Below are 57,257 nucleotides of genomic sequence, written 5' to 3'. Positions count from 1 at the left end.
GGCGTCCTCTGTCTGGGGAGGTGGAGGTTGTGGAACGAGAAACCTCACTACCAGATCGATGCCGGCCTGTCAAGGCCGCCCCGTGACAGGGAAAAGGAGGAGTTAGAGGTCGAGGTGGAGGGCGGCTGCGCGCTCCGCCGGCTTGAGGGGAGGCGCTCCGTCGTTCTGCATGAGGACCTTGCCGCCGTACTCGGCGTTTTTCCGGACGAGAACTTCGGCCTTGTCCGGGTCCCGCTTGAGGAAGGCCTCGATGATTTTATCGTGCTCCTGCACCGATATCTTCATCCGTCCGGGTAGGCTCAGGGACGCGTAGCGCAGGCGCTGGAACTTGCGAACGAGGTTTGTAATCAGTTCGTAGAGCTTTTCGTTGTCGGCTGCCTTGAGGAAAAGATCGTGAAAGTCATTATGGATTCGAAAGAAGTGCTTGATGTCACCGTCGTCGGCCATGTGCCGAAGCCGGTCATTGATGGTGCGGAGTCGCTCGATATCCTTCGAGGAGAGTTTTTCGCAGGCCCGGCGGGCCGCATACCCTTCGAGGATGCTCTTGATGGCGTAAAATTCCTCCACATCCCGGGGGGAGAAGGCCGTTACCACAGCACCCTTGCGGGGGATGACGGTCAGGTACCCTTCCGACTCCAACTGGCGGAACGCCTCGCGGATCGGGGTGCGGCTGATGCCGAAACGCTCGGCAAGATCGGGCTCGGCAACCTTTTCCCCCGGCCTGAGCGCGCCGGTCATGATGGCGTCGCGGATGGTTTCGAGTATCTTTTCCCTGAGGGTCAGGTGCTTTTCCAGCGGTTTTTTCATTGAATCACTCCGGTAGGGGGTGCTTGCTTATTGTATACAGTATACAAGAATTGTCAAGCATGAGTTAATATGGCCTTAAAAAAAGAAAAAAGAGCGGTTCGTGGCCCGGTTACGCTCTTGCCAAGGGAGCTGGTCCGATAGTATCTTGGGTGAGGAAGAGAGACCATGGACCCCGTACGCCACTTCAAAATTTCCATAGCTGTTCTGCTGCTCCTCGTCTCTGTCGGGACGGCCGGCTACATGGCCATCGAGGGGTGGCAGTTCCTCGACGCTCTCTACATGACGGTCATCACCCTCGGCACCGTGGGTTTCAAGGAGGTCCACGACCTAAGCAATGCGGGGAAGATATTCACCATCGGGTTGATAATTTTCGGGGTGAGCGTTCTCGGCTACATCGTCGGCAGTCTCGCCCAGATCATGTTCGAGGGGCAGATACAGCGGATCATCGGGAGGAAGAAGGTGGAGCGAAAGATAGAGGCCCTGCATGACCACTACATCATCTGCGGCTTTGGCCGGATCGGCGCCCTCATCTGCCGGGAATTCGCGGCCAAGCCGATGCCGTTTCTGGTCATCGAGAAGCATCCGGAGGTGCACGAGAAACTGCACCATGAGGAGTACCTCCACATCCGGGGCGACGCCACCGAGGACGAGACGCTGCTGCGGGCCGGGATCAAGCGGGCCAAAGGGCTGATCTCGGTGGTCACCTCCGATACGGAGAACGTCTACATAACCCTCACGGCCCGGGGGCTCAACCCCGACCTCTTTATTCTGGCCCGCTCCGGCGAGGAGGGGTCCGAACTCAAGCTCAAGCGGGCCGGCGCCAACAAGGTGGTTTCGCCGTACGTCATCGGCGGGAGCCGGATGGCCCAGGCGATCCTTCGCCCCAACGTGGTGGATTTCATCGAGATCGCCACGGGCCGGGAGCACCTGGATCTTCAGATGGAGGAGATTCAAATTCCCGAGAAATCAGCCTTTATTGGCGAGAACCTGGTAACTTCCGGATTCCGCAAGGAGACCGGCGTCATCATTGTGGGGATCAAAAAGGCCTCGGGCAAGATGGTTTTCAACCCGAATCCCCACACCAAGATAGAAGCCCTCGACACCCTGATCGTCCTCGGCGAACCGGTGGCTATTACAAAGCTGGAGCAACTGGTCGCCTGCGAATCGTGCGCCGATACGATCATCAAAAAACACCGAAAAGAGCACCCCGATCATGTCTAATTGCGTCTATGCCCACGTCCCCTATTCGATGCTGGCGGCAAACCTGCCAGCCATTATCTCCCGGCGTATCAACCCGGAGATATTTTTTTCCGGCGATACCCTCGATACCCTCGTCCCCGAGGAAGTGGGCGCAATCGCCGGGCAGCTGGCCGAGGCGGGGCTCCGCTGTACCTTCCACGGGGCCTTTATCGACCTGAATCCCGGGTCGGTGGAGCGCCTCATCCGCGAGGCGACCATGCACCGCTTCGGGCAGGTGCTGGATGCGGCGCAAATCCTCAAACCCGACGTCATCGTCTTCCATCCGGGATACGACAAGTGGCGCTATGGTGAGAGCCAGGACAAGTGGCTTGCCCACAGCATTGTCGCGTGGCGGCAGGTGCTTGAGCGGACCGACTCCCTCGGCACCACCATCGCAGTGGAGAACATCTTCGAGGAGGAGCCGTCGACACTGAAGGCACTCCTGGAGGAGATCAGCCATCCCCGGTTGAGGCACTGCTTCGACGTGGGGCACTGGAACCTGTTCCACACCGTGGGGATGGAGGAGTGGTTCGCCGAGCTGGGCTCCTTCGTGGCCGAGGCCCATATCCACGACAATTTCGGCAAGCGGGACGACCACCTACCCCTCGGGGAGGCGGCCATCGACTTTGACCTCTTTTTCTCCCTCATGGAGCGTTACGCCCCTGGCGCCGCGTGGACCATCGAGGCCCATTGCCGCGACGCCCTCGACCGGGCGCTGGTCGCCATCGAGAAATACCGCACGTGACCCTGGCCCGCGCAAGCGGGCTTTTTCATGGATTTCTGTGGAGGGCTACAGATAGGGGGAGAAGAGCTTGGCCACCCCGTCCCGCAGCTTTTCCGGCAGGGGGCGGTTGTCCATTTGCTCGAGGCTTACCTCGCGGGACCGGGCCAGCACGTCGGCCACATGCTTTGTCAGGGTTCCGGCGAATTCCCGGTCATAGACCTCCAGGTTCAGCTCGAAGTTGAGGCGGAGGCTGCGGGGATCGAGATTGGCGGAGCCGATGAGGCTCCAGAGGCCGTCCACGATGAAGAGCTTGGTGTGGACGAAGGGGGGAGGTTGGTAGAAGACCCGGATCCCCTGCTGGAGGAGCTCCCAGAGGTAGGCCCGGGAGGCCCAGTGGACAAAGGGGAGGTTGTTCTTCTCGGGGAGGACGAGAGTCACTTCCACGCCACGCAGGGCAGTGGTGACAAGGGCTGCCACCAGTGCCCGGTCGGGAATGAAATAGGGGGTCATGATCTGCACCTGCCGGGTGGCGCAGGAGAGTGCCCCCATGAGAATCAGGAAGAGCTTGCGGAACTCCTTGTCGGGGCCGTCGCCGATGGCCCTGGATATGGCGTGCCCCGCCGCAGGGAGGGGAGGGAAGTGGTGCCGGTTGTCCAGGAGCTCTCCGGAAACGAAGTACCAGTCTTCCAGGAAGATCTGTTGAAGCTCGCCCACTACCGGCCCTGCGACGGCAAAGTGCAGATCCTTCACCACCGTCGGGAGTGGCCGCTCCACCATGTGGCGGTCACCGATGTTCATCCCCCCCGTGAATGCCCTTTCCCCGTCTATAATCAGCATTTTCCTGTGGTTGCGCAGATTCATGTAAAACCCCTGCCTCAAAGGCAGGAAGCGGGCGACCCGGATGCCGGTCCTCTCCATGAGCGTTCGGGCACGGGGGAAGGAATACTTTTCGCCGAGGCCGTCGATGATGACCCGCACGTCGACCCCTCGCCTCGCGGCGTCGGCCAGGGCATCGATGAAGCGGCGACCCGCGGCGTCCGAGTCGAAGATGTAGGTGGAGAGGTGGATCGACCGGCGGGCGCCGGCGATGGCTTCGAGCATGGCAGGATAGGCACCTTCGCCGTTTACCAGGGGGGTGAACCGATTTCCCGTCACGAGGGGAGTGCTCACCACCCGGTCGGCCAGACGGCGGAGCTCGCTCAGGTACTCGGCGCCGGGGGGGAGGGCCGTGGCGGTGTTCTGTTCGAGGGTCGATTTGAAAAACTCGGGGTCGGCCAGGCGACGGCCACTTTCGAGCCATGTACGGGCGCGGCGGAAGATCCGGTTGACCCCCATCCCCCAGTAGAACAGGGGGCCGAGCAGGGGGATGGTGAGGCAGGTGACGATCCACCCCAGGGAGGAACGGGGATCGCGCTTCATGATCAAGGCGTGTCCCGCGGAAAAGAGCGAGAGAGCAATGAGGACCGTTATTCCCAGTGCTAAGGCCAGTTCGTCGATCACATCACCTCTCCATAACAAGATGCACAAAACCCGCGGCGGGTCGGCCGGCACACGTCAAGGTTAGCTCACCGTCCAGTCAAGTCAAGCAGCAGGCCGAAGCCGTTTCTTGAGGTTTCGGGCGGGAATTACTATACTCAGAACCAATACAACGATAAAGGAATTATCCGTGACGAGAAGCAATCCGCGCCGAACGGCGCTCGACATCCTTCTGCGGGTCGAACGGGACCGCGCCTTTGCCGAGCAGCTCCTGGACCGGGAGCTTTCCCTGGGGACCCTTACGGGGCCCGACCGGGGGCTTCTGACTGAGTTGGTCTACGGGGTGCTCCGTCGCCAGGGGACCCTCGATTTCCTGGTGGATGCCTTTGCCGCCAGCCGCAGCGGCAAGCTGGAGCGGGCGATCCTGGTCATCCTTCGGCTCGGGCTCTATCAGCTCTTCTTCCTGGACCGGATTCCCGCTTCGGCCGCCGTGAACGAATCGGTGAACCTGGCCAAGGCCGTGGCGCCCCGGGCCGCAGGGTTCGTGAACGCGGTGCTGCGCCGGGCCGACCGGGAGCGGGACTCCCTCCCCTGGCCCGATCGCGGGGCTGACCCCGCTGCCTACATCGCGGTGCGTCACTCCCATCCCCGCTGGCTCGTGGAGCAGTGGATCGAGCAGCTCGGCATCCCGGAAGCGGAGGAGCTTGCGGTCGCCATGGCCGAGCAGGCCCCCCTCACCATCCGGGTCAATACGCTGAAGACCACCCGAGAGGCCTTCATGGAGGAGCTTGCCGCCGCCGGGATCACGGTTGAGCCCACCGTCTGGGCGCCCCACGGGGTGCGCATCCTCTCCCGTACGGCAGTCACCACCCTTCCCGGCTTTGCCGAGGGGCTCTTTGCGGTGCAGGACGAGTCGTCGCAGCTGGCGGTGTTTTTTCTCGATCCCCAACCCGGCGAGCGGATTCTCGACGTCTGTGCCGCCCCCGGGGGCAAGGCCACGTACCTGGCCCAGCTCATGGAAAACCGGGGAGAGGTCCTGGCCTGTGACATCTCGGCCAAGAAGCTCCGTCTCGTCGCCGAGGCTGCGGCCCGGCTCGGCATCGGCATCATCCACACCATGGCAGGCGACGCAACGAAGCCCGGCGTAGGTGCCGGTGAACCCCCCTTCGACCGGATCCTCCTCGATGCCCCCTGTTCGGGATTCGGTGTCATCCGCCGCAATCCCGAGGGAAAGTGGTGGAAGACCCCCGACGATCTGGCCCGTCTCGCCGCCACCCAGCGGAACATCCTCGCTGCCGTCGCCCCGAGGCTCCGGTCAGGCGGGGTCCTCCTCTACTCCACCTGCTCGACCATGGTGGCTGAGGACGAAGACGTCGTGGATGATTTCCTTTCCCGGCACGAAGATTTTGTGTTAGAAGATTTGAATGTCATTTTCCCCGATTTTTCCGGACAATTCACCGGTCGGGGGCATTTCCGGAGCTGGCCCCACCGGCACGGCATGGATGGTTTTTTTGCCGCCCGGATCAGAAAGCTCTAGCACGTGGAGGATGCAATGAAGAAGATAGCGCCATCAATTTTGTCCGCCGATTTTTCCCGGCTCGGCGACGAGGTCAGGGCCGTGGCAGCCGCCGGGGCCGACTATATCCACGTGGACGTCATGGACGGGCACTTCGTCCCCAACATCACCATCGGTCCCCCGGTGGTGGAGGCGGTCCGCAAGGTAACCGACCTCCCCCTCGACGTGCACCTCATGATCGAGAACCCCGACCGCTACATCCCTGATTTCGCCAAGGCCGGCTCCGACATCATCGTTGTTCATGCCGAGGCATCGGTTCACCTCCACCGGACCATCCAGCTCATCAAGTCCCTCGGAAAAAAGGCGGGGGTATCCCTTAACCCGGCCACCCCCCTCTCGGTCCTGGAGTATGTCCTTGACGAGCTGGACCTGGTCCTCCTTATGACCGTCAACCCCGGCTTTGGGGGGCAGTCATTCATTGAGGCCTGCCTGCCGAAGATCCAGGCCCTGCGGGCCATGCTCGACCGGCGGGGATGCGATGCCGAACTGGAAGTGGACGGCGGCGTGAAGATCGACAATATCGACCGGATCGCCCATGCGGGAGCCAATGTCTTCGTGGCCGGGAGCGCCGTTTTCGGAAGCAAAGATTACAAGGAAACAATAAAAGAACTAAAGCGCCGGGCAAAAGAGCCGATACTGTAACTACGTGTCGTGCACGTTATTCGGCAAGTGGTATAAATGACAGAGTCGGTTGCACGCGAGCAGAGTGATCTCCCTGAGCGAATAAGGGCCGCCCTGGCAAGCCGGAAGCGGGTGCCGCTGGCGCCGGGGCCGGTGCCGGCCGCCGTCCTCGTTCCCCTCTTTCTGGAGGGGGGAGAGTACCACATCCTCTTCACCAAGAGGACGGAGCATCTGAACCATCACCGGGGAGAGATTTCCTTCCCCGGCGGGGTACGCCACCCCGACGACAGGGGCCCCCGCGAGACGGCCCTGCGGGAGACCTGGGAAGAAGTTGGTATCAGACCGGGGGATGTGGACGTGCTGGGGGAACTGGACGATTATTTCTCCATCCACAACTACCTAGTGACGCCGGTGGTGGGGATTTTTCCTCCCCACTACCCCCTGAAGGTGAACCCGGACGAAATCGAGCGGATCATAACAGTGCCGCTGACGCATCTCCTCAGGCCCGACATTTTCCGAATCGAGGACTGGAACTGGAAGGGGCGTACCCATCCGGTCTATTTTTTCACGTACGAAGGGGACGAGATTTGGGGGCTGACCGCGGCCATCCTCAAGCAGTTCCTGGATCTGACGTTCCGCCGGTAGCAACCGGGACAGGTGAAACCAAGTAGCCGTGCGCTACGGAGCATAGGGCTGAAAATGAAGAAGACAGTCTTGGTCATCGACGATTCGGATACCCTGCGGGAGGAGATCCTTCGGACACTCAAGGGGGTATCCCTTTTCGATGTCTACCTGGAAGCCGGTGACGGGCTTGACGGGTTCAAGGTACTCCTCAACAACCGGGTGGATTTGGTGCTCTGCGACCTGGAGATGCCGCGGATGGACGGCTTCCGTTTTCTTACCATGATGCGGGCCCGAGAGGAGTTTCAGGACCTGCCGGTCATCATCCTGACGGGGCGTGAGGACCGTGACACGAAGATCAGGGGCCTTGAGCAGGGGGCTTCCGACTTTGTGACCAAACCCTTCGACACCGGGGAACTGGTGGCCCGGGTGCGGGTCCAACTCAAGATGAAGGGGCTTCAGGACGAGTTGAAGCGCTCCAACGAGATGCTGCGTACCCTCTCCATCACCGATCCCCTGACCCACCTCCACAACCGCCGCCACCTCATGGAGATGGTGGACAAGGAGTTCCAGCGCTCCTCCCGCAAGGGGGCGCCCCTCTCCCTCGTCATCCTCGACATCGACTACTTCAAGAAGATCAACGATACCTACGGGCACCAGGAGGGGGACCGGGTCCTCACCATCCTGGCCGACATCGTCCGAAGGCGGCTTCGGAGCTACGACCTCGCGGCCCGCTACGGCGGGGAAGAGTTCGTGCTGCTGCTGCCGGAAACCCCCGTCCATGAAGCCCTCTCCATAGCTGAACGGTTGCGGCTGGAGGTCCAGGAGCACGTCTTCGACGGAAGCCTCCAGGGTCTGGTGATAACCATCAGCCTTGGCGTGGCAACATACCCGTCGTCCCGGGTGGAGAGTATCGATTCACTCTTCAGGCAGGCCGACGAGGCTCTCTACCGGGCCAAGCAGGGGGGGCGCAATCGCGTTGAGCTCATGGCAGGGATGAGCATTGAAAAGGTGACACCTGCAGGCGCCCAGGTGCTTGTTACCGACTGACCGGAATTACGATGCCGGCTGTTCCGTGACGTGGCTTCGACAGAAGAGGTGGAGGCCACAGCCGGGGCAGAGGGGGCGCTTGCGGCAGTGGCGCTTGCCGTGTTCCACGATGAGGGCGTGGTACTCGTTGAAGAGCCGGACGTCGGGCGGCAGGTTGGCCATGAAGAGATCTCGCACCTCATCGTAGCCGGCCGACCCGTTCAGAATCCCCAGGGCCGCGAAGAGACGCTTCGTGTAGGCATCCACCACGAAGGTCGGTTTCCCCCCCGCGTAGAGAAGGATCGAATCAGCGGTCTCCGGGCCGACCCCCCGCACCCCCAGCAGTTCCTCCCGCAACGCGTGCCAATCCCCCGCGAACATCCGCTCCAGGCTTCCCCCGTGCCGTTCCCAGAGATACCCCACGAAATCCTTGAGCCGGAGGCTCTTCACATTGAAGTACCCGGCCGGCCGGATTGCCTCTGCCAGGAGGCCAACGGACACGTCGCGGAGGGCTTCGGGGGAAAGGAGCCCCCCCCGTTTCAGGTTCACGATAGCCTTTTCCACATTTCCCCAGTTGGTGTTCTGGGTCAGGATCGCACCGACACAGACCTCGAAGGGTGTATCGGCGGGCCACCAGTGGCGTGGTCCGTAGGCGGCATGGAGGGTGTCGAAAATCTCCAGCAGGACCGCGTCGAGCATCAGACCGTCCCGCCGGGGGAATCCCCCCCCAGAATCCGCTCGTAGATCCGCCGCACCGCCTCGGTGGTCTCCTCGTACTCCCGCATGAGAAGATCTCCCGGGTGCCGCAGCTTCGGGTCGTAGCCGAGGCGGCGGGCCAGCTTGTCTAGGTACTCCCGGGGTCCCCCCAGGTCGTTGATGGAGTAGTCGTGGATGAGGCGGAGCCGGTTCTCCAGCCGGCGAAGGAACTTGTACCCCGCCTGGAGCGTCGCGGATTCCTCCTCGGTCAGCACGCCGCAGAGCCGCATCGCCTTCAGGGCCAGGAGCGTGTTGGTGCTCCGGACCTCGGGGAGGTTCACCCCGTGGCTGAGCTGGAGGTACTGGACCATGAACTCGATGTCCACGATTCCCCCCCGGCCGGTCTTGATGTTGTAGCTCCCCTCTTTCTCCTTGGCCAGCTCCACCTCCATGCGGGTGCGGAGCCGGTGGATCTCCTGGCGCACCGTCTCGTCGGCGCCGGTGCCATAGACCGTCCCCCGCATCACCTCTTCGATCTGGCGCCTCAGGCGCTCGTCGCCGAACACGACCCGGGCCTTGGTGAGGGCCTGGCGCTCCCAGACCTGGGCCTCCTCCCGGTGGTAGGTCCGGAACGACTCCAGGGAGGTGACCAGGGGGCCGGCGTTCCCGGAGGGGCGGAGCCGGGTGTCGATCTTGTAGACATACCCCTCGCGGGTGGGGGTGGTGAGGATGGAGATGATCTTCTGCCCCAGCTTGGCGAAGTACTCCCGGTTCGTTATCTGCTTCTCGCCGTCGGTTTCTCCCTGCTCATCGTAGATGTAGATGATGTCCAGGTCCGAGTGGTAGTTGAGCTCGTTCCCCCCCATTTTCCCCATGGCCACCACGGCGAAGTGGGCCTGGCGCAGATCGCCGTCGGCGTCCCGGTACATGGGCCTGCCGAAGCGGGCCAGCTCTTTTTTGCCCATGCGGCAGGCGGCGGAGAGGCAGACCTCGGCGAGCCCCGTCAGCTGGTAGGTGAGTTCCGATTGCCCCAGCTTGCCGTAGATGTCGGTAAGTCCAATCCGGAGGAATTCTTCGTTGCGGTACCGCCGCAGGATGTCGAGGCGCTCCTCGTAGTCCACTGCCGCGGCGAGCATCCCTTCCAGTTCTCCTTCCATGGCCTCCCGATCCTTGATGAAGGAGGCGTAGGAACGGGAGACGAGGCTGTCCAGCAGTTCCGGGTGGCCGATGAAGATCTTGGACAGGAGCTCCGAGGTGGCGAAGAAGGAGACCAGGAGCTTCAGTATCTCCCGGTTCTCGGCCAGGAGGGCGTAGAAGGAGGAGCGGGAGCCCACGGCGCAGAGGAACCGCTCCAGGTTGGTGAGGGCCATGTCCGGATCGGGGGAGGCAAATATCTCCTGGAGGAGGAGCGGTGATATCTGCTCCAGAAGCCGCCGGGACCGCTCCGTGAGATGGGCCCGGGGAGGGCCGTCCCGCAACAGCAGCAAGTTCTCGTAGGCGGCATCCACGTTCTCAAAGCGCCGCTCCGCCAGCATGTCCTTGATGAAGTCTGGGTCGGCGCCCCGGTCGAAGAAGTAATACGTCTCCGGCCGCACTTCCTCCTTCAGCTTCTCATCCCGGGAGAGGAAGAGTCCGCCGTAGATGGACGAGACCCGCTCCCGATGCCCCTCCAGGACCTCTCTGAACTTAGTCAGGCCATCCTGCCGCAGGTAGCCGCAGCGGCGGGCCAGGGCCAGCATCTCGTCGTCCTTCTTGGGAAGGGAGTGGGTCTGGCGCTCCTGGACCACCTGGATCCGGTGCTCCACGGTGCGGAGGAACCGGTAGGCGTCGGCCAGGGCAGCGGCATCCTCCTCGGCGATGATGCGGCCGTCCTTCAGGGTCTCCAGGGCTTTGAGGGAGTTCCGTTCCCGCAGGGCCGGGTTTTTGCCGGCGTAGACGAGCTGGAGCGCCTGGATGAAAAATTCGATCTCCCTGATGCCGCCGCGCCCCAGCTTGATGTTCAGCTCCCCCTCCTGCTGCCGGGCCAGGGAGGCGTCGATCTTCTTCTTCATGGCCATCATGTCCTCGATCAGGTTGTAATCGAGATACTTGCGGTAGATGAAGGGCTCGATGGCGGCCAGGATTCGTTTTCCCAGTTCGATGGAGCCGGCCACGGGGCGGGCCTTGAGCATGGCGGCCCGCTCCCATGACTGGCCCCAGTACTCATAGTAGGTGACCGCCGAGTGGAACGAGCAGGCCATGTCGCCGCTCTTCCCCTCGGGGCGAAGCCCCATGTCGACCCGGAAGACGAAGCCGTCGGCCGTCACCTGGGAGACCGCCTTGCTGATCATCTCCCCCAGTTTCACGAAGAAGGCGTGGAGCGTGATCGTGCCCGTTGTTCCTCCCCGGCCGTCGGGAATGCCTGCCGTCTCCCCCTGGTCCGAGGAGTAGAAGTAGATGAGATCGATGTCCGAGGAGAAGTTCAGTTCCCGGCCGCCGAACTTCCCCATCCCCAGGATAGTGAACTCCGCCTCCCGGGGGCCGTCGGGGGTCTCCATGAGGGGGAGGCCGTGCTCCGTCACGAGCTTTCGCCGGGCCACGTCGTGGGCCACCTGGAGGGTGGCTGCGGCCAGGGACGACAGCTCCCCCGTCACCTCTTCCAGGGGGGCGACGCCGGTCAGGTCCCGGGCCGCGATCCGGAGGATCTCCATGAACTTGAAGCGGCGCAGGAGCGGGAAAAGGGTGGTGTAGTCGGTATCCTTCGGCACCTGGGAGCGGAGTTCCGCCAGCATCTCTGCCTCGCTCCGACGGATTGCCATCGCCTTGCGGACGAAGAGGTGGTGGAAATAGGAAGGGTCCCTGCAGAGGATGTTGACCAGGAAGGGGGAGGAGCCGCAGATGGTGAGGAGCTGGGAGAGCCCGTCCCGCCGGGAGCAGACGTCGAGGAGCTCGTCCTTGTCCGCCACGCCGCTCACCCGCTCCAGCCCGTTCAGGGCCATGTCCGGCAGGGGCGCGGCCAGGGAGGCGGCGGCGATGCCGCGGACGAGGCTGTCGGGGAAGACATGCTGAAGGAGGCGGAGGTTCGTGGCCGACCGGGCCGCGTAGGTGAACCCCAGCTCCTCCAGGAGCGCCATGAGGAGCTGGTCGTTGTCGATGTCGGGGGAGGTGCCGATGGCCTCCTCCAGGCGGCGGGCCAGGGAATCGGTATGGTTCATGGGGTCACGAGGGTTTTGAGCTTCGCCGTGTAATCGCCGGTGATCACTCCCTTCTCGGTGATGATGCCGGCGATGTAGCGGGCAGGCGTCACGTCGAAGGCGGGATTGCGGACCGCGATTCCCTCCGGTGCCACGGGGAGCCCCTGGAGGTGGGTCACCTCCCGGGCGTGCCGCTCCTCGATGGGGATCTGGTCGCCGTTTTCGAGCGACAGGTCGAGGGTGGAGGTGGGAGCCGCCACGTAGAAGGGGATGTTGTTTTCCCTGGCCAGGACCGCCACGCTGTAGGTGCCGATCTTGTTGGCCGTGTCGCCGTTGGCGGCGATCCGGTCGGCTCCCACCACGCAGCAGGTGATCTCGCCCCGATTCATGAAGAAGCCCGCCATGTTGTCGGCGATGAGGGTCACGGGGATGCCGTCCTTCATGAGCTCCCATGCCGTGAGCCGCGCCCCCTGGAGCCAGGGGCGGGTCTCGTCGGCAAAGACCTGGATGTTCTTACCCGCCTCATGGGCCGCCCGGATTACCCCCAGGGCCGTACCGTAGCCGGCCGTGGCAAGGCCACCGGCGTTGCAGTGGGTGAGGACCGTGGCCCCCTCGGGGATCAGGGCCGCGCCGTGGCGGCCGATGGCCTTGCAGAGTTCCAGATCCTCCTCCTCGATGCGGATCGCCTCGGCCTTGAGGACTTCCCGCACCTCATCCAGGGATTTGTCCTGGTTCTGCGCAGCCACCCGCTTCATCCGCTCGATGGCCCAGAAGAGGTTCACCGCCGTGGGGCGGGTCCGGGCAAGAACGTCGCAGACGTTGTCCAACTGCCGCAGGAACGACTCGTGGGTATCCGCGATGATCTCCCTGGCCCCCAGGGCGACCCCCATGGCCGCCGCCACTCCGATGGCCGGCGCCCCCCGGATGATCATCCCCCGGATCGCCTCGGCCACACTCTTGTAGTCGCCGTACTCGCAGTAGACCTCTTCGCCCGGAAGCCGGGTCTGGTCGATCATGATCACCTTGTCATCGCGCCACTCTATGGTTCGGAAGGACATGGCTATTCCCCCTTCAGCTTCTTCAGCAGCAGCTCGTTCACCACCGCCGGGTTCGCCTTCCCCTTGGAGGCCCGCATCACCTGCCCCACGAAGAAGCCGAAGACCTTCTCCTTGCCGCCCCGGTACTCCTCCACCTGCCCCATGTTGGCGGCCATAATCTCGTCGATGATCTTCTCGATGGCGCCGGTGTCGGAGACCTGGACGAGCCCCTTCTCCTCCACGATGGCTTCCGGAGCCTTGTCGCTCGACCACATCTCGTCAAAGACGGCCTTGGCGATCTTGCCGGAGATGGTCCCCTTCTCGATCAGTTGCAGCAGCGCAGTGAGGCGCTCCGGCGTCACCGGGCAGTCGGCGATTCCCGTGCCCGCCTCGTTGAGGGAGCGGGTCACCTCACCCATCACCCAGTTGGCGGCCCCCTTGGCCGGGGCGCCGGCGGCGAGGCACGCCTCGAAGTACTCGGCCATTTCCCGCGTCGCAGTCAGGACCTCGGCGTCGTAGTCGGAAAGCCCCAGCTCGGAGCGGTAGCGGCTCCGCCGGGCCTCGGGGAGTTCGGGGAGCGACAGGGCCACGTCGGCCACCCAGTCGTTGGAGATGACCAGCGGCACGAGATCGGGATCGGGGAAGTAGCGGTAGTCGTGGGCCTCCTCCTTGCCGCGCATGGAGCGGGTCTCGCCGGTGTCCGGGTTGAAGAGGCGGGTCTCCTGGACCACCTTCCCCCCCTCCTCGATGAGCTCGATCTGGCGCTCGATCTCGTACTCGATGGCCTGCTTCACGAAGCGGAAGGAGTTGACGTTCTTGGTCTCGGTGCGGGTGCCGAAGGTTGCGGAGCCCACCGGCATGACCGACACGTTGGCGTCGCAGCGGAAGCTCCCCTCCTCCATGTTCCCGTCGCAGATGCCGAGGTAGACCACGATCTGGTGGAGTTTCTTGAGGTAGGCCACCGCCTCGTCGGCGCTGCGGATGTCCGGCTCCGAGACGATCTCCAGGAGCGGTGTGCAGGCCCGATTCAGGTCCACCCCGGAGCCGCCTCCCAGGCCGGGGATGTCGCTGTGGACCAGCTTGCCGGCGTCCTCTTCCATATGGATGCGGGTGATGCCGATCCGCTTCACCGAATTCGCCTTCAAACGTCTGCCGGCGTTGGCTTCGTCATCAGCTCCTCGACGTACATTCGAGTACGCCTGCGTCGCTTCTTCCTCGCCGCCTTGGCAGCCGCTCGAAATCGAATTCGGGTCAGTGACCTCGATGTCCAAGTGGCCGTTCTGGCAGATGGGGAGTTCAAACTGGCTGATCTGGTACCCCTTGGGGAGGTCCGGGTAGAAGTAGTTCTTCCGGGCGAAGACGCTGCGCGGCGCGATGCGACAGTTGGTGGCGAGTCCCGCCCTGATGGCAAACTCCACCACCTTCCGGTTCAGGACCGGCAGTGCGCCGGGCATCCCGAGGCAGACCGGGCAGGTCTGGGAGTTGGGGGCGGCGCCGAACTGGGTGGAACAGCCGCAGAAGATCTTGGTGTCGGTCTTCAGCTGGACGTGGACTTCAAGGCCGATGACGGCTTGGTAGTTCATTCGGTTTCTCCTGGTTCAGGGAGTTCGGATAGTAGCTTTTTCTGTTTTTTCTCCAACTTCTTTATGCTGTCGGCAACCGGCAATTCTTCCGGCATGGTTCCGCCGAGGTCTTCAATGGTCTGACGGACCTTCGCACCGACTTCGTAGTGAGTCCTGTTGGCTTTTGTTTTGCCGGTGATGTTCTCTCTCCGCAGTTTTTCTTCAGTCTGGGTGGCTCGGAAAAGATTGGCTGCCAACTCTGTGCTCCCCATATGATCGAGGATTTGCTGACTCCTTTTCAAGCCCCTGTTTCGGTGGATATCCTGGGCGGTCATGCCGCCATACAATCCCATATAGCCGTGATTTTGGAAGATTGCATAATCCTTTGCCTCAACAACGCCGGCGCCCTTTGCCGCATCGGCCAACTGGACATTATGACGGCGCATCTCCTCGCGCAGCAACAGCCGGCGCTCCTCCTCGGGGGCCTGATCAGCGAGTTCCTGGCGTCTCGTTTGGACAGCAAAATAGGTCTGGCCAAGAGCGACAATTTCTTTAGAGGGATCGGCATTCTGAACGATCAAATAACAGGCATAGCGGGATAGAAATACCGATTTTACCTGGCGTTTCGCGCCACTGCCGAGATCGACCATTTCGGTGACGTCAACGAAATGGTCATCTATCCTCTGGCCGCTGTTGAAGCAGGCGGTACGTGCCTTGGTGACTACCTGCTCGAAGTTGCGATAGTCAGCATAATCCAGAATCTGGGCAAAATCGCGGCTCGACCAAAATTCATTGCCTGCGTCATTGGTGCGTTTGATCTGCTCGAAGGGAGAGACGTGTTTACCGGCAATGTCTTTCGATAGTCGTTTGCTCATTTCAGAGCCCTCACCATTCCCGCCTTTTGTGATCGCCCCTATATCCCTGCCTTTTGCGTATGCCACGCCGTGGCCTGCTCGAAGGCGTGGGCGGCGCGCAGGATGGTCTCCTCACCGAAGGGGCGGCCGATTAGCTGGAGGCCGATGGGGAGGCCGCTGCCGCTCATCCCGGCAGGGACGGAGACGGCGCAGGTGCCGGCCAGGTTCACGGGGATGGTGAAGATGTCGGAGAGATACATCCGGAGCGGATCGCTGGTCTTCTCGCCGATTCTGAAGGCCGGGGTCGGGGCCACGGGGGTAAGAATGGCGTCGACGGTCTCGAAGGCCTTGAGGAAGTCCTGCATGATGAGGGTGCGGACCTTCTGGGCCTTCAGGTAATAGGCGTCGTAGTAGCCGGAGGAGAGGGCATAGGTGCCGATCATGATCCGCCGTTTCACTTCGTCTCCGAACCCTTCGGAGCGGGTCTTGCGGAACATGTCGATGAGGTTCGCGGCCCCTTCGGCCCGGTGGCCGAAGCGGACCCCCTCGTAGCGGGCCAGGTTGGAGCTCGCCTCGGCGGTGGCGATCAGGTAGTAGGTGGCCACGGCGTAGTCGGTGTGGGGGAGGGAGATATCCACGAACTCGGCCCCGAGCCCCCGGTAGGTTTCGATGGCCTCGTCCATGGCCTTCTTCACGTCCGGGTCGAGCCCTTCGATGTAGTACTCCTTCGGGAGTCCCAGCTTCAGCCCCTTCACGTCACCGGTGAGGGCCTTCGTATAATCGGGAACCGGGAGATCGATGCTCGTGGAATCCATGATGTCGTGGCCGGCCACGGCGCCGAGCATCAGGGCGCAGTCGGTTACGTCCCGGGTCACGGGTCCCACCTGGTCCAGGGACGAGGCATAGGCGATAACCCCGTAGCGGGAAACCCGGCCGTAGGTAGGGCGAAGCCCCACGCAGCCGCAGTGGGAGGCGGGCTGGCGGATGGATCCGCCGGTGTCGGTCCCCAGGGTCGCCGTGGCGGTGCGGGCCGCGATGGCCGCCGCCGAGCCGCTGGAGGAGCCGCCGGGGATGCACTCCAGATTCCACGGGTTCCTCGTCGGCCCGAAGGCGCTCGACTCGCCGGAGGAGCCCATGGCGAACTCGTCCTGGTTCAGCTTCCCCACGATGACCGCGCCGGCCTCCTTCAGCTTCGCCACCGCCGTCCCGTCGTAGGGGGGGACGAAGTTCCCGAGGATCTTGGAGGCGCAGGTGGTGCGGATCCCCTTGGTGACGAAGATGTCCTTGAGGCCGACGGGGATGCCGGACAGCGGAGCCATGTCGCCGGCGGCGATCCGCCGGTCCGCGGCTTCCGCCGCTACCAGGGCCTCCTCGGGGGTGACCGTGATGTAGGCGTTCACCTTCGGGTCCGTCGCCTCGATGCGGGCGAGCATCGCCTTCGTCGCCTCCACGGAGGAGACCTCCTTCCGCTTCAGCCGGTCGTGCAGTTCGTGTATGGTCAGATCAAAGAGTTCCATGGGGTCTCCGATGCGTGCGATTTTACTTTTCCGTCTCCCTCCCCAGGGAGTTGTTCGTTATGGTGGCGCTCGTCTCCACCGACCCGTGGAAGCTCGACGTGAAGCAGCCGGCCAGAGGAAGCGCGGCAGCAAGGACGAGGAGCCCGAGGAGCAGTCGGTGCGACCGGGGTTTCACTCGATCACCTTCGGCACCCGGAAGAATCCTTCCACCCGGTCCGGGGCGTTGGCCAGGGCGTTTTCCACGCCGATGGAGGGGCGGACCGCGTCGTCCCGGAAGGCGTTTTCCACCGGCACCGCGTGGGAGGTGGGGATGATGCCGCTCGTGTCCAGCTCGTTCAGCTTTTCCACATAGGCAAGGATGGCGTCCATCTGGCCGGTGAAGGTCTCCGTCTCCTCCGGGGTCAGCTCAAGGCGGGCCAGGAGGGCAACGGCGTCGACTTCGGCTTTGGTTATCTTCATGGGGGATCTCCGTGGGGTGAACCTGGTGAAATGAACGGTATTTTGTAGCACGAACAGGGGGAAATGACAAGGCGACGTGGCCATGAATGCCGCGGCTCATCGTTCAAACGACCAGGAGGAAACGGGGAATGCGTTCGCTTTTCTAGTGTGGTTGTGGAGCTGGTCGGGAAATTCAGGGCACGGATGCGGTGACCCCGCCACCGGCGGGGGCCGGGGGGAGATTGCGGAGGATGGCGTGGTACAACTCCCCTGCCCTGACCGGCTTGGAGATGAAATCGTTCATCCCTGCCTCATGGCAGATTTTCTCGTATCCCTTGAGGGCGTGGGCGGTCATGGCGATGACTGGCGTGGTCCGGTCGATCCCCATCTCTGTCCCGCTCCGTATCACGCGGGTCGCCTCCAGGCCGTCCAGCACCGGCATCTGGATGTCCATCAGCACCACATCGAAGCGCTCCCCTTTTATGGCGCGCACGGCATCGCCGCCGTTCTCCACCGCAACAACCTGGCACCCCATCATCTCCAGGAGGAGCCGGGAAACCTTGAGATTCACGGGATTGTCCTCGGCGAGCAGGATCTTCACCTCCCGGTCAAACCGCGGTATCCCTGCCTGCCTGATTTCCCGGTTCTGGAGAGCGCAGGTCCCCAGCCGGACCGTGAACCGGAAGGTGCTCCCAACCCCGACGGCGCTCTTTACGGAGATATTCCCTCCCATCATCGACACCAGGGCGTGGCAAATGGCGAGCCCCAGCCCCGACCCCCCGTATTTCCTGGTAGTGGAGCCGTCGGCCTGGGTGAACGACTCGAATATGAGGGAGAGCTTGTCGGCGGGGATGCCGACGCCGGTGTCCGAAACCGTGAAGAGCAGCACCACGCCGTCGTCCGTGCCGGAAGAGGGGGCGCGCTCCACCTTCAGGACCACTTCTCCCCTGGCGGTGAACTTGACGGCATTGCTGAGGAGATTGATCAGCACCTGCCGCAGGCGGGTCGGGTCGCCGATGAATGCCTCCGGGAGGTCCCGGGCCACATCGAGGATCAGCTCCAGCCCCTTGCCGTGGGCCTGGGGTGCCACCACGTCCAGGGCTCCCTCCACAGTATTCAGGAGGTCGAAGGGTACCTTCTCCAGGAGGAGGCGCCCGGCCTCGATTTTCGAGAAATCCAGAATGTTGTTCAGGAGCCCCAGCAGACTCTCGGCCGATGAAGCGATAATCTCCAAGTTTTCACGCTGGGAGGGCGAAAGGGGAGTTTCCAGGGTCAGCTCGGTCATGCCGATGATGGCGTTCATGGGGGTCCGGATCTCATGGCTCATGTTGGCCAGGAATTCGCCCTTCATCCTGCTGGCGGATTCCGCTTCGTCTCGGGAAAGCTTCAGGTCGTTGACCATCCGCTCGATGGCATGGAGCACCTGGTGTGTCTCGTCACGGCATTCGTCCGCCACCACCGACGTATCGTGCCCCATGGCGGCGGCCGCGCAGAAGAGCGCCTGCCGCAGGGGGCGGTTGATGCGATAGGCCGCATAGGCGGAAAAGACCACGGAGAGAAGCAGTGTCACCAGCGCTCCCGTTATGACTCGCGCCTCCAGTATGGAGATTTCGTCCTGCACGTCGTCCAGGTAAAGGCCGCTCCCCAGAACCCACTGCCACGGCTCAAAGAGGGAAACGCGGGACATTTTGCGGCTCGGCTCCCGGTCACCCGGCCGGGGCCAGAAGTAGTCGACCTCACCCTTCCCCTCCCGGAGCGCAACCTCGTTCATGTCCTGGAAGAGATGTTTCCCCCGGGCGTCGGTGAGGCGGGCCAGGTTCTGCCCTTCCAACTCGGGGTGCACGGGGTGCATGATCATCCTGTTTTCCAGGTCGTGGATCCAGATGTAGCCGTTGACATCGTAGCGCAAGGTGCGCAGGGTATCCACGGCCAGCCCCCGGGCCTCTGTCTCGGAGATCTCCCCCCGGAGCTGGAGGGAATGGTAGTGGGCGGCTATGGAGCGGGCCGCGTCCACGATGTGGCTCGCGTTGTCCGTCCGCTCGCGGATCAGCTTCGATTCCAGAAGCGGGAGGAAGAACCCCAGCAGCCCCGCGATGATGACGAACACCGCCACCGTCGACATGAGGAATATCTTCGTGAAGAGTCGCCAGTTGCGTATCCGCCAGGTTTCGAGATTCATGGCCCGCAGCAGTCCTTCTGCCGAACAATGGAAGGCGTCAATGGTGGGAGTCGTGCCGGGTTCCGGCACCGCGCATCATTACTCTCTTTTCGGCAAAAAAACGGCATCCTTGAGAATTTTCTCAATCTCCATCACGTCACATTCCCGGAGTTCTCAGAGGATGGGGGTCAGCGGCAGCGACTTCCAGAGGCGCAGCCGGTTCCGCTTGGCCGCCGAGGCGTGGCGGTCCGGGTTGTCCGTGGCCGGGTTCCAGCTGTTCTCCGGGCGCATGTCCCGCTCGATCCGCTCCTCCACCTGGCGGGCCAGGGCGGAGTTCCGAACCATCACCCCCACCTCGGTGTTCAGGTTGGCGGAGCGGGGGTCCAGGTTGAAGGTGCCGACGAACAGAGTCTCGCCGTCGATTACCATGGTCTTGGCATGGAGGGCGAAGGTGGGGGGCTTCTCCTTCAGTTTCGGGTAGCGGTCGATCAATTCCTGCCGCACGGCCGGGTCGGGGCGGAATTCCCGGATCACGATCCCCGCTTTCAGGAGCCTGGCCCGCTGCTTCCGATAGCCGCTGAAGGCCTGGAGGTTGTCGGTGGCGGCCAGGGAGTTGGTGACGATCCGCACTGCCACGCCGCGCTTGATGAGCCCCCGGCAAAGCTCCAGCCCCCCCTCCGGCATGACCAGGTATGGGGACTGGATGGTAACCCGCCGTTTGGCCTTGCGCACCGCGTCCACCAGGGTAGCCGTGCTCCGGCCACCCCCCTTCAAACCATTCCGGCCGCTGTTTTTCCCCGGCAGGTCGGAGATGAAGCGGGCCTCGTCCCAGACCATCTCCCGCAGCAAGTTGTCAAACCTGACGGGGAGATCCTGGAGCGCCTGGCGGACTTCCGGGGCGAAGTTCTCAGGTTTCCCGGCATAGGCGTGGAGGCCGGCATAGACCTGGCCGGTCCGCTCCGGCGTCATCTTCTTCATGGGCTTTTTCAGCAGCTTCTCCACCGGCACAGCCAGGGGGCTCTCCCAGAACCGTGCGAAGCTCGCCTCCGCCTCGGCCACAGCCGGGCCAAGCATCAGCATGTCCCGGTCCCGGAAGGTGTACTCCTGGTCGAAATCGTAGTACTCATCGGCCATGTTGCGGCCGCCGGTGATCCCCACCATGCCGTCGAAGAGGGCGGTCTTGTCGTGCATCCGCTGGTTCACGGAACGGAAGCCGGTCACCACGTTGGCGATCCGCTTCACCTTCGAAGTCCCCACTGTCATCTTCGGGTTGTAGATCCGGATGTCGATGTTGGGGTGACGGGCCAGGGCTAGGAGCGACTCCGGCGGCGCGTCGATGAGGAGGTCATCCACCAGCACCCGCACCCGTATCCCCCGCTCCGCCGCCCGCAGCAGCGCCTCCGAGGCCAGGATGCCGATGTTGTCGCTGCTCCAGATGAAATACTGGACGTCGATGCTCTTTGTGGCATGGTCCGCGAGCCACGCCCGGGCCAGAAGCGATTCTTCTCCTTTTTCCAGGACATAGAGGCCGGTTTTGCCGGGGTGGGCGGCCAGGAGGGGCTGGATGCTCCAGGGCAGGGGAGGCGTGGTTTCGGCCGCTGACAGGGGCCGTGGGCCGACAACGGTGGCGAGGGTGAGGAGGGTGGATAGCGTGATAAGCAGCAGATGTCGGATCATTGCATAGTGCCTCGTTTCAATTGTCGGGAAGAGCGCGCAAAAAGGGCAGTCCAGCAGCAAATTCGGCAGTTTCGGGGGTTGTCGAATTACATAAACTGTCCCCGGAATACCCCCCCCAAGGGCAGGTACTCCATGCCGGGTCCTCGGGACCACATGCAGGACTTGGTGGTTGTGCCCACTCAAGCTGCCAAAGCTCTTCAACTCCATTTATGCTGATTTTATGTTCTTCCCTGATTACAGGTTTGCTATCTCCGGCAAAGGCACTAACGGCTGTCAATGCAGCCACGAAGGAAAACACGGAGACAATCAATTTTCGCTTCATATCTTGTCCTTCCAACGTCACAAGGCGCACCGGCGAGCGAAGCGAAGACCGCGTGACGCCGCATGTGGTCAAAAATCAGAAGTGTATATGCCATTCATCGTAAGGAATGCCGTTGGAGAGAGCACCTCGATACACGCGGTCCTTAATGGTGTCAGAGTAAATGTCTATACTCCACTGTCGCATTCGACCTTCGCCGCTCCCACTCATGTTTACTTTTCTGAAGTACTCCTCAAGTGGCCGCATATCAGGGAACGTCCAAGCAAGCTTACTGAATAGCCCTGATAGCAGTGTTCCAATTGGTGAAAAATATTCCTCTTGTCGATCAGCACCAACAGCATGACGTATGTAGCCTATTGTTGCACATCCGTTCGGCCCATAAATCTTGCTTATTTCATCATTGAAAAAAGGAAGCATTGGACTTAGGTATGTCATTTTACTAACATTCCATGTTGCCAGATCAGAAACAGTGACAAAATCTATGCACTCTTTTGGATGAATAACATGAGCCGCATCAGCCTCCCACAACGAATTCTCGACATTATCCAATGGTTTTGAATTTTGGCTTTTCCAGCTATGTGAATGCGCCAGTAACCCATATACAATTCCGGTATGTAACTCTTTGTAAGGTGTACCTTCACGTTTGGGAAGAGAGCGTTTGAGAGCGGCTGAAGTTTCGACTGCAGCTTTGACGTATGCCGCTGTCAAAGTAGTCTTGCATTCGAAGGCAGCAGCAACGCCACCTGAAAGATAAAGCTTCTTGTCAAGTAGTATGCGAGGGTACGAAGGGTATAGAACAAGAACATCAATCTGGGGACTTGCATAGCCTGAATCAGTTAGTATTCGCCCTTTCGTAACGACATGGAAATAGTGTGGGAGCCATTCCCTGAGCAAACTTGCCCAATTTTCTTCTCCCTGATCACCAGCGGTGCCAGGGTCTTCAGCGGCTCGTTTCTGGATTCTAAGGTATTCTGCTTGTAAATCCTTTTGGGCCTTCTTTATGAAGTCGTGAATATCATGTTCCATAATTACCTCGACCAACGGCTATAGGCTGACCCACGGAGCGTCAGCGGAGATGGGTCTAGCCGGGTGTGTACGCCCGGCATGGGCGTGAACTTATGGGGTGCAAGTCCCCTGTACGGTGAATCCAGCACTGTCGCGAGACAGCGTAACCAAAGTACTAGCCGAAGGCAAGGGCGTCTCCGCGAGGAGGGGTCTGGAGGAAGCCGGAGCGCAACGCTATGAGCCGACGAACAGAAACAGCATAGAAGGCCGGGGTGTCCGGGCAAGTCAGCACAACATGACGAAGTCCCATGGATTCAGGATGCCAAGGTAAATGCTGCGGTTGTGTAGCCACAGTTCACGTTCTTATCCGGGGAGACCTGTCCCACATGCCATTGTTTCCTGATGGCGCGGTATCTGGTAACAGCTGCCGTGATGGGGCAGGAGTCAGCAGAAGCCATAGTAGGCGTAGGACGTTGCCGCCAGCGATCCGGCAACTGGAAACAAGCCGATATAGAGAATCGGAAGCCTTACCCCGCCGAAGGGCCAAACGATAGATGAGGGGAACCGCACCAATGAGCTTTCACGACATGACGAACCCGCACGGGGGAATGCCCGTGAAGCGCGTCGTTGACCAGCCAACCCCGGAGCAACACCTACTGGAGCAGATACTTGCCACCGAGAACATGGAACTGGCGTGGAAACGGGTGAAAGCCAACAAAGGCGCTCCCGGTGTCGATGGCATCACCATCGACCAATTCCCCGACCGGTTCCGGCCACTATGGGCAGATATCCGCGCATCGCTTGCAACAGGTACGTACCAACCAAAGCCGGTTCTTCGGGTGGAGATTCCCAAACCTACGGGCGGTAGCCGCCCGCTGGGTATTCCCACCGTGCTCGACCGGCTGATCCAACAGGCAACAGCTCAGGTACTCACGCCGATCTTCGATCCCGGATTCTCGGCATCGAGTTTTGGTTTCCGCCCGAACCGGTCAGCACATGGTGCTGTCCGGCAACTGCGGGAGTATCTCCGGCAGGGCTACCGCATTGCCGTGGACATTGACCTTGCCAAGTTCTTCGACACGGTCAACCACGACCTCCTCATGACCATCGTGGGGAGGAAGGTCCGCGACAAACGGGTGCTGGCCCTGATCGGCAGCTACTTGCGAGCCGGGGCGGAAGTGAACGGACGGCGGGAAAAGACCCGCCTGGGAGTACCCCAAGGCGGCCCGCTTTCCCCGCTGCTCGCCAACATCCTCCTCGATCACCTGGACAAAGAGCTTGAGAAACGTGGCCACAAATTCGTCCGCTATGCCGACGACTTCGTCATTCTCGTAAAGAGTCAGCGGGCTGGCGAACGGGTCATGGGGAGCGTCAGGAAGTATCTGACAAACCAGCTCAAGCTCACGGTCAACGAAGACAAGAGTCAGGTTGCCAAAGGCGACCAGATCAGCTTTCTTGGCTTCGTCTTCAAAGGCACCAAAATCCTCTGGTCTGACAAGGCGTACAAAGAGTTTCGGCACCGCGTCAGGAAGTACACCGGCAGGAGCTGGTTCGTCTCCATGGAGTACCGGCTGAACAAGCTGTCTACCTACATCCGCGGCTGGATGGGGTACTTCGGGATTGCCGAAGCGTATCACGACATCCCGGAGATCGACGGCTGGATACGGCGGCGGGTGCGGCTCTGCTACTGGAAACAGTGGCGGTGGTGCCGCACCAAGATTCGGAATCTGCTCAAACTGGGCGTTCAACTTGGGACTTCCATCAGAGCAGGGCTGAATCGTGGCGGTCCGTGGGCCATGGCCCGCAGGCTTGCCGCCCAGCACGGTATGACCAACAAGTGGCTGAAGGATCAAGGTCTCGTATCTGTCAAAGAACTGTGGGTGAAGATCCATCACCCGGCTACGGCCCGGTGACGTCGTCGAACCGCCGTATGCGGACCCGCATGTACGGTGGTGTGGGGGCTGGGGGGCTAAGACCCCCGGCTACCCGATTGGCAGTTGTCTCCGCACGCTCGCGGGGAGTTGTCACAAGCTCGCACTTTTAAGCTCGGGTCTATTTGGCACGAAAAGGCTGTACTTTCCCTTGATCGGCTCTGCCTTGTTAAGCTGGACTCGCATTGTATTTTTTAAATTCAGCTCATCAATACACTGCTCAAGAATGTGGTAGTTGGCAGGATCCATTCTCATTCCAGCTATTACAGAATTCTGAATACTAATGTCGTATGTGTGAATACCGTGTCCCCTAACATAATCTATGACACGCTCTTCTTGTTCATATTTCCAATCTATACCTTTTATCAAGAATTGCTTTCTGCGTTTTTCATCTTCAGTGTCAAAAAAACTTATTATTGGCTTGTCTATTTCGTATTCAACTTCGTGAGGGACCAGTAGCTCAAACCAATAATCGTGAGGAAGATCCTCCAGATTAATATCTGTGGCAGCAACTGGAATCTCGAACTCAACGACAAATCCTTTATGGTGTTGAGCGTAGTGCGCCCACATAAGAAGGTTCAAGGGATCTCTTGAGAGGCTGCAAATTCCAACGGCATCGCTGGCTTTTTGGCCAAAAGCTCCTTCTTCGACTGCGAGTTTGAGTCTTTCTATCATTTTCTGTTTTTGATTTATCCGTTCGTTTTTAGTCAAATTTAGCATGTCGCAGGCTTTTCTAAGTAAATCCGGTCTGCTATCAAGATAGTCCTCTATGTTCCCATCCTCATAGTCTGGCGCACAGTCGAAAGGGTCATTGACTTTGCTTGGGGGGCTGAACTTCATTGTCCCATTTCTTATTATGTTCAGTGAGCCTTCATCAAATGGGAGGTATTTGTATCTAAGAATTTTTTCAACAACCACCATTTCTTACTCCATTAGCACCTACTTAAGGGATGGCTCATTTATTGTTCCTGCCAACTCGTTATTGACCGGTTTACGCGCACGCGCGCGTGAACTGCTGATCCACCCTATTGGAACATTTCTCCTGAAGACGACTTTTCAGCCTACGCCTCCTTCACCCCGCCGCCCTTCTTCACCAGCGCGTTCAGGTCCACCCCAGGCAAGAGCCGGGTCAACTGTCCCATCAGCCCGTCGCCAGCCGTGCCGCCGCCGGAGACGAGCACATCGGGAACGATCTTGATCTGGCCGTTTTCGATGGCGGCGGAGATCAGCTCGACGATCTTGATCTGCTTGATGGCATCCTCGCCGATGGCCTCTTTCTGTTTCGAGTAGGCCTGGGCGGTGGCGTCACCGATGGCGGCGATCTTGGACGCCTCGCCGTCGCCGATGGCTTTCAGCCGCTTCCCTTCGCCGGTCCCTTCCAGGGCCTTGGATTCCGCGGTCCCCTCGGCCAGGGTGATCATCTCGGTCTTTTTCTGGGTGGCCACCTTCACGGCAATCTCCGAAGCAACCAGGGTCGGCTGCTGATCGGCGGTGGCCCGCATCTTCTCCATCTCGGTCCGTTCCGCCTGGGACCGCTGCTCCATCTTGTACATCTCCTGCTGCTGCTCGGCGATGATCCGCTTGGTCTGGGTCTGCATCAGGTCTTCCGGCAGCTTGATCTGGCAGATGAGGACGGAGACGCATTCCACGTGGTACCTCTCCAGGTCGATGCGGGCGCGGCTCTCGGCCTTGGACTGCTCCTCAGAGCGGCTCTGGAGGAAGTTCATGGCCGAGGCGGTGGAGGCCTGGTTGCGGAAGGATGAGTCGATCATGGGGTGGATGACGTGCTGGATCAGGTTGTCGATGGAGCCCACCTTGGCCACCATGTAGGGGGCCTGGTCGGGCCGCACACGGATGACCACCTTGACCGCCACCTGGATCGGGAAGCCGTCCTTGGAGATGACGGTGAGCTGGTCGAAACGGGTATCCTCCTGGTCGTCCCAGTCGATGGTGATGTTGGTGGTGTCGATGATGTAGCACATGAAGGCCCGGCGGTTCAGGTAGTAGCGGCCCGGACCGGCCACCTCCTCCTGGATGCCGCGGAATCCCTTGGGGACCACGTACTTTTCTTTCCCTTCCTCGATGGATGCGCCGGTCTGGGATGAGCCGAGCCGTTTCTTCATCTCCTCCGTCGGGTCGTCACCCACGTTGGAGACGATAACCCCCACCTGGCCCCGCTCCACCACGGCCACGTCGTCGATGGCCACGCTGAACATGAGGGGGTTGATGTAGTAGGTGCCGGGGCGAAGGACATCGAGCTGGGGCCCCCGCTGGCCGCTTTTGGTGAGGAAGGCGGAGCCGTCCTGGTAATCGTTGTGGCCGGTGATGGGGGAGGCGACGTACTCCCGCTCCGGCAGCGGAATGCCGTCCAGGGCGGTGACGAGGCCGATCTTGTTGGCTTCGACCACCGCCGCCGGGGCGATCTGGATCTGGAACAGGTTCAGGTTGATCCGGTATGTGCCGGGGAGGAGCACGTCGATCTGGGGACCCTTCTGGCCGCCGTTTTTCAGGAATGCCTCGCCGTTCTCGAAGTTGGAGTGCTCCGGCACGCTCTGGGCCAGGAGCCGTCCCATGGGGATCGGTTCGCCGTCCTGGGCGGTGACCATCCCCACCTCACCCTTGGCGATCACCACGGCCGAGGCCTTGGTGATGCGGAAGAGATTGGGATGGATCCGGTAGACCCCCGGCGGCAGGATCTCGATCTGGGGCCCCTTCTGGCCGCCGCTCTTGATGAATGCCTCGCCGTCCTGGAAGGAGTTATGCCCCGGCACCACGTTGGCGAAGATGCGGCCGGCGGGGATGGCCGAACCGTCGGACGACTCCACCATGCCGATCTCCCCTTCGCTGATCTTGGTGGCCAGGCTCTTGGTGACCTTGAAGAGGTAGGGATTGATCCGGTAGTTCCCCGGCGGAATGATCTCGATCTGCGGCCCTTTCTGGCCGCCGTTCTTGATGAACGACTCGCCGTTCTGGAAGGAGGCGTGCCCCTCCACGGCACGGGCGAAGATTTTCCCCTCGGGGATGGCGGCGCCGTCCACCGACTCGACGATGCCGATTTCCGTATCCTTGATCTCGGTGACGGTTCCCTTGGTCAGCTTGAACAGGTAGGGGTTGATCCGGTACTTCCCCGGAGGGAGCACCTCGATCTGGGGCCCCTTCTGGCCGCCGTTCCTGATGAAGGCCTCGCCATCTTGAAAGGAGTTGTGGCCGGTCACCACCTCGGCGAAAATCCGCCCCGCCGGAATGGCGTTGCCGTCCACCGATTCGATGAGGCCGATTTCGTTGTCCAGGATTTCCGTGAAGACGCTCTTGGTCGCCTTGTAGATGAAGGGGATGAGGAAATGGAGCCCCGGGCCGAGGGTGCGGGCCTGGATCCCCACCTCGTTCCCCAGCGCCACCACCCGCCCCTGGGGCATCTTGCTCCCGAACCAGCGCCGCTCGATGAAGGCGATCTCGTTGCCGCCGACAATGACGACGGAGGCGTAGAGGAGGATGGCAATGGGCACCAGAACGGCAAAGTACCCCCAGTGGTCAAGAACGACATTCAATAACATTCTGATTCCTTTCGTGGTGCGAATGTAGGTGGGATGAGAGGCAACGGCAGGAGGTCGCCGGCGAGGTTTTGATTGGTGCATGCCCTGTTCAAAGCATCAAAACCACTTGATAACTCGTGCCTTTAAATCGATGGTGTGAGGAAAATCAGCCAGAAAACTCATTCCGAGCAATCCGGTTTCCTCTGAGTCTTCTCTCGGCATAATGCTCACAACGGCAGCGTTTTTGTTTTTGGATCCTACTGACACATGATCGCAGATGAATTGATGAGTTTGCACTTTTTTACCATCCGCAAGAGTAGCGTTACCTTGAGACGTTGGTTGCGCTCCGAGCCGTTGAGCAAGTGCTGGCGAAATGGTTATTCCTGTTGCTCCGGTATCGAGCAATAGCCTTGTCGTAACGGTTCGGCCACGATACGTCAGGGACACAGGCACGTAGACCTGATTATTTACCACATCAATAGGCGTACGTTGTTGTCCTGATCCCCCCTCAATAATCTTCATGTTTTTTCTGTATCTGGGCGGAATCTTATCGATATTGTCAACCATCACGATCAATCCACTTTTGTCGATATACTGAAAAATTGCCTCTCGCGGGTATGGTCCTACATTTTGCTGAGAAACGTCCTCCTGCTTATCAACCGGCTCTGAGTTTTCAGCCTTCTCGGTCTGGCGCGCCTGCTGTTGTTCATTCCAAATTCTTGTAACTTCTTGATATTGTGCTTGTGTCATGGTGTTAACTTCTGGCGCTGCTTTATGTTTATCAAAAATAAACGATGTAAGATCCAGCTGGAACAGCCACCAGGCAAACACGCCCATGATAACCATCAGAGAGACAACAGTTGCGATGGGATTCCCCGCCTTTTCACGGTTTGACTTTCGCATGCTCGCCTCGTATTCGAATCAGCAAAGCTCCCGCTGAGTAACATTCATTTCCCAAATCCTGGACCGCGACTCAATGCTCTCCTTATCTCTTCGGCAGCTGCGCCCCATAACTTTTAATAAATTTTTTGAAATTTATCCAGACGTCATTGAAGCCGAAGGATTGCTCTCGGTCTTGGAGACCTTCGCTCTCATCCCGCCAGCGCCGCCAGAGCCGCCTCCTTCACCCCCCGCAGATCCAGCTTCCCGGTACCCAGCAGCGGCAGCGCATCCACCGCCACGTAGCACTCCCTCCCCGGCTTCCAGAGGTTGGGGAGGTCGCTCTCGGCCATGAGCCGGTGGAGGGTTTCGGCGTCCCCGGCCTCCCGGGTGAAGACCACCACGAGCATTTCCCCCCGCTTTTCGTCGGGGATGCCGGTTACGGCCACGACGCCGGTCATCCCGAGGCGGGCGTGAAGGGCGTCTTCCACGGCGCCGTGGGGGACCATCTCCCCGGCGATCTTGCTGAAGCGGGAGAGGCGGTCGGTGATGTGGAGGAAGCCGTAGGTGTCCAGCCGGCCGATGTCGCCGGTGACGTACCAGCCGTCCTTTACCACCTCGGCGGTCTTTTCGGGCTTGTGGAGGTAGCCGAGCATGACGTTGGGCCCCTTGACGAGGATCAGCCCCGTCTCCCCCTCGGGAAGCGCGGCAAAAGTGTCGGGGTCCACGATCTTCACCACCACGCCGGGGACCGGGAGCCCCACGCTCCCCTCCCGGAAGGCGACCTGGCGGACCCCGTTGACTTCCACGTCGGGAAGCGACAGGGAGATGACCGGCGACAGCTCCGTGGCTCCGTACCCCTCCATGGGGCGGATGCCGAACTTCTCCTGGAAGGTGTCGGCCAGCTTCGGCTTCAGTTTCTCGGCGCCGGTGATGACGAGGCGCAGGGTGGCAAAGTCCTCCTTTTTGGCTCGCCGCAGGTAGGCCATGAGGAAGGTGGGGGTGGCGATGAGGAGGGTCGACTGCCGCTCCCGCACCGTTTTGGCGATGGTTTCGCCGTCCAGGGGGTTGGTGTGGTAGACCGCCGAGAAGCCCGAGAGGAGCGGGAGCCAGAGGGTGCCGGTGAACCCCAGGGAGTGGAAGAACGGCAGGGCCGAGCAGATGTTGTCCCGCCGGGTGGCGCGAAAGACCATCCGGAGCGCCTCCAGGTTGGAGAGGATGTTGTGGTGGGAGAGCATGACCCCCTTGGGCTCCCCGGTGCTTCCGGAGGAGAAGATCACCGTGGCGAGGCGGTCGGCTTCGAATCCGGCGGGGCGGGCGAAGGTGCGGAGCGGGAGGAAGCGGGCCGTGAGGAACGCCCGGCGCTTTGCGCCGTCGGTGAGCCCGGCGAGGAGATCCTCCACGTAGATGGCACCGGGGAATTCCGGCAGGGTGCCGAGCTTCTCCAGGAAGACGCGGGAGGTTATGGTGGTCCGGATGCCGCACTGGGCCAGGGCCGAGCGGATACCCTCCGGCGAGGCGGTGTAGTTCAGGTTCACCGGCACGGTGCCGTTCAGGGTGAGGGCCAGGTTCACCAGGGCGCCCCCCACCGTGGGGGGGAGGCAGATGCCCACCATCTCCTGGCCGGAAGTTGCGTCCTTAAGCTTCGCCGCCAGGGCCACGGCGCCGGTGAGGGCCCTGCCGTAGGTAAGTTCCCGGCCGCCGGTGTCGGCCATGGCGGGGCGGTGCCAGTTCTCCCGGGCTGTCTCGGCGAAGAGCTCCCCCAGGGGGCGGCGCCGCGGCTTGCGGGCCTCGAACCAGGCGGCGGAAAGCTCCATTACGGCCCGGCGCACGTCGTGGGGGGTGCTCCCGGCCGGCACGGGCGCGCCGAAGAGGACCGTCACCCGGTAGGGGATGAGGGAGGGGAGGCGGGAGAGGAGCCTGCCGTGGGCGTAGGAGAGCGCGCTCCCCCAGGCGCCGCCGATGTAGACCGGGATGATGGGGTGGCTCGTCCCCTTGACGATGCGCTCGAAGCCCCCCTTGAACCGGTTCAGCATGCCAGTACGGGTGATCTCCCCCTCGGCGAAGATGCAGATCAGGTAGCCGTCGTCCAGGGCCTTGCGGGCGGTGGCGATGAACTCCAGGAGGCCCCTTTTCCCGTCCCGGGACGAAACCGGAATCACCCCCATGAGGGCGCAGAGCTGTTTGAGGCCGGGTGCGCTGTAGATCTCCCGCTCCATGACGAAGCGGATCCGCCGCTGCTGGGTGGCGAGGAGGATGAGGGCGTCGAGCCAGGAGACGTGGTTCGCCACCAGCAACGCCCCCCCTTCCACCGGCACGTGACGGTCGTCGATGGTGGTCACCCGGTAGCGGATCCGCATGACCGCCAGGGCGATGAAGCGGAGCAGAAAGTCGGGGAGGACCCGGAGGGTGACGGCGGTGAGGACGAGGGTGATCGCCCCGAGGACCGTGAAACAGGCGCCGGGGGAAAACCCCAGGGGGCCCGAGAGGACCCAGAGGAGCCCCGAGGCCAGAAGCACCCCGACCCAGCTCAGGAACGACGAGGCGGCCAGTACCTCCCCCCGCCGGTCCGCCGGTGCCCGGAGTTGGATGAAGGATTGGAGCGGTACGATGAAGAGCCCGGCGCTGACGCCGAAGAGGGCCACCGCAGCCAGGACCGCCCCCAGGTTCGCCGGCATCATGGCCAGGGCGAAGGAACAGACGGTGAGCCCCACGGCGCCGATGGGGACCACGCCGAACTCCACGGTGCGCCCGGAGAGGCGGCCGGCCCAGAGTGACCCGGCGCCGATGCCGATGGCGGCGGCCAGGAAGAGGTAGCCGCTCTGCTCCTCTGAGAGGGCGAGGATCTTCATGCCGTAGGGGAGGAGGTTCAGCTGGCAGAAGGCCCCCACAAAGAGGAAGTAGGCAGCGCCGATCACCGCCAGGAGGAGGTAGCCGTCGTTTTTAAGGCTCCGGATGGTGCGCCAGTAGCTGGTCGGCAGGAAGGAAAGTGTCCGGTCGGGGGCAACGGCCGGGGTCGGGGGGAGGGTGCGGGCGATGAGGAGCCCGGCCACGGCAATGGCCACCCCCGCCAGGAGAGCCACGCCGTGGCGCCCCCCTGCCAGCTGCACGAGGAAGGGAGCCAGAGCAGTCCCCCCGACGATGGCGAGGAAGGAGGCCATCTCCAGGAGACTATTGGCCCTGGAGAGCTCCTCCCGGGGGACCAGCTCCGGCACAACTCCGTACTTAGCCGGGGCGAAGAGGGCGCTGTGGGTACCCAGGAGAAAGACCGCCCCGTAGAGGAGGGGAGGGCTCGCCAGGAAGAGGCCGCTTACGGCCAGGAGGGTAATCCCCACCTCAAGGACCTTGACACCCACCACAATCCTTCCCTTGGGAAGGCGGTCGGCCAGGGAGCCGGCCAGGGCCGAGAAGAGGAGAAACGGTGCCACGAAGGCGGCACTCCCCATGGCAGCGATGGTGCCGGCCTCCTCCCGGCCGTAGCGGCCGATGAGGTAGAAGACGATGATCAGCTTGATGATGTTGTCGTTCAGCGCCCCCAGAGCCTGAGCCAGGTTCAGGCGGCGGAAGGAGGCGGGAAGAGCGGTCGGTTCGGTGGTGTTCATGGGAGGCTCCATCAGAGTCAGTAATTCTGAAAATCTCATTTTGAAACGGCAGTCGAAATAACACAGAGCAACAGAGCAACAGAGAGATCAACACGTAATCCGAAATTTCGCCTAACCCATTTGATCTGTTTCTGAAATGGATATTCTTCCCGGATTTTACTCAGTTGCTCCGTTGCTCTGTGTTTCAAAGGTTTATAGTTGGTTGTTCCTGAGTATGCCTGCGGCCCGGAAAAGAATCTCCTCCGGCATCCCCAGGGCCAGCTTGAGCTGCACATCCTGGTCCCAGGGGTTGCCGATGGCGGCCAACCGCCGGGCCTCCATTGTCCCGAGCCGGAGGAGGTGGAACCAGGGGGAGGTGAGCCCCATGGCCGGCAGAGGCATGTCGGTGCCGTAGAGGAGCCTACCGTGAATCTCCCGGTGCGCCAGGACCCGCTCCAGATGCCCCCACCGGTTCACCTGGGTGAGGGCCGAGACGTCGGCGTACAGGTTCGGGAATTGGGCGAAGAGGGGAAGCAGCCGGGCAAGGTTCCGCTCCCCGTGGCTTTGTCCGCTGGTGGCGCAGTGGGCGGCGATAACCGTCACCCCCTCCTCCAGGGGGAGACGGAGCCGCGCCGGGTCGGCCAGGGCGTTGTCGGCCCGGCTGAAGGACTCCTCCTGTCCCGTGTGGGTCAGGAGCGGCAGTCCCAGTTTTGCCAGTTGCCGATAGAAGGGGATGAGCCGCCGGTCCGCCGGATCGGTCCCCTGGATGGAGGGGAGCCACTTCACGAGCACCGCCCCGGCCGCGGCTGCGGCGTCGAGGCGCTCCACGGCGTCGGGGCGCGAGGGATTGACGCTGGCGCCGAAGAGGAGGTTCGGGTAGCGGCGGCATTCCCGGGCCAGGAACTCGTTGGGGATGTACATCTCGGTGCGGTCCCGGTCCAGGTCGCCCCGGCCGTCCATCACGCCGTCCATGGCCAGGACCACCGCCTGTTGGACCCGGGACGAGGCGGCAAGGCGTTCCGAGAGGCGCCGGAGCACCAGGCCGTCCCCTTCCCGCTCCAGTTCCCCGCTGGTCACGCCGAAGGATTTGAGGTAAATGGGGTACTTCCAGCTCCGGCGCAGTTTCGGGGAGATGAAGCAGCCGCTTGCGCCGGCGCCGATGCCGGCTGCATGGCAGTGGATGTCGATGACGGTCATTTCTTGCTCCGGTGGTTCATGCGGCAATCGGCGATGGTCTTTACGGTCATGGCCGTGAAGACCGGGGCGGCGGCAACGGCGCTCAGCAACAATAGGGTAAGTGGGGTGAACATGGCAACCTCCCGAACAATGGTTTCTGCTCAGAAGATTGCCGATAGCATGCCAAGTCGGCTGCCATCTGGAATTGCCAATGATTCTGGATTGTTGCAGTCAGACGGCAATCGCTCTTGCTGATTAGCGGCAAATCGTGATTGACATTTTATGAATGGCAACTATACATCGAATGTATGAAAGCTATCGAGACAATACTGGCGACGGAGCGGGATTTTTTTGCCAAGGTGGCCCGGGCCGCCTTCCTCAATCCCTTTGGCGAGAGCCGCGACGAACTAGACCTGCTCCTGGCGGGAACTGGTGTCGGTGACCGGGGCGGAGTGCTTGCCGCCCTCATCACCCGGGTGGCCGAACGAGTTGCCGTCCTGCAGCGGGAACTACGGAGCAATCACCTCCGTCTGCCGGCTGCCGACCGGGAAACGGTCCGGACCGTGCTTCTCTTCGATCTCTTTCACCGGTTCCTGGACGCCTTCGACCGCCTGATCCGGGAGCAGGCCGCGGCTGGCGACACCCCCTGCCCCGTCCCCTTTGCCGGCGGCTTCCTGGGCGCCTTCGCGGAGGCGGGCTTCTCCGAGACGGAGAGCCGCCGCTACCTGGGCCTCTTCTACCAGCTCCGGCGGGCCTTCTACTTCATCCGGGAAGGGCTCGCCGGTTCCAGTCCGTCGCTGCGCCGGGTGCGGGAGCACCTCTGGCAGACCCTCTTCACCCACAATATCCGGTGGTTCGACCAGTACCTCTGGGACCGGATGGAGGACTTTTCGGTCCTACTTCTTGGGGAGACCGGCACCGGCAAGGGAGCCGCGGCCGCCGCCATCGGCCGCTCGGGCTTCATCCCCTTCGACCCGAAAACCGGCCGCTTCAGCGAGAGCTTCACCCGCAACTTCCTGGCGGTAAATCTCTCCCAGTACCCGGAGGGGGTGCTGGAATCGGAGCTCTTCGGTCACCGGAAGGGGGCCTTCACCGGCGCCATCGATCACCACGAGGGGGTCTTCAGCCGCTGCACTCCCCACGGCGCCATATTTCTCGACGAGATCGGCGAGGTGTCGCTGCCGGTGCAGGTAAAGCTCCTCCAGGTGCTCCAGGAGCGGAGCTTCTCGCCGGTGGGGAGCCACCAGCGGCTCCGCTTCAGCGGCCGGGTCATCGCCGCCACCAACCGGGACCTGACCCGCCAGCGGGAGCAGGGGGAGTTCCGGGACGACTTCTACTACCGCCTCTGTTCCGACGTCATCACCATCCCCCCCCTGCGGCAGCGGCTCCAGGAGTGCCCCGACGAGCTGGGGGAGCTGGTGGCGGGAATCCTCACGCGCCTGACCGGGACCGCGCCGAAGCGGGAGGTGCAGCTCCTGCGCAAGGCCATCGAACGGGAAACGGGAGCGAACTACCCCTGGCCCGGAAACGTCCGGGAGCTGGAGCAAGCGGTGCGGAGGGTGCTGGTCACAGGGCATTACCGGGGGGAAGAGAAAGGGGCGCCATCCGGCGTGACGGAGCGGTTCCTGGCGGACGTGGCGGCGGGGGGGCTCGATGCCCAGGGGCTTCTGGCCGGCTACTGCTGTATCCTCTACGAGCGGCACGGCACCTACGAGGAGGTGGCCCGTCGGGCCAACCTGGACCGGCGGACGGTGAAGAAGTATCTGCAGCAAGCAGGGGAGTGATATCAAACAAAAAAATCAAATCGCGATTAAACTCTTTCCAGCCCCGCAAACCGCACCAGCAGCTTCTTCGGTCCCACGGAGTTGAACCAGACGATCACCTTCTGGTCGTCCCCCTTCCCCTCGATCTTGCGGATGACGCCGACGCCGAACTTTCCGTGGTGCACCTTCATGCCGAGCCAGATGCCGCCGTCCTCGGGCTCGTCGGGGATCACCTCCACATCCTCGAAGTCGGGCTCGATCTCCGTTTCGAAGATGCTCGCCAGGTTGTGGCGCGCCGGTTCGGCTGCCGTCACTTCCCGCTCCATCCCCCGAGAGGCGCCGAAGCCGAAGGAGGACTGGTACTCGTCCTCCAGGTCCAGGAGGTCCCGGGGGACGTCGGCGATGAAGCGCGACGGCATGTTCACCTGGTCCTGGCCGAAGAGGCGCCGGCGGCGGGCGTTGGTGAGGACGAGCCGCTCCCGGGCACGGGTCATCCCCACGTAGCAGAGGCGCCGCTCCTCCTCCATGGCCTCGGGGTCGTCCAGGGAGCGGACATGGGGGAAGAGCTTCTCCTCCATTCCGATCATGAATACCACCGGGAATTCGAGCCCCTTGGCCGCATGGAGGGTCATGAGGGTGGCCGATTCCCGCTTCCCCTCGCCCCGCTCCAGATCCGACACGAGGGCCACCTGCTCCAGGAAGGCGGCCAGGGTCTTCTCGTCGCTCGTCCGCTCGAACTCCTCCATGGCGGAGCAGAGTTCCTGGAGGTTGTCGAGGCGGTCCTGGGCCTCGTCGGTCCGCTCTTCCTTCAGTTTGGCGGCGTAGCCGGTCCCGTCGATGATGCGGGAGGCGAGCTCCGACAGGGGGACCGTGCCGGCAAGGCCGGCAAACTGCTCCATGAGGGTCATGAAGCCGGCGATTTTCCCCCGGGGCCCGGTGGTGAGGAGCCCGCTGGTGGATGCCTCGCTGAAGGCGTCGTAGAGGATGATCCCCTTGCGGAGCGCCAGCTCCGCCACCTTGTCCACGGTGGCGTGGCCGATCCCCCGGGCCGGGACGTTGATGATCCGCTTGAGGGACACCTCGTCGGCGGGGTTCACGAGGACCTTCAGGTAGGCAAGGATGTCCTTCACCTCCATCCGCTCGTAGAACCGCATCCCCCCCACCATGTGGTACGGGATCCCGTCGGCCACCATGGCGTCTTCCACCACCCGGGACTGGGCGTTGGTCCGGTAGAAGACCGCCACGTCCCTCAGGTCCCCGCCGCGCCGCACGTGCTTCTCCACCTCCCGGCAGACGAAGCGGGCCTCCTCACGCTCGTCGGAGAGCCGCCGGTAGACGATGGCGTCGCCGGACGGGTTCTCGCTCCAGAGGGTCTTGGCCTTGCGGCCGCGGTTTTTGGCCACCACGGCCCCGGCCGCGGCCAGGATGTTTTTGGTGGAGCGGTAGTTCTGCTCCAGCTTCACGGTGACCACGCCGGGAAAGTCCTTCTCGAAGTCGAGGATGTTCCGGATGTCGGCCCCCCGCCAGCGGTAGATGGACTGGTCGTCGTCCCCCACCACGCAGAGGTTGCGCCGCTCCCCGGCCAGAAGCCGCACGAGCCGGTACTGGATCGGGTTCGTATCCTGGTACTCGTCCACAAGGATCCAGCGATATTTGTCCCGGTAGCGGGCCAGCACCTCGGGGTGCTCTTCTAAGAGACGGACCGTCAGCATGAGGAGGTCGCCGAAGTCGAGGGCGTTGCACTTTTTCAGCCGCTCCTGGTAGGCGCCGTAGACCCGGGCCAGCATCTCGCCGGTGTAGTCGCCGGTGGGAATCTCCTCGGGGCGGATGCCGCGGTTCTTGCAGTCGTCGATGGCGGCGGCGAAGGAGCGGGCCGGGAAGCGCTTCTCGTCGAGGCCGAGGCTGGCGATCACTTCTTTCAGGAGCTTTTCCGCGTCCTTGTCGTCGTAGATGGCAAAGGCGGCGTCATACCCCAGGTGGTGGATGTCGCGGCGCAGGAACCGGGCGCAGGTGGAGTGGAAGGTGGCGATGAGGGGGGCCTCGCCGCTCCCCACGAGCCGCTCCACCCGCTCCCGCATCTCGCCGGCGGCCTTGTTGGTGAAGGTGACCGCCAGGATCTGCCAAGGGGGCACGCCGCGCTCGCGGATGAGCCAGGCGATCCGCTGGACGATGACCCGGGTCTTGCCGGAGCCGGCGCCGGCCAGGACCAGGAGCGGCCCCTCGCCGTGGAGAACCGCCTCTTTCTGGGGCGGGTTGAGATTTTTCAGAAGGTCCATGGGGATACCCTTTTCATGAAACCGGAACGTTTGAGCTTCAGGCCATATTTACGGCCGAACGGATTTTAGTCAAGACTATGTTTCGGGGCATCGGGCACCGGCTATGGTATAGTCATCGGAGGGAACATCCATCGAGTCCTGGATTTGAGGAGGAGCCACGATGAAACGGTACTGCAGCATCAAGACCCCGTTGGGGGACATGGCGGCGTTGGCGGAGGACAACCAACTGTGCGGGCTCTGGTTTGTCGATCAGAAATATACGCCCGAGGAATCGGGGGAGTGGCTGCACGACTCGGATCATCCGGTGTTCGTGGAACTGCGGCGGCAGCTGGACGCTTATTTTGCCGGGAAGCTGCAGACGTTCGACCTGGCGCTGGCGCCCCAAGGGACCCCGTTCCAGATGGCGGTCTGGGAGCTTCTGCGCACCATCCCCCCGGGGACGACCACCAGTTACGGAGCCCTGGCCGTCCGCCTGGCCCAGCGCCGGGAGGGGCGCACCACGTCGGCCCGGGCGGTGGGGAGTGCCGTGGGGCGCAATCCCATCGACATCATCATCCCCTGCCATCGGGTGATAGGGGCCGACGGTTCCCTTACCGGTTATGCCGGCGGGCTCGAGCGCAAAGCGGCTCTCCTGGCCCTGGAGCGGGACGGCGGGTTGCCGCCGGATTGACGCCTACCGGTTCCCCTCGTGCGAAAACTGTGCTAGGGTGAAGCCATGTCGATGGAATCACCCGAACACGAGGCAGCACCCTCCCCCCCCCGCAACCGCACCAAGGAAACAATCCGGGCCGTCAAGTGGCGGCTGGGGCTCGTCCTGTTCGCCTCTGTTGCAGTACCGGTCCTCCTCCTGCCGCGCCGCCTGGCCGTGGGGCTCGGCGCCTGCGGGGGGCGGCTCGTTTTTCTCCTCATGGGAAAGCTGCGGCGCAAGACCGTGGCGCACATCGAGAGCGCCTATCCCTACCTCGGCACCCTGGAAGGGTGGAACCCCGCCGCCGGCACGCCGGAGGCGATCGCCCGGCGCACCTTCGCCAACATCGGCCGGACCGCCGTGGAGATCATCAAGCTCTATTTCGGCCAGGGGAAGGGACTCGTGGACCGGACGGAACTGCGGGGGCTGGAGCACGTCTGGGCGGCAAAGGAGCGGGGGAAAGGGGTCATCTTCATCACCGGTCACTGCGACAACTGGGAGCTGGTGGCCCATGCCTTCGGCACCAACGCCGAGGGGATGGCCGTGGTGGCGAGGCGGCAGAAGTTCGAGCCCCTGACACGGCTGCTGGAGCGGCTCCGCAACCGGCACGGCAACAGCATCATCTACGCCGACGGGGCGGCCCGGCAGATCTTTTTCCGGCTCCGGAAGAACGGCGCCATCGGTCTCCTCATGGATCAGGCAGTCCCGTTCCACGAGGGGGAGCTGGTGGAGTTCCTCGGCCGAAAGGCCTGGACCACCACCATGCCGGCCCTCATGGCGGCCAAGACCGGCGCCGCCCTGGTCCCCGGCTTCGGCTACCGGGAGGGGGACCGCCACGTGGTGGAGTTCTTCCCTGAGATAGCCCCCGACCCTACCGGCGATCCCATCGCCACCACCCGCCTCCTCAACCGGGCCATCGAACAGTACATCGTCCGGCACCCCGACCAGTGGCTCTGGGTCTACAACCGCTGGAAGCGGGTGACCCGGGAGCAGCAAGGCTAGGCCGGCCGTCTCCCGGCGGCGGCCGCCAGCTTCTCCCGATCGTAGATCACCACCCGGCTCCCCTCCACTTCGATGAGCCCCTCCTCCTTCAGCTTCCGGAACGCCCGGGACAGGGTCTCGCTGACCGTCCCGAGGCGTGACGCCAGTTCTCCCTTCTTCACATCCAGATCAAGATAGGTCGTCCCCTGGAAGACGGTGGACTTCCGCTCGGCCAGCTCCACCAGGTGGGCGGCGAGGCGGGCCGGCACTTCGGCGAAGGTGAGCTCCTCGATCTGCCGGGCGAAGCGACGGAGCATCAGGGAGAGGGAGACGATGAGGTTCAGGGAGAAACGGGGGTTCCGCTCCAGGAGCCCCATGAACCCCTCCCTCGGAAAGAAGATCGCCTCCCCCTTTTCCGTGGCCCGGGCCTCGGCCGGGTACTTCCCGTCGCCGAAAAAGGCCGCTTCGGCAAAGGTCTCGCCGGGATGGACGAAGTGGAGCACCTTTTCCTTGCCGTCGGGGGACACCTTGCAGAGCTTCATGCTCCCCTGGGCCAGAAGGTAGAAGCCGCTGGCCTGCTCCCCTTCCGAGAAGATGGTTTCCCCCCGGGCAAAGGGGCGCCGCGTGGCGATGGCCGCCACGTCGGACAGGTTCTCGCCGTCAAGGCCGGAAAAGAGGAGGGATTTTTTCAGGATCTCGGTCAGTTCCACGGGATTGTCCTTTCAGTCCGGTAATTGAAATAACACAGAGCAACAGAGCAACTGAGAAACAACCGTTTCGAAGACATTAAATTATTGTTTTCCTATGGGGTAGCTCTGTTGCTCAGTTGCTCTGTGTTTCAAATGCTGTTGGGGCTCAGCGATTGTCAACGGTGCGTCCGCTTGCGCCGAGGGTCCTTCGCACCATGAGGCGGAAGAGCTCCTCCAGCCCCGCTTGGACGGCGGGTGATTCGATGATCCCCAGGGCCCGGGCAATGGCCTCGAAGGTGGCGAGCCCCTGGGGGTGGTTTTCCCGGCGGATGCCCCACTCGGTGGGGGGGCCCTCGGGAAGCCGGACCATCTCCGCGTGGTCGAGGCCGGGAAGCCGCCGCCCCATGCGGGACGCCTGGCGCCAGGTGCCGTCGGGGACCACGAGGGTGACAGGCCGGCAATCCCGCTCCACAAGCTCCCTCGTCAGAACCGGGACGTCGTCGCCGGGATAGAGGAGGAGGGTCCGGCGCTCCGGCGCTGCCAGATCGCTCAGGTCCAAAAGGGAGTCCCGCTCGCCGTGGATGCGGATCTCGCTGTTGGGGAGGGCCGCCAGGGCCAGGGGCCCGGTGGCCGTGGGCTTCGGGTATTCCCGGTGGTGCATGACGAGAACCACGCGGGTCGCCAGGTCATACCGGGGGATGGCCGGGCAGACGCACCGCTCCAGGTGCATGCGGCAACGGCCGCACCGCTCGCTTCGCTTCGATCGGGTTCCCATGATTCCTCAGCGTCCCACGAGCTCTCGCACCCGCTGGGCAACCTGGGGCGGGGTGAAGCCGAACTGCTCCGCCAGGACCTTTTCCGGGGCCGAAGCGCCGAACCCTTCCATGCCGATGAAGAGGCCCCCCGTGCCGAGGAGGCGCCACCAGAGGCCGCCGAGCCCCGCCTCCACCGCCACCCGGGGGACGCGGCCCGGCAGGAGCCGGCGCCGGTAGGCCTCGGGCTGGGCCAGGAAGGTTTCGAGGCAGGGGACCGAGACGACCCGGGCCGTCACTCCTTCGCCGGCCAGAATATCTGCCGCGGCCAGGGCCAGCCCCACCTCGGAACCGCTTGCCATGATGACCACGTCGGGCGTTGCCCCGTCTTGCCGGACCGCGTACCCCCCCTTGGCGAAGGTTTTCGCATCCAGTGGCTCCTCCCGCGTGATGGCCGGCACCTTCTGGCGGGTGAGGATGAGGGCCGTGGGGCCGTCGGCGCGGCGCAGGGCCGCGTTCCAGGCCAGGGCCGTCTCGGGGCCGTCGGCGGGGCGGATGACCCGGAGATTGGGAATGAGCCGCAGCGACGAGAGCTGCTCCACCGGCTGGTGGGTGGGGCCGTCCTCCCCCAGGAAGATCGAGTCGTGGGTGAAGACGTAGATCGCCTGCTGCTTCATGAGGGCCGCGAGCCGGATGCTTGGCCGGCAGTAGTCGGAGAAGACCAGGAAGGTGGCGCCGTAGGGGATGAAGCAGCCGTAGCGGGCCATGCCGTTCATGACGGCGGCCATGGCGTGCTCCCGGATGCCGAAGTGGAGGTTCCGCCCCCTGTAGCTCCCCGCAAGCACCGACGGTGATTCCGCGATCCAGGTGTTGGTGGAGGGTTCCAGGTCGGCGGAGCCGCCGGCCAGGGCCGGCATTGCCGCGGCCGCGGCCTGGATCACCTTTCCCGACAGGGCGCGGGTGGCGCCGGTACTCCCCTCAACGGCGGCTAGGAGCCGGGTTTCCAGGTCTTTCGGGATCGCCTTCTGCCACATGCCGTCCCAGAGCCGGGCCTTGTCGGGGTTGCGGCGGCGCCAGCGGCGGAACTCATCCTCCCAGGCGGCGTAGGCCGCGACAAGCTCCTCCCGACGCTTGTCGCAGATCTCCCGCACCCGCTCCGGCACGTGGAACAGTTCGTCGGGCCAGCCGAGATTCCTCCGGGTGGCGGCCACCTCTTCGGCGCCCAGGGGTGAGCCGTGGGCGGCGGCCGTGTCGTGCTTTCCCGGTGAGCCGTGGGCGATGTGGGTCCGGGCGATGATGAGGGAGGGGCGGTCCCGCTCCACCTTGGCCCGCCAGAGGGCCTCCCCCACCTGGCCGATGTCGTGGCCGTCCACCTTCTGCACCTGCCACCCCAGGGCCGTGAAACGGCCGGCCGTATCATCCGAAAAGGCGAGATCCGTGGACCCCTCGATGGTGATCCGGTTGTCGTCGTAGATATAAACGATGTTGCCGAGCTTCAGGTGTCCCGCCAGGGAGGCCGCCTCCTGGCTGATTCCCTCCATGAGGTCCCCATCGCTCACGATGGCGTAGACCTGGTGGCCGCACGGGTCGAAGCGCTCGTCGGCAAAGCGGGCAGAGGCCATCCGGGCCGCCAGGGCCATGCCGACCCCCATGGCGAACCCCTGCCCCAGGGGGCCGGTGGTCACCTCGACGCCGGGGGTGTGGCCGAACTCCGGGTGGCCCGGGGTGCGGCTCCCCCACTGGCGGAACCGTTTCAGCTCGTCCAGGGGGAGGTCAAAGCCGAAGAGGTGGAGGAGGCCATAGACGAGCATGGAGCCGTGCCCCGCCGAGAGGACGAAGCGGTCCCGGCCGGCCCATTCCGGGTCGGTGGGGGCAAAGCGAAGGTGGGAATGCCAGAGGAGGAAGGCATAGTCCGCAGCCCCCATGGGGAGCCCGGGATGGCCCGAGTTGGCCGCCTCCACGGCGTCCACCGCCAGCATTCTGAGGGTATCGGCGCCGAGGCGGGCGTCTTCGCTGGTAAGTACTGGTGCTGACATGGTGTCCTCCCTGACAATTGTTGTTCAAAGCTTCTCAAACGGCTGCGGTCGGGTACACTTTCTCTCAAAGGAGATCCGACAATGCCCGACGACACACACGATCTCGTCATCCTCGGCTCCGGCTCCACCGCCTTTGCCGCGGCGCTCAGGGCCCAGTCCTACGGGACGCGGGTCCTCATGGTGGAAAAGGGGATCCCTGGCGGCACCTGCATCAACTGGGGGTGCGTCCCGAGCAAGACACTGATCCACGCCGCGTTATTCTATCAGGAGGGGAAGCTCGGGGCAAGGCTCGGGCTCGGGGAATGCGGCGGGACGGTGGTTCTAGAGCGCCTCATGGCCCGCAAAGATCAGGTGGTGGGGTATCTGCGTCGGACAAAATACCTCGATATCCTCCAGGATGTGCCGGGGCTTCAACTGGTGAAGGGGACCGGCCGCTTCCTGGGGCCCGACCGGCTGGAGGTGGGGGACCGGGAGATCAGGAGCGAGCGGTTTCTGGTGGCCGTGGGGGGGGATCCCCGGGTCCCGCGGATTCCGGGTTTGGAATCGACCCCCTTTCTCACGAGCCGGGGGGCTCTCCTCCTCAAGACCATTCCTCAGTCCCTTGTCATCATCGGCGGCGGGGTCATCGCCGTGGAACTGGGGCAGATGTTCCAGCGCCTCGGCGCCAGGGTAACGATCCTGGAGCACGGTCCCCGCATCCTGGGGCCGGTGGAGCCGGAGCCGGCCCTGGCGGTGCGTGACTTTCTGCGGGCGGAGGGAATGGAGATCGTCTGCCGCACCACGATCTGCTTGGCGGCCCAGGACGGGGCCGGGGTGCGCGTGGAGGCGGAACGGGACGGGGAGCGGGTGAGCTTCACCGCCGAAAAGCTCCTCGTGGCGACGGGAACGGCTCCGGCCACCAACGGGATCGGGCTGGAGCTGGCCGGGGTTGAAACCGACCCGCGGGGGTTCGTGACGGTGGATGAACGGATGCGGACCACGGCGCCGGGTATCTGGGCCGCCGGCGACTGCACCGGCGGGATGATGATCGCCACGGTCGGCGCCCGGGAAGGGATCGTGGCGGTGGACGACATGCTGAATCCCGGCTGCGGCTGCTCCATGGATTTTCTGAGCGCTCCCATGGCCATCTTCACCGACCCGGAGGTGGGGATGGTGGGGTACACGGAAGAGGGTGCCAAAGCCGCCGGGTTCGACGTGGCCGTGAACGTGATGCCGGTTTCTGCCATCCCCAAGGCCCACGTCACCAGCCACACGGCCGGGGTCATCAAGATGGTGGCGGACCGGGCCACGGGCCGTCTCCTGGGGGTGCATCTGGCCTGCCACCGGGGAGCGGACATCATCAACGAGGCAGCCCTGGCCATCCGCTTCCGGGCCACGGTGGAGGATCTGGCAAACGCGTTGCATGTCTATCCTTCGATGGGGGAGGGCCTGAGGCTCTGCGCCCAGGGATTCAGTAGGGATATCAGCCGGTTGTCGTGCTGTGCCGAATAGCTGTTCCACACGGATCATGATGGGGCGGGCCATGGAGAGGAGCGCAAAAAGTACACACCTGGACCCTGAATTGTCACGGCGGCTCCACCGGGCCCTCACCTGCGGCAAGGAGGAGCTCTTCGAGGCAATCCTCGACTCCTCTCCCGAGGTGCTCCGGGCGGCCCTCCGGAACCCCGCCCTGGACAACAACCACCTCCTGACCCTCCTGGAGCGCCGGGACCTGACCGAGGACCTCCTCAAGACCGTGGCTGGGCTTGATACGGTGGCGGGGAACCACAACCTGACCGTTGCCCTGGTCCAGAATCCTGCAACCCCGGCCGGCGTAGCCCTGTCGCTCCTTCCCCGTCTCTACCTCTTCGAACTCGTCACCCTCAGCGAGCTTCCGGGGACCACTCCCGACCAGCGGCTGGCGGCGGAGCGGGCCATCGTCCAGCGGCTCCCCACCACTCCCCTGGGGAACCGGATCACCCTTGCCCGCCGGGCCAGTGCCTCGGTCCTCGATGCCCTCATGAAGGAGGGGGACGTGCGGGTGGTGGAGCCGTGCCTCGCCAACCCCCGCCTCAAGGAGGCGTCGGTCTTCCAGCTTGTCTCAAGCGCCCGCTCCTCCACCGAGGCCATTGCCGCCGTGGCCCGCCACCAGCGATGGGCGAGCCGCCCCAACCTGAAAATTGCCATGATCAAGAATCCCCGCACTCCCTCGACGGTCTTTGTTTCGCTTCTTGCCGGGGCACCGGCCATGGAACTTCGGAACCTGGCAGTCTCAGGCCGCCTCGGCCAGGAGCAAAAGCGGCTTATCGGCGAGGAACTCCGGCGCAGGGGATTCTAGGGGTACCACCGTCGCACGACAAAGGTCTTCTCTCCCCTCCCGTTATTCTCCGCGAACCGATCCACAGGCACCCTCTTTCCCATCACCTCGGACAGAACATCCTTCAGCGGCCTCACGGCCACACCGTCCCGCTTTCCCGGCACCGGGCCGAGTCGGCTCTCGATGGTCCGCTCCCGGTCGAGGACGATGATCACGTGCCCCTTCCAGACGATAAGGTCCAGGGGTTCCAGTTGCTGGCGGATCTCTTCTGCAGAGAGCCCGGCAATGGGCACCCCCCGGCCGTAGCCAGCAAGGGCGCTCGTGTTGCGGGGGGTGACGCCGTCGGTGGCCTCGTAGAGGAGCCCCGAGCAGTCGAGCCCTTGCAGCAGCCAGCGGCGCTCCGTCTCGGCGGAGAGTTTTCCCGCCGGCGGAAAGAGGCGGATCATGTCCGGCACCCCCGCGCGGATGTTGCCACCCCAGACGTAGCGGCTTCCCCGGGCCGCCAGGAGCCGGGCGATGACCTTGTCGCGGGGAGGAAGTTTCCGGGCACGGGGAGGGGGTGCCTCGTCCGTGAGCCGCACGAAGCGGTCGTCCACGAAGTAGCCTGTGGTCGGGTAGGGGTAGTCATCGGTGGTGACCCTATGGACCACCGACTTCCCGCGGCGGAGCGTCTCCCGGACCGTAAAGGCCGTCCCCGGCAGGGCGATGAACTCCAGTTCCCGGATCTGTCCCTGGCGGTCGGTTTTGACGGTCCTGCCGTCCTGGCCGCCGAATACGCGGGGAAAATCCGGGGTGTTGAGCACCGGCGCCGGCAGCTCTGCCACTGCATAGTGCTGCGCATCATCGGCCCGGGCCGCGGCAAGGGTGAGCATTAGGACGAAAAAGGCCGCGGCTGCGGCCCCCAACCAGCGAGACATGACTATTCCTTTCGTTGCTACCTGAGGAAAAACTGGTGTACCGCCGCCCCTGCCAGCCAAACGCCGAAGCTGGCTGTCAGGACCACCGTCAGGGGAAGCTGGCGCCGGAAGAGGAACAAGGCCGCCACGAAGAAGAGGATCGTCGGGATGATCCCCCAGAGGACCCCTTTCGTATACCCCTCCATGAGCCGGTAGTCCCCCGGCGCGTCGGACCAGAGCCAGAGCAGGACCAGGAGGCTCGTGAGGGGCATGGTGGCGATGAGCCCCCCCAGGGTCGGGAAGCGCTTGCCGATTTGGGCGCAGGCGATGATGATGGCGAGGCTGATGAGGGCCTTTATGATGCTCTGCACGGGGGCTCCGTTCTAGCGAAGGATTGCGGCGGCCAGGTCGAACAGCGGGCCAGGCCAGATGCCGAGGGCCAGGATGGCGAGGGCCGCAACGCCGAGGGACATCGCCTCGGCCGCGGTGGGGGGCTCACCGGTCCCTTCCTGTTCCGCCGGTTTCATGTAGAGGTTCACCGCCACCCGCAGGTAGTAGTAGGCCGAGGCCGCCGCCGTGAGGATGCCGATGATCGCCAGGGGAGCCTCTCCCCCTTTCAGGGCCGCGAAGAAGATGGCGAACTTTCCCACAAAGCCCACCGTTGGAGGAATCCCTGCCAGGGCGAGCATGGCCACGGCCAGCACCACCCCCTGGAAGGGGCGGTGATAGCCGAGCCCCCGGAGGTCATCCACCTGTTCCAGCGGCGTTTCTCCCTCCAGGGAGGCGATGGCGCCGAAGGCCGCCAGGACCATGGCTCCGTAGGCTACGGCGTAGAAGGCCGCCGCCTCGTACCCCCGTCCGCCGGAAAGGAGCGCCAGGGCCACGTACCCCATCTGGGCCACGGATGAGTAGGCGAGCATCCGCTTCACGTTGGGCTGCACGAGCGCCGCCAGGTTTCCGACGGTCATGGAGAGGAAGGCGAGCCCCCAGAGGGGCGCCCGTAGGGTGCCGAGCCCCCCCAGCGGCGGGAGGATAAGAAGGAAAAGGGCGATGGCCGCCCCCTTGGAGCCCGAGGCCAGGAAGGCCACCACCGGCGTCGGCCCCCCCTGGTAGATGTCCGGGGTCCAGAGGTGGGCCGGGGCGAGGGATATCTTGAAGGCGAGTCCCGCCAGCAAGAGCCCCCATCCCGCCAGGGCGATTCCCCCGCCGGCGGCCGAGGCCGCCACGGCCCTGCCGATCTCCAGGGTGCCGGTGGCCCCGTAGAGAAGCGCGATGCCGAAGGCCACAAAGGCCGCTGACACGGCCCCCATGAGGAGGTACTTGAGCCCCGCCTCCCCCGACGCCGTGCGGTTGTGGTCATAGGCCACCAGGATGTAGAAGGCGAAGGTGAGAGCTTCCAGCCCCAGGAAGAGGGTCAGGAAGTTGGCCGCGCTGGCCACCACCCCCATGCCGAAGGTGCCGAAGAGGATTGTGGCCGGGTATTCCTCCCCCTCCTGCCCCTGCCGCGCCGCGTGGTCGTGGGCCAGGAGGAGCGAGAGGCATGCTGTCGCCGCGAAAAACACGAGGAAGAAGCGGGCAAAGGGGGTGAAGGCCACCCCCAGGGTCGGCGCCATGGGCTGCGGCGGCGCCTGGATCGCCCAGAGGGCCGCACCGGCGCAGACCGCAACACCGATGGCGGTTCCGTACCGTCCCGGCACGACCGCGCCGAGGAGGAGCACCAGGACGCTCCCGCAGGCGAGGATCAGAAGGGGCATGATGGTCCAGAGATCGGCGACGGTCATGGTTGCGCCCCCGTCAGGAGCGCCACCGGCACCCTGAGGATATCCAGGAGCGGCTTCGGATGGAGCCCGATAGAGACGCCGATCACTGCCAGCGCCGCCAGGATCGCCCCCTCCCGCAGAGTCACGTCGGAGATGGCCAAAGGCCGCCGTTCCGTCTGGAACAGCACCTCCTGCACGAGCCGCACCGTGTAGATGAGCGGCAGCACGATCCCGAGGAAGGCGACGGCTGCCGCCAGCGGCGTGGTACGGAAGACCCCCGCCAGGATCAGGAACTCGCCGGTGAAGTTGTTGAGCCCCGGCAGCCCCGCCGAGGCCATGGCAAAGAAGAGGAAGAAGAAGGAAAAGACCGGCACCTTGCCCCAGAGTCCCCCGTAGGCCGCCACCTCCCGGGTATTGGTCCGCTCGTCCAGCATCCCCACCAGGGCGAAGAGGGCGCCGGTGGTGACGCCGTGGTTCACCATCTGGAGGATGGAACCGGAGAGTGCCACCGGGCTCCAGGAGGCGATCCCCAGGGCCACGAACCCCATGTGCCCCACGCTGGAATAGGCCACCATCCGCTTCATGTCCTCCTGGGCGTAGGCGATCCACGAGGCGTAGAGGATACCGGTCACGGCCAGCACCGAGATGAACGGCGTGAATCCCCTGGCCGCCTCGGGGAAGAGGGGGTAGCCGAAGCGGACCAGCCCGTAGGCCCCGGTCTTCAGCAGCAGCGCCGCCAGGATCACGCTCCCGGCCGTGGGGGCATCGGTATGGGCGTCCGGCAGCCACGTGTGGACCGGAAAGAGGGGAAACTTGATGGCGAAGGCCAGGAGAAACGCCCCGAAGAGCCACGGCGCCGCCCCGTGGACGATGGGGGCCTTGGCCAGAAGCGGCAGGGCGAAGGTGTACGTGCCGGTGGCGTCGCCATGGATGAGGTAGACCCCGATAATCGCCAGGAGCATCAGGAGTGAGCCGACGAGGGTATAGAGGAAGAACTTCACCGCCGAGTAGATGCGGCGGCCGTGTCCCCAGATGCCGATCAGGAAGAACATGGGGATCAGCATCACCTCCCAGAAGAGGTAGAAGAGGACGAGATCCAGGGCGAGGAAGACCCCCATGAGCCCGCTCTCCATGAGGAGGATGAGGAAGTAGTGGAGCGCGGTCCGCTCGGTGACGGCGCGCCACGACGCCGCCATGGCCACCACCGTGATGAAGGCCGTGAGCGCCACCATGAGGAGGCTGATCCCGTCCATCCCCAGGAGGTAGCGGATGCCGAAGCGCTCGATCCACACGGCATCCTCCCAAAGGAAATACCCTGCCGGCGCGCCGGGGGCGGCGGGCATCCCCGTGGCGGCCACCAGAAGCCACGCCGCCAGGGCCAGTTCGGCAACGGCAAACCCCAGGGCCACGGCGCGGGCAGACGTCCGGCAGTGCCAGACCGGCGCTAAACAGAGGCACCCCGCCAGGGGGAGGAAGATGAGGATGGTGAGAATCGGATAGTCGGTCACGATCAAATACCTGTTTTACGGCATCACTTTATGTGGCAACCCGCCACCGTCACAGCTCATTGCGGAAGCGGATCAGGAGATAGAAGCAGATGCAGCCCCCCGCCCCCATGAGTATATCGCGCAGCCACGGAATCGGCTTCTCCAGCATGGAATAGATGAGCGGATCGAGCAGGGCGCTCGTTAGGAGTCCGACGGCACCCCATGACAGAAGCTTTTTCAATGCACAACCCTCGCCTGACGCGCCTTGGCGACATCTCCCTTGGCCCGGCTGTAGAGCTCCCGCTCCTTGATCGACGGCAAGGAGAAGTCTCCCTCAATGTGCCAACGATCCTTCAAATAGAACCAGGGTGCCAGGCTGGACAAGCGGTATCCATCGAGGACGTCGATTTTTTCAGACTTCATGTCACGAATGGAAAGCCCCTTCTTCCCGGCAACTACCACGTGACTCCCGCTGAAGGGTAAAGCGCCGGCGTCAGTGAAGTCCCATTCCACATGCTGGCGCTGCTCGCCGTCGGGCAACTCGTGGCACGAGGCGCAAGGACGGCTTTTCCCATATTTATGGGAGACCTTGTCCATCTGAATCCATGCCAGTGCCCGGTTGTTCTCGGGCAAACCGTCGAACAGCCCGACATACCCGTAAGCGTCATCGGTGCGCTGCAGGTCGGGCAGTTCTTTGGGCCAGCGCCAGTGCAGCCCCGGCTTCAATGCCGACTCCTTCTGGTTCAGGACCGCCATCGGAAATGGTTTTACCGGTATCCAGCGCCCGTTTTGATCGCGTATCAGAATAGGCTCCTTCATGATCCCGTAGTATTCCTTGTACTTGAAGAAGGGCGTGTTTGAACCGGCCAGCTTGCCTGGTCCCCAGAAGGTCCCCTGGTAGCCGGAAATGTTCTGGATGTGGCATGCTTCGCAGGAGAGAGTTTTGTGCAGCGTCAGCTTGTGGCTGGCGACCTGCCGCTCGTGGCACCGGTCGCAACGTCCCTGCCGCTTGATCATCCCATGTCCCAGGCCGCTCTTGGATCCGCTGTTTTCGTGGCAGTCGAGACAGCCAATCTTCTTAACCTGATGGATGTCCGGCTCCATTCCCTCCGGATTGGCGTAGCTGCCGCCGAAATAGCCCGCTCCCCGGCGCCGCTCCTCCGGCCCGGCATGACAGATCTGTCCACGGCCGCCACCATAGCAGCTTTCCGGCTTCGGTACCCGGTTGAAGGTGTGTATCCCCTGCTTTGGGTTGGCCGGATCCGTCGGCTGCGGATCGTAGTGGCAATCGAGGCACCCCACGTGGCAGGTGTTGCAACTGCGCTGGTTCAACGCACTTTGCCCCCGAGAAAAGGGGACGGCCGTGTTGGTTGAGATTCTCTCGTAATTTCCATTGAACCATGCGCCGCAGTTATGGGGGCCTCGCTGTTGGTCGGTCCAGCTCTGGTATCGGCTCTGTTTGGCGTTGCGTCCCATAGTACTCTGGGTAAACTCGGAGAACTCCTTGGCATGGCAGGCGCCGCAGGTCTTCTCCATGACGCCGAAATCCTGGGAAAGATTGTCTCGACGCTTGTCCTGATAGAGGATCAGGGTGACATTGGGGTCGATGACCACCTTGCCGTCCCTGACGATTTGATGCTGAATACGGGTCATGGGATTGCCGGTCAGCTTCAGAGGGGCCTCGCGCTGTACAGACTCGGCCAGCATCCCTTTCTTGCGCACCAATAGCAACCGTCCCATGCCCCGGTGGGCAGCCGTGCGGTCCGGGTTCGTCGGGTCTCCCAAATGGCAATCTGAACAGGCTGCGTTCATGCCTGATTGCCTGGTTGCCTCCTCAGCAGTCACGCTCAGGTGGGGGAAGCCGAACCGAAGCATTTTCGACCGGTCCGCGTGGCAGCCACTGCACGTATCAGGAGGCTGAGCTGCGCCGACCTGCACAAAAAGCAGTAGCAGAATAAGGGAAGCGACAGACTGCAGGATGCACCGGCAGTGAGCAGTGATGATGGTCATGCCAAGCTCCTTGTCTGGAGATTTTCCTCCCGAGTATAATTTCCGTGATGTTGTGCGTCTCATGTGAGGGTTGCCTGACGTGTATTGCTCACCCGCTCACACAGCCGTCCCGAAGAGCGCACCGACCCCTGCCGTGGCCACCATGGCCAGCGCCCCCCAGAGTGTTACCCGCGTTGCGCCGACGGCGATGTCCGCGCCCCCAGCCCGTGCCGCCAGCGTTCCCAGAAGCGCCAGGCAGACGAGGGAGCCTCCGGCCACGACGGGGACGATGAGTCGCTCCGGACTGAGCAGGGTGATGATGAGGGGGAGGGTTGCTCCGACGGCAAAGGTGACTGCCGACGCCAGTGCCGCCTGGATGGGGCGTGCGGTGTGTATCTCGTTGAGCCCCAGTTCGTCGCGGGCGTGGGCCGCCAGGGCGTCGTGGGCCATGAGCTGCGCAGCGACCTGCTTGGCAAGCTGCGGTTCAAGCCCCCTGTCCACATAGATGGATGCAAGTTCTTTGAGCTCGAACTCGTGGTCTTCCTCCAGTTCCCTCATCTCGCGAGCCAGGTCGGCCTTTTCGGTGTCGGCCTGGGAGCTGACGGACACATACTCGCCCGCTGCCATGGACATGGTGCCGGCGACGAGGCCCGCCACCCCGGCTATGAGCACATTCCCCCGGGCGGCATGGGCGGCCGCCACTCCCACGACCAGGCTCGCGGTGGAAATGATCCCGTCGTTGGCACCGAGCACCGCCGCCCGCAACCAACCGATCCGCTCCGCATAGTGGGTTTCGCTATTCGTGCTCATCTCCGGTCCCTTCCGTGTTCAGTCCGGTCATTCATGCTGCGCATCCATTCCGGGTGCTCTCTATCTACCACACCATCCCCCACGCCAGCCACCCCAGGATCAGCGCCAGCCCCGCAGCGAAACTGAGGAGGTAGACCGACACCCTCCCGCAGCTCCACCCCCCCAGCACTTGGCCGGTCTTGCCCAAGCCGCCGGCCAGACGGTCCAGGGAGTCGTCGATCACTCCTTCGTCCACCCGGCGCCAGAGAAAGCCTGCCAGGGCCTCGTAGGGGCGGATGAGAAGGAACCGGTAGAGATTGTCGGCGTACCAGCCGTTCAGGAGAAAGGCGGTGATTCCCCGCGGTTCCGCAACGGCTGTCTCGATACGGGCCGTGCGCCGCAGTCCGCCGTAGCGGAAGTGGGCCGCGGCGAGGCCGGCAAGGGCCACCAGGGCCGCGATTCCCTCCACGGCCATCTCCTCCCCGTGGGAAAGGTGGGGGGCGCGTTCGGTCAAGGCCGTGGCCAGGAAGCGGCCGAGCCAGCCTTCGGCCAGAAAGTCGGGGAGGTGAATGATGCCTCCCAGGAGCCCCAGAAGCGCCAGGGGGAGCAGCATTGTCTCCATGATCCGGGGAGCGTGGTGGACCTCTGTCACCCCTTCGCCGCCAAAGACCAGGTAAACCATTCGAAACGTGTAGAAGGAGGTGAAGAGCGCCGCCAGAAGGCCCAGGGCGAAGAGCCCGCCGTAGAGGAGCCCCCCCTTGGCCCAGACCGCGGCCAGGATGGCGTCCTTGCTGAAGAATCCACCGGTGGGGGGAAGTCCGGCCAGACAGGCGGCCCCGGCCAGGAAGGCCCAGAAGGTGAGGGGCATCCGCGTGCGCAGTCCCCCCATCCTGAAGATGTCCTGCTCGTGGTGGAGGGCCGTGATGACGCAGCCGGCTCCCAGGAAGAGGAGGGCCTTGAAGAAAGCGTGCTCCAGGAGGTGAAAGGTGGCGGCGGTGACGGCGCCGGCCCCCACGCCGAGCATCATGTAGCCGATCTGGCTGATGGTGGAGTAGGCCAGCACTCGCTTGAAGTCCCGCTGCACCAGGGCGCACGAGGCGCCGTAGAAGGCGGTGACGGCTCCGGTGACGGCTACGGCGGCCATGACCACGGGAGCCGCCCCGAAGAAGGGCGACATCCTCGCCATGAGGTAGACCCCGGCGGTGACCATGGTGGCGGCGTGGATCAGGGCCGAGACCGGCGTGGGGCCGGCCATGGCGTCGGGGAGCCAGACCATGAGCGGCACCTGGGCCGATTTCCCCATGGCCCCGGCCAGAAAGAGGAGCCCGAGGGTGGTGATGATCCCCACGGGCATCAGGAACCCCATCTGGTTGATCTGAGTAATGGAGACGGTCTGGAAGAGCTGGAAGCACCAGACAATGCCGATGCCGAAGGCGGTGTCGCCGATCCGCGTCACGATGAAGGCCTTGCGGCCGGCGGTGGCGTTCTTCGGGTCGTCGTACCAGAAGCCGATGAGGGCGTAGGAGCAGAAGCCGACCCCCTCCCACCCCAGGTAGAGGAGCGGCAGGTTCTCTGCCAGGACCAGGACCAGCATGGCGAAAACGAAGAGGTTCAGGAGGGCGAAGAACCGGGCGTAGCTCGCGTCTTCGGCCATGTACCCCACGGCGTAGAGGTGGATCAGGCCGCAGACGAAGGTGACCATCACCGTCATCACCAGGGAGAGGGGGTCCAGGTAGAGGGTAACGGGGGCGGAAAAATCGAAGTCCGCCAGCCACGAGGCCAGCTCCACCGTGACCGGGGTCCGGTAGGCGTCAAAGGCCATGACCGCGCCGGCAAAAGCCCCCCAGACCGCGGTGCAGGCCAGGGCCTCGCACGCGCGGCGGGGGAGTTTGCGACCGATAACGGCATTGATGGCTCCCCCGAGGAGGGGGAGCAGGAGTATGATGGTGAGGTAGAGTTTCATCCCTTCAGCTCGCTGAACTCATCCGCATCCACCGTTCTCTTGCGCCGGTGGAGGTAGACCACCATAGCCAGGGCCAGGGAGACCTCGGCCGAGGTGAGGGCCATGATGACGAGGGAGAAGACCTGGCCGTCGGCCATTCCCCATCGGGCCGCCCCTCCCACAAAGGCGAGCATGGCGGCGTTGAGCATCACCTCGATGCCGATGAGGAGCATGATCAGGTTCATCCGCCAGACCAGGACGCAGACGAGCCCCAGGGCAAAGAGGATGCCGGCCAGGATCAGGACGTGCTCAAAGGGGACGATCATTGCGCGATGCTCACGTTACTTCTGGGTTGCGTCCTTGACCGCATCTTTGGTCTTGTCGGCGGCCTTGTCGACTGCCTCTTTGCTTTTGTCGACGGCCTCGCCCACCTTTTCACCGGCTTTCTCGACAGCCTCCTTGCTCTTTTCGGTTGCCTTGCCAAGCCCTTCGCCGGCCTTTTCCACGGCCTTGTCGATCTCTTGTCCCGCCTTCTCCGCCGGCCCTACCTCCTTCTTCTTGCATCCGACCGCGGACATCGCCACTACTGCAGCCAGCAGAACAACCATTCCCTTGAGATGTTTCATGCCATTCCTCCTTGGTTGATATGCACCGTGCCGCCCGTTCGGCACGAGTGTTCCTATCGCTTCCGTGCCAGGTAAAGCGCCCCGACGAGCGCGAAAAGGAGCTGCATCGAAATGACTTCCACCGCCACGCCGTACTTGCCGAAGAGGGCCAGGGCGAACTCCTTGACGCCGATGGCTTTCCCCGGTGCCGGAACCGCCGGGGCGCGGGATACGACGAGTGCCAGGGCCGACGCCAAGGTCACGGCGCCGAGGGCAAGGGCCGGCCACCACTCCCGGATTCCGGGAAGCCGGGCCCGCTCCGGATGCCCCAGATCGAGCATCATGATCACGAAGAGGAAGAGGACCATGATGGCGCCGGCGTAGATGATCACCTCGAAGATTGCCACCACCGGCGCTCCGAGCAGGAAGAAGATCACCGCCAGGGCGAAGAACGAGGTGACGAGGTAGACGATGGCGTGCACCGCGTGCTTTTCCGTGATGGCGAAGGCGGTGCCCGTGACCGTTACAACGGCCAAGATGTAGAAGAGGGCCGATTCCATATCGGATAAAATCTACCATATCGGGGGTAAATTGCAGAAAAAAAGGGGCCTCTCCCGGCAGTATTTCGCCGGAGAGACTCCATGCGTCCATACTCCCGTGGGGGAGATGTCAATCCATGCTACTTGTAGTAGCCCACCGTGCAGACCTGATCGTCCACCTTTGTGACGAAGCTTTGGGCACCGGGTCGGTGCTGCCGGGACGGGGCCACATGCAGGAAACCTCGCTGATGGTCCCCTGTCGCAGTCTAGCGTGCGCATGTGCCTGGGCTCTGAGATGCCGCAACATCCACACATTATAGAGTTTGGTAATTGTAAGCCACTGTTTCATTTTCGGCATAAAGTCTGTTGCTGTGTGGAAGGGGAGGGCTTGCGGAATACGGGGATGGAGAGGCAGGATTGGTCTGTCGGTTAGACGCTCAGGCGTGGGGATGTCACGGCATGAGTCCCCGCGCATCAACCGGTTCCTCTTCCCGCTCGCCGGCGCCCCGTGGCTGGGTGACGCCGATGCCGGCATGGCGGTAGAAGTTGTAGGCGGGGTCCTTGCCGCAGCCGTCGATGAGGAGGTCTTCCTTCTCGTAGACCAGTTCCATGATGTCCCGCTCGCAGATCTCGTAGTCAGGGGTCATCTGGATGGCGAGGGTGGGGCAGGCCTCGGCGCAGAGGCCGCAGAAGATGCAGCGGGAGAAGTTGATCCGGAACCATCGGGCGTACCGGCGGCCGTTCCCGTCCTCGGCCGCCTCCATGGAGATGCAGTCAACGGGGCAGGCGGCGGAGCAGAGGTAGCAGGCCACGCACCGCTCTCCCCCCTCGGGGTCGCGGGTGAGGACGATCCTCGCCCGGTAGCGGGGAGCGGGGGTCCGCTTCACCTCGGGGTATTCCACCGTGACGCTCCTGCGGAAGATGTGCTTCCAGGTGACAAAGAGCCCGGTGGCGATTGCTTTGAAGTCGGTGATGATGGGCATGGTGGCAACAGAGGGGCGAGGCATCCCCCGCCCCTGCGGTAACGTACCCTTGCGGGATCAGGCGTTTCCGGCCTTGGCCCGCTGGGCCTTCGTTATCAGTTCCAGGGTGTCGGGGTGTCCGTTCGCTTCCGCATAGGTCAGGGCGGTGTTGCCGAGCTTCATTTTGGCCAGGGGGTCGGCGCCGGCCGTCAAAAGGGTTTCCACGCACTCGTTGCATCCGTAGTTGGCCGCCAGCATGAGGGGGGTATGCCATTCCATGTCTCGCGGGTCCACTTCAGCCCCCGCCTCCAGCAGAGTCTTGATGGCCGCTGCCTTACCGTTGGCCGCCGCGTAATGCAGGGCCGTCTTCCCCTTCTCGCTCCGTGCATCCATGTCGGCGCCGCGGTTCAGGAGATCTCTGATCGTCTCGGCGTCCCCTGTCTTGGCCGCCTCGATGAGCGGCGTATGCCCATGCTTGTCTTTGGTATTCACGTTCTCAACCATGACACGTCCTCCTTTGAAATGTTGCGTAATGAGTTCACTTCTCCGGGACAATGACCAATGCGTGAGTGATACCTTGATGCGTGCGGACTACCCGTTCCCCTCCTTTCCGTTAAAATGTCCGACGCTCCGTTAGCGGAGCATCAGTATCCAGCCGGTGACAAGAATGTTGACCAGCGCCAGCGGCGTCAGCACCTTCCATCCCAGGTGCATGAGCTGGTCGTAGCGAAGCCGCGGCAGCGTCCCCCGCATCCAGATGAAGAAGAAGGCGAAGGCGAGGGTCTTCGCCGAGAACCAGACGAAGGGGGGGAGCCACGGCCCGTGCCAACCCCCCAGGAAGAAGGTGGTTGCCAGCCCGCCGAGGACGATGATGTTGATGTACTCCCCCACGAAGAAAAGGCCGAAGCGCATCCCCGAGTACTCGGTGTGGAACCCGGCCACCAGCTCCCCCTCCGCCTCGGGGATGTCGAAGGGAATCCGCTTGCACTCCGCCGCGATGCTGATGAGGAAGATCACGAATGCCAGGGGCTGATAGACGATGAACCAGATCCCCTCCTGGGCCGCCACGATGTCCGAGAGCCGGAGCGACCCGGCCAGCATCACCGTCGGCACCAGCGACAACCCCATGGACAGCTCGTAGGAGATGAGTTGCGCCAGACCCCGGATGGAGCCCAAAA

At 63.3% G+C, this 57,257-nt stretch carries 49 protein-coding genes (1 of these 49 running past the window's edge); 12 read left to right on the top strand and 37 right to left on the bottom strand.

The window, feature by feature from the left end:
- Positions 1-102: 102 nt before the first annotated feature.
- Entirely contained in the window at positions 103-807 is a 705-nt protein-coding gene (locus KJB29_RS00770; RefSeq protein WP_215732927.1) for a GntR family transcriptional regulator, read from the bottom strand.
- Between the two features lie 165 nt (positions 808-972).
- On the opposite strand from KJB29_RS00770, the gene KJB29_RS00765 reads away from it, so the two are divergent.
- Positions 973-2,028: a potassium channel family protein gene (locus tag KJB29_RS00765; RefSeq protein WP_004514187.1), complete on the top strand. Its 1,056-nt coding sequence runs from the start codon at positions 973-975 to the stop codon at positions 2,026-2,028.
- Positions 2,021-2,791: a sugar phosphate isomerase/epimerase family protein gene (locus KJB29_RS00760; protein ID WP_215732926.1), complete on the top strand. Its 771-nt coding sequence runs from the start codon at positions 2,021-2,023 to the stop codon at positions 2,789-2,791. Before KJB29_RS00765 ends, KJB29_RS00760 begins: the two co-directional genes overlap by 8 nt.
- 45 nt (positions 2,792-2,836) lie before the next feature.
- Here KJB29_RS00760 and cls read toward each other — a convergent pair whose 3' ends face one another.
- The gene (gene cls, locus KJB29_RS00755) at positions 2,837-4,270 is read right to left on the bottom strand and encodes a cardiolipin synthase (protein ID WP_215732925.1); all 1,434 of its coding nucleotides are present in this window, start codon (positions 4,268-4,270) and stop codon (positions 2,837-2,839) included.
- A gap of 166 nt (positions 4,271-4,436) precedes the next feature.
- Between cls and rsmB the strand changes: the two genes are divergently transcribed.
- The 4 genes from rsmB to KJB29_RS00735 are packed head-to-tail and all read left to right on the top strand — an operon-like array spanning position 4,437 to position 8,114.
- Positions 4,437-5,783 (top strand): 16S rRNA (cytosine(967)-C(5))-methyltransferase RsmB, encoded by a 1,347-nt coding sequence (rsmB, locus tag KJB29_RS00750; protein ID WP_215732924.1) that lies wholly within the window; start codon positions 4,437-4,439, stop codon positions 5,781-5,783.
- A 15-nt stretch (positions 5,784-5,798) separates the two neighbouring features.
- Entirely contained in the window at positions 5,799-6,464 is a 666-nt protein-coding gene (gene rpe / locus KJB29_RS00745) for a ribulose-phosphate 3-epimerase (protein WP_215732923.1), read from the top strand.
- 36 nt (positions 6,465-6,500) lie between these two features.
- Positions 6,501-7,088 (top strand): CoA pyrophosphatase, encoded by a 588-nt coding sequence (locus KJB29_RS00740; protein ID WP_215732922.1) that lies wholly within the window; start codon positions 6,501-6,503, stop codon positions 7,086-7,088.
- A 54-nt stretch (positions 7,089-7,142) separates the two neighbouring features.
- Positions 7,143-8,114, top strand: a complete 972-nt coding sequence (locus KJB29_RS00735) for a diguanylate cyclase (protein WP_215732921.1) — start codon at positions 7,143-7,145, stop codon at positions 8,112-8,114.
- 6 nt (positions 8,115-8,120) lie between these two features.
- Here KJB29_RS00735 and KJB29_RS00730 read toward each other — a convergent pair whose 3' ends face one another.
- From KJB29_RS00730 to KJB29_RS00675, 12 genes are all read right to left on the bottom strand, one after another.
- Positions 8,121-8,792, bottom strand: coding sequence for an endonuclease III domain-containing protein (locus KJB29_RS00730; protein WP_215732920.1), 672 nt, complete (start codon positions 8,790-8,792; stop codon positions 8,121-8,123).
- Entirely contained in the window at positions 8,792-11,983 is a 3,192-nt protein-coding gene (gene glnE / locus KJB29_RS00725; protein ID WP_215732919.1) for a bifunctional [glutamate--ammonia ligase]-adenylyl-L-tyrosine phosphorylase/[glutamate--ammonia-ligase] adenylyltransferase, read from the bottom strand. Before glnE ends, KJB29_RS00730 begins: the two co-directional genes overlap by 1 nt.
- A complete protein-coding gene (gene mtnA, locus KJB29_RS00720) occupies positions 11,980-13,020 on the bottom strand; it encodes an S-methyl-5-thioribose-1-phosphate isomerase (RefSeq protein ID WP_215732918.1) in 1,041 nt (346 codons plus the stop codon). Before mtnA ends, glnE begins: the two co-directional genes overlap by 4 nt.
- Before the next feature lie 2 nt (positions 13,021-13,022).
- Positions 13,023-14,582, bottom strand: coding sequence for an Asp-tRNA(Asn)/Glu-tRNA(Gln) amidotransferase subunit GatB (gatB, locus tag KJB29_RS00715; protein WP_215732917.1), 1,560 nt, complete (start codon positions 14,580-14,582; stop codon positions 13,023-13,025).
- Positions 14,579-15,502, bottom strand: coding sequence for a DNA damage-inducible protein D (dinD, locus tag KJB29_RS00710; protein ID WP_215732916.1), 924 nt, complete (start codon positions 15,500-15,502; stop codon positions 14,579-14,581). The genes gatB and dinD overlap by 4 nt, the downstream gene beginning before the upstream one ends.
- A complete protein-coding gene (gene gatA / locus KJB29_RS00705) occupies positions 15,475-16,932 on the bottom strand; it encodes an Asp-tRNA(Asn)/Glu-tRNA(Gln) amidotransferase subunit GatA (RefSeq protein ID WP_215732915.1) in 1,458 nt (485 codons plus the stop codon). Before gatA ends, dinD begins: the two co-directional genes overlap by 28 nt.
- Before the next feature lie 22 nt (positions 16,933-16,954).
- Complete coding sequence (locus KJB29_RS00700; protein WP_215732914.1) at positions 16,955-17,107, bottom strand: hypothetical protein; 153 nt, start codon at positions 17,105-17,107, stop codon at positions 16,955-16,957.
- Positions 17,104-17,391 (bottom strand): Asp-tRNA(Asn)/Glu-tRNA(Gln) amidotransferase subunit GatC, encoded by a 288-nt coding sequence (gatC, locus tag KJB29_RS00695; RefSeq protein WP_004514200.1) that lies wholly within the window; start codon positions 17,389-17,391, stop codon positions 17,104-17,106. Before gatC ends, KJB29_RS00700 begins: the two co-directional genes overlap by 4 nt.
- Positions 17,392-17,563: 172 nt before the next feature.
- Positions 17,564-19,618, bottom strand: coding sequence for a cache domain-containing protein (locus KJB29_RS00690; RefSeq protein WP_343213527.1), 2,055 nt, complete (start codon positions 19,616-19,618; stop codon positions 17,564-17,566).
- Positions 19,619-19,702: 84 nt separating this feature from the next.
- Complete coding sequence (locus KJB29_RS00685; RefSeq protein WP_215732913.1) at positions 19,703-21,205, bottom strand: phospholipase D-like domain-containing protein; 1,503 nt, start codon at positions 21,203-21,205, stop codon at positions 19,703-19,705.
- A gap of 16 nt (positions 21,206-21,221) precedes the next feature.
- Positions 21,222-21,527, bottom strand: a complete 306-nt coding sequence (locus tag KJB29_RS00680) for a hypothetical protein (protein WP_215732912.1) — start codon at positions 21,525-21,527, stop codon at positions 21,222-21,224.
- 75 nt (positions 21,528-21,602) lie between these two features.
- On the bottom strand, positions 21,603-22,550 hold the full coding sequence (locus tag KJB29_RS00675) for a DUF6602 domain-containing protein (RefSeq protein WP_215732911.1): 948 nt from the start codon (positions 22,548-22,550) through the stop codon (positions 21,603-21,605).
- Positions 22,551-23,137: 587 nt separating this feature from the next.
- On the opposite strand from KJB29_RS00675, the gene ltrA reads away from it, so the two are divergent.
- Positions 23,138-24,442: a group II intron reverse transcriptase/maturase gene (gene ltrA, locus KJB29_RS00670; protein WP_246560180.1), complete on the top strand. Its 1,305-nt coding sequence runs from the start codon at positions 23,138-23,140 to the stop codon at positions 24,440-24,442.
- Positions 24,443-24,553: 111 nt separating this feature from the next.
- Here ltrA and KJB29_RS00665 read toward each other — a convergent pair whose 3' ends face one another.
- From KJB29_RS00665 to KJB29_RS00645, 5 genes are all read right to left on the bottom strand, one after another.
- The gene (locus KJB29_RS00665; RefSeq protein WP_215732909.1) at positions 24,554-25,381 is read right to left on the bottom strand and encodes a DUF2971 domain-containing protein; all 828 of its coding nucleotides are present in this window, start codon (positions 25,379-25,381) and stop codon (positions 24,554-24,556) included.
- 140 nt (positions 25,382-25,521) lie between these two features.
- Positions 25,522-28,014, bottom strand: a complete 2,493-nt coding sequence (locus KJB29_RS00660; protein ID WP_215732908.1) for an SPFH domain-containing protein — start codon at positions 28,012-28,014, stop codon at positions 25,522-25,524.
- A gap of 96 nt (positions 28,015-28,110) precedes the next feature.
- Positions 28,111-28,896 carry a retropepsin-like aspartic protease gene (locus tag KJB29_RS00655; protein ID WP_215732907.1) on the bottom strand — a complete coding sequence of 262 codons (786 nt, stop codon included), beginning with the start codon at positions 28,894-28,896 and terminating at the stop codon, positions 28,111-28,113.
- 188 nt (positions 28,897-29,084) lie between these two features.
- Positions 29,085-32,474, bottom strand: a complete 3,390-nt coding sequence (locus KJB29_RS00650) for an acyl-[ACP]--phospholipid O-acyltransferase (protein ID WP_215732906.1) — start codon at positions 32,472-32,474, stop codon at positions 29,085-29,087.
- A 192-nt stretch (positions 32,475-32,666) separates the two neighbouring features.
- Entirely contained in the window at positions 32,667-33,650 is a 984-nt protein-coding gene (locus KJB29_RS00645) for an amidohydrolase family protein (protein ID WP_215732905.1), read from the bottom strand.
- Positions 33,651-33,937: 287 nt separating this feature from the next.
- Between KJB29_RS00645 and KJB29_RS00640 the strand changes: the two genes are divergently transcribed.
- Positions 33,938-35,413, top strand: a complete 1,476-nt coding sequence (locus tag KJB29_RS00640; RefSeq protein WP_246560081.1) for a sigma 54-interacting transcriptional regulator — start codon at positions 33,938-33,940, stop codon at positions 35,411-35,413.
- 26 nt (positions 35,414-35,439) lie between these two features.
- Here the strand turns inward: KJB29_RS00640 and KJB29_RS00635 are convergent, their stop codons facing one another.
- Entirely contained in the window at positions 35,440-37,668 is a 2,229-nt protein-coding gene (locus KJB29_RS00635) for an ATP-dependent helicase (protein WP_215732903.1), read from the bottom strand.
- Positions 37,669-37,828: 160 nt separating this feature from the next.
- Here KJB29_RS00635 and KJB29_RS00630 point away from each other — a divergent pair, with 160 nt between their 5' ends.
- Both KJB29_RS00630 and KJB29_RS00625 read left to right on the top strand, forming a co-directional pair.
- Positions 37,829-38,338, top strand: coding sequence for a methylated-DNA--[protein]-cysteine S-methyltransferase (locus KJB29_RS00630; RefSeq protein WP_215732902.1), 510 nt, complete (start codon positions 37,829-37,831; stop codon positions 38,336-38,338).
- Between the two features lie 45 nt (positions 38,339-38,383).
- Entirely contained in the window at positions 38,384-39,358 is a 975-nt protein-coding gene (locus KJB29_RS00625; protein WP_215732901.1) for a lysophospholipid acyltransferase family protein, read from the top strand.
- Here the strand turns inward: KJB29_RS00625 and KJB29_RS00620 are convergent.
- The 3 genes from KJB29_RS00620 to tkt all read right to left on the bottom strand — a co-directional run bounded on the left by KJB29_RS00620 (position 39,355) and on the right by tkt (position 42,814).
- Positions 39,355-40,047 (bottom strand): Crp/Fnr family transcriptional regulator, encoded by a 693-nt coding sequence (locus KJB29_RS00620; RefSeq protein ID WP_215732900.1) that lies wholly within the window; start codon positions 40,045-40,047, stop codon positions 39,355-39,357. The genes KJB29_RS00625 and KJB29_RS00620 overlap by 4 nt on opposite strands.
- Positions 40,048-40,192: 145 nt before the next feature.
- Positions 40,193-40,801, bottom strand: a complete 609-nt coding sequence (locus KJB29_RS00615) for a tRNA-uridine aminocarboxypropyltransferase (protein ID WP_215732899.1) — start codon at positions 40,799-40,801, stop codon at positions 40,193-40,195.
- A 6-nt stretch (positions 40,802-40,807) separates the two neighbouring features.
- Positions 40,808-42,814 carry a transketolase gene (gene tkt, locus KJB29_RS00610; RefSeq protein ID WP_215732898.1) on the bottom strand — a complete coding sequence of 669 codons (2,007 nt, stop codon included), beginning with the start codon at positions 42,812-42,814 and terminating at the stop codon, positions 40,808-40,810.
- Positions 42,815-42,895: 81 nt separating this feature from the next.
- On the opposite strand from tkt, the gene merA reads away from it, so the two are divergent.
- Positions 42,896-44,305 (top strand): mercury(II) reductase, encoded by a 1,410-nt coding sequence (gene merA, locus KJB29_RS00605; protein ID WP_215732897.1) that lies wholly within the window; start codon positions 42,896-42,898, stop codon positions 44,303-44,305.
- 31 nt (positions 44,306-44,336) lie between these two features.
- Positions 44,337-45,131 (top strand): hypothetical protein, encoded by a 795-nt coding sequence (locus tag KJB29_RS00600; RefSeq protein ID WP_215732896.1) that lies wholly within the window; start codon positions 44,337-44,339, stop codon positions 45,129-45,131.
- On the opposite strand, the gene KJB29_RS00595 is transcribed toward KJB29_RS00600, so the two are convergent.
- The 14 genes from KJB29_RS00595 to nuoH all read right to left on the bottom strand — a co-directional run.
- Complete coding sequence (locus tag KJB29_RS00595; protein WP_215732895.1) at positions 45,128-46,027, bottom strand: NlpC/P60 family protein; 900 nt, start codon at positions 46,025-46,027, stop codon at positions 45,128-45,130. The two genes, KJB29_RS00600 and KJB29_RS00595, sit on opposite strands and share 4 nt — an antisense overlap.
- Before the next feature lie 17 nt (positions 46,028-46,044).
- Positions 46,045-46,377: a DUF3147 family protein gene (locus tag KJB29_RS00590; protein WP_215732894.1), complete on the bottom strand. Its 333-nt coding sequence runs from the start codon at positions 46,375-46,377 to the stop codon at positions 46,045-46,047.
- Between the two features lie 12 nt (positions 46,378-46,389).
- Complete coding sequence (locus tag KJB29_RS00585) at positions 46,390-47,787, bottom strand: NADH-quinone oxidoreductase subunit N (RefSeq protein WP_215732893.1); 1,398 nt, start codon at positions 47,785-47,787, stop codon at positions 46,390-46,392.
- Positions 47,784-49,274, bottom strand: coding sequence for a complex I subunit 4 family protein (locus KJB29_RS00580; protein ID WP_215732892.1), 1,491 nt, complete (start codon positions 49,272-49,274; stop codon positions 47,784-47,786). The genes KJB29_RS00585 and KJB29_RS00580 overlap by 4 nt, the downstream gene beginning before the upstream one ends.
- 49 nt (positions 49,275-49,323) lie before the next feature.
- Complete coding sequence (locus tag KJB29_RS00575; protein ID WP_215732891.1) at positions 49,324-49,494, bottom strand: hypothetical protein; 171 nt, start codon at positions 49,492-49,494, stop codon at positions 49,324-49,326.
- Complete coding sequence (locus tag KJB29_RS00570; protein ID WP_215732890.1) at positions 49,491-51,263, bottom strand: cytochrome c3 family protein; 1,773 nt, start codon at positions 51,261-51,263, stop codon at positions 49,491-49,493. The genes KJB29_RS00575 and KJB29_RS00570 overlap by 4 nt, the downstream gene beginning before the upstream one ends.
- A 96-nt stretch (positions 51,264-51,359) precedes the next feature.
- A complete protein-coding gene (locus tag KJB29_RS00565) occupies positions 51,360-52,052 on the bottom strand; it encodes a VIT1/CCC1 transporter family protein (RefSeq protein ID WP_215732889.1) in 693 nt (230 codons plus the stop codon).
- A 64-nt stretch (positions 52,053-52,116) separates the two neighbouring features.
- Complete coding sequence (nuoL, locus tag KJB29_RS00560) at positions 52,117-53,994, bottom strand: NADH-quinone oxidoreductase subunit L (protein ID WP_215732888.1); 1,878 nt, start codon at positions 53,992-53,994, stop codon at positions 52,117-52,119.
- On the bottom strand, positions 53,991-54,299 hold the full coding sequence (nuoK, locus tag KJB29_RS00555; RefSeq protein ID WP_004512754.1) for an NADH-quinone oxidoreductase subunit NuoK: 309 nt from the start codon (positions 54,297-54,299) through the stop codon (positions 53,991-53,993). The genes nuoL and nuoK overlap by 4 nt, the downstream gene beginning before the upstream one ends.
- Positions 54,300-54,314: 15 nt before the next feature.
- The gene (locus KJB29_RS00550; protein ID WP_004512753.1) at positions 54,315-54,599 is read right to left on the bottom strand and encodes an Rv0909 family putative TA system antitoxin; all 285 of its coding nucleotides are present in this window, start codon (positions 54,597-54,599) and stop codon (positions 54,315-54,317) included.
- A gap of 53 nt (positions 54,600-54,652) precedes the next feature.
- Positions 54,653-55,138 carry an NADH-quinone oxidoreductase subunit J family protein gene (locus tag KJB29_RS00545; RefSeq protein ID WP_215732887.1) on the bottom strand — a complete coding sequence of 162 codons (486 nt, stop codon included), beginning with the start codon at positions 55,136-55,138 and terminating at the stop codon, positions 54,653-54,655.
- Positions 55,139-55,569: 431 nt separating this feature from the next.
- On the bottom strand, positions 55,570-56,100 hold the full coding sequence (nuoI, locus tag KJB29_RS00540) for an NADH-quinone oxidoreductase subunit NuoI (protein WP_215733368.1): 531 nt from the start codon (positions 56,098-56,100) through the stop codon (positions 55,570-55,572).
- 57 nt (positions 56,101-56,157) lie between these two features.
- Positions 56,158-56,583: an ankyrin repeat domain-containing protein gene (locus KJB29_RS00535; RefSeq protein WP_004512749.1), complete on the bottom strand. Its 426-nt coding sequence runs from the start codon at positions 56,581-56,583 to the stop codon at positions 56,158-56,160.
- A 129-nt stretch (positions 56,584-56,712) separates the two neighbouring features.
- Positions 56,713-57,257: the 3' portion of an NADH-quinone oxidoreductase subunit NuoH gene (nuoH, locus tag KJB29_RS00530; protein ID WP_215732886.1), read on the bottom strand. It continues 445 nt past the right edge of the window; only the last 545 of its 990 coding nucleotides appear in the window; its start codon lies off the right edge, out of view; it ends in the stop codon at positions 56,713-56,715.

The organism is Geobacter grbiciae (assembly GCF_018531165.1).
Classification (GTDB): domain Bacteria; phylum Desulfobacterota; class Desulfuromonadia; order Geobacterales; family Geobacteraceae; genus Geobacter; species Geobacter metallireducens.
The sequence above is the reverse complement of the archived record's forward strand: the minus strand, read 5'-3'. Positions and strand labels throughout refer to the sequence as shown.

Coding starts and splice junctions, on each gene's coding strand:
- KJB29_RS00770 (WP_215732927.1), bottom strand. CDS start 807: ATGAAAAAACCGCTGGAAAAGCACCTGACCCTCAGGGAAAAGATACTC.
- KJB29_RS00765 (WP_004514187.1), top strand. CDS start 973: ATGGACCCCGTACGCCACTTCAAAATTTCCATAGCTGTTCTGCTGCTC.
- KJB29_RS00760 (WP_215732926.1), top strand. CDS start 2,021: ATGTCTAATTGCGTCTATGCCCACGTCCCCTATTCGATGCTGGCGGCA.
- rpe (WP_215732923.1), top strand. CDS start 5,799: ATGAAGAAGATAGCGCCATCAATTTTGTCCGCCGATTTTTCCCGGCTC.
- KJB29_RS00740 (WP_215732922.1), top strand. CDS start 6,501: ATGACAGAGTCGGTTGCACGCGAGCAGAGTGATCTCCCTGAGCGAATA.
- KJB29_RS00735 (WP_215732921.1), top strand. CDS start 7,143: ATGAAGAAGACAGTCTTGGTCATCGACGATTCGGATACCCTGCGGGAG.
- KJB29_RS00730 (WP_215732920.1), bottom strand. CDS start 8,792: ATGCTCGACGCGGTCCTGCTGGAGATTTTCGACACCCTCCATGCCGCC.
- glnE (WP_215732919.1), bottom strand. CDS start 11,983: ATGAACCATACCGATTCCCTGGCCCGCCGCCTGGAGGAGGCCATCGGC.
- mtnA (WP_215732918.1), bottom strand. CDS start 13,020: ATGTCCTTCCGAACCATAGAGTGGCGCGATGACAAGGTGATCATGATC.
- gatB (WP_215732917.1), bottom strand. CDS start 14,582: ATGAACTACCAAGCCGTCATCGGCCTTGAAGTCCACGTCCAGCTGAAG.
- gatA (WP_215732915.1), bottom strand. CDS start 16,932: ATGGAACTCTTTGATCTGACCATACACGAACTGCACGACCGGCTGAAG.
- gatC (WP_004514200.1), bottom strand. CDS start 17,391: ATGAAGATAACCAAAGCCGAAGTCGACGCCGTTGCCCTCCTGGCCCGC.
- KJB29_RS00685 (WP_215732913.1), bottom strand. CDS start 21,205: ATGATCCGACATCTGCTGCTTATCACGCTATCCACCCTCCTCACCCTC.
- KJB29_RS00680 (WP_215732912.1), bottom strand. CDS start 21,527: ATGAAGCGAAAATTGATTGTCTCCGTGTTTTCCTTCGTGGCTGCATTG.
- KJB29_RS00675 (WP_215732911.1), bottom strand. CDS start 22,550: ATGGAACATGATATTCACGACTTCATAAAGAAGGCCCAAAAGGATTTA.
- ltrA (WP_246560180.1), top strand. CDS start 23,138: ATGCCCGTGAAGCGCGTCGTTGACCAGCCAACCCCGGAGCAACACCTA.
- KJB29_RS00665 (WP_215732909.1), bottom strand. CDS start 25,381: ATGGTGGTTGTTGAAAAAATTCTTAGATACAAATACCTCCCATTTGAT.
- KJB29_RS00660 (WP_215732908.1), bottom strand. CDS start 28,014: ATGTTATTGAATGTCGTTCTTGACCACTGGGGGTACTTTGCCGTTCTG.
- KJB29_RS00655 (WP_215732907.1), bottom strand. CDS start 28,896: ATGCGAAAGTCAAACCGTGAAAAGGCGGGGAATCCCATCGCAACTGTT.
- KJB29_RS00650 (WP_215732906.1), bottom strand. CDS start 32,474: ATGAACACCACCGAACCGACCGCTCTTCCCGCCTCCTTCCGCCGCCTG.
- KJB29_RS00645 (WP_215732905.1), bottom strand. CDS start 33,650: ATGACCGTCATCGACATCCACTGCCATGCAGCCGGCATCGGCGCCGGC.
- KJB29_RS00640 (WP_246560081.1), top strand. CDS start 33,938: ATGAAAGCTATCGAGACAATACTGGCGACGGAGCGGGATTTTTTTGCC.
- KJB29_RS00635 (WP_215732903.1), bottom strand. CDS start 37,668: ATGGACCTTCTGAAAAATCTCAACCCGCCCCAGAAAGAGGCGGTTCTC.
- KJB29_RS00630 (WP_215732902.1), top strand. CDS start 37,829: ATGAAACGGTACTGCAGCATCAAGACCCCGTTGGGGGACATGGCGGCG.
- KJB29_RS00625 (WP_215732901.1), top strand. CDS start 38,384: ATGTCGATGGAATCACCCGAACACGAGGCAGCACCCTCCCCCCCCCGC.
- KJB29_RS00615 (WP_215732899.1), bottom strand. CDS start 40,801: ATGGGAACCCGATCGAAGCGAAGCGAGCGGTGCGGCCGTTGCCGCATG.
- tkt (WP_215732898.1), bottom strand. CDS start 42,814: ATGTCAGCACCAGTACTTACCAGCGAAGACGCCCGCCTCGGCGCCGAT.
- merA (WP_215732897.1), top strand. CDS start 42,896: ATGCCCGACGACACACACGATCTCGTCATCCTCGGCTCCGGCTCCACC.
- KJB29_RS00600 (WP_215732896.1), top strand. CDS start 44,337: ATGGAGAGGAGCGCAAAAAGTACACACCTGGACCCTGAATTGTCACGG.
- KJB29_RS00595 (WP_215732895.1), bottom strand. CDS start 46,027: ATGTCTCGCTGGTTGGGGGCCGCAGCCGCGGCCTTTTTCGTCCTAATG.
- KJB29_RS00585 (WP_215732893.1), bottom strand. CDS start 47,787: ATGACCGTCGCCGATCTCTGGACCATCATGCCCCTTCTGATCCTCGCC.
- KJB29_RS00570 (WP_215732890.1), bottom strand. CDS start 51,263: ATGACCATCATCACTGCTCACTGCCGGTGCATCCTGCAGTCTGTCGCT.
- KJB29_RS00565 (WP_215732889.1), bottom strand. CDS start 52,052: ATGAGCACGAATAGCGAAACCCACTATGCGGAGCGGATCGGTTGGTTG.
- nuoL (WP_215732888.1), bottom strand. CDS start 53,994: ATGAAACTCTACCTCACCATCATACTCCTGCTCCCCCTCCTCGGGGGA.
- nuoK (WP_004512754.1), bottom strand. CDS start 54,299: ATGATCGTCCCCTTTGAGCACGTCCTGATCCTGGCCGGCATCCTCTTT.
- KJB29_RS00550 (WP_004512753.1), bottom strand. CDS start 54,599: ATGAAACATCTCAAGGGAATGGTTGTTCTGCTGGCTGCAGTAGTGGCG.
- KJB29_RS00545 (WP_215732887.1), bottom strand. CDS start 55,138: ATGGAATCGGCCCTCTTCTACATCTTGGCCGTTGTAACGGTCACGGGC.
- nuoI (WP_215733368.1), bottom strand. CDS start 56,100: ATGCCCATCATCACCGACTTCAAAGCAATCGCCACCGGGCTCTTTGTC.
- KJB29_RS00535 (WP_004512749.1), bottom strand. CDS start 56,583: ATGGTTGAGAACGTGAATACCAAAGACAAGCATGGGCATACGCCGCTC.